45 protein-coding genes (1 of these 45 only partly in view) are annotated in these 57,671 nt (G+C 67.5%); 19 read left to right on the forward strand and 26 right to left on the reverse strand.

What is annotated here, in order from left to right; all coding sequences use genetic code 11:
- Nucleotides 1-25: 25 nt before the first annotated feature.
- Together ASE88_RS14775 and ASE88_RS14780 are read right to left on the reverse strand one after the other, a co-directional pair.
- Complete coding sequence (locus ASE88_RS14775; RefSeq protein WP_056478917.1) at nucleotides 26-805, reverse strand: SDR family oxidoreductase; 780 nt, start codon at nucleotides 803-805, stop codon at nucleotides 26-28.
- A gap of 101 nt (nucleotides 806-906) precedes the next feature.
- Nucleotides 907-3,192: a hypothetical protein gene (locus ASE88_RS14780; protein ID WP_082466561.1), complete on the reverse strand. Its 2,286-nt coding sequence runs from the start codon at nucleotides 3,190-3,192 to the stop codon at nucleotides 907-909.
- A gap of 261 nt (nucleotides 3,193-3,453) precedes the next feature.
- Between ASE88_RS14780 and ASE88_RS14785 the strand changes: the two genes are divergently transcribed.
- The 3 genes from ASE88_RS14785 to ASE88_RS14795 all read left to right on the forward strand — a co-directional run bounded on the left by ASE88_RS14785 (nucleotide 3,454) and on the right by ASE88_RS14795 (nucleotide 7,141).
- Nucleotides 3,454-4,635, forward strand: a complete 1,182-nt coding sequence (locus ASE88_RS14785; RefSeq protein WP_055877869.1) for a hypothetical protein — start codon at nucleotides 3,454-3,456, stop codon at nucleotides 4,633-4,635.
- An 83-nt stretch (nucleotides 4,636-4,718) separates the two neighbouring features.
- The gene (locus ASE88_RS14790) at nucleotides 4,719-5,765 is read left to right on the forward strand and encodes a DUF2336 domain-containing protein (protein ID WP_235527957.1); all 1,047 of its coding nucleotides are present in this window, start codon (nucleotides 4,719-4,721) and stop codon (nucleotides 5,763-5,765) included.
- Complete coding sequence (locus ASE88_RS14795; protein ID WP_056478920.1) at nucleotides 5,762-7,141, forward strand: sensor histidine kinase; 1,380 nt, start codon at nucleotides 5,762-5,764, stop codon at nucleotides 7,139-7,141. Before ASE88_RS14790 ends, ASE88_RS14795 begins: the two co-directional genes overlap by 4 nt.
- Here the strand turns inward: ASE88_RS14795 and ASE88_RS14800 are convergent.
- The 3 genes from ASE88_RS14800 to gltX are packed head-to-tail and all read right to left on the reverse strand — an operon-like array spanning nucleotide 7,115 to nucleotide 10,059.
- The gene (locus ASE88_RS14800) at nucleotides 7,115-7,318 is read right to left on the reverse strand and encodes a hypothetical protein (RefSeq protein ID WP_056478923.1); all 204 of its coding nucleotides are present in this window, start codon (nucleotides 7,316-7,318) and stop codon (nucleotides 7,115-7,117) included. The genes ASE88_RS14795 and ASE88_RS14800 overlap by 27 nt on opposite strands.
- A 1-nt stretch (nucleotide 7,319) precedes the next feature.
- Nucleotides 7,320-8,603, reverse strand: a complete 1,284-nt coding sequence (locus ASE88_RS14805) for a citrate synthase (protein WP_055877856.1) — start codon at nucleotides 8,601-8,603, stop codon at nucleotides 7,320-7,322.
- A 25-nt stretch (nucleotides 8,604-8,628) separates the two neighbouring features.
- Nucleotides 8,629-10,059, reverse strand: coding sequence for a glutamate--tRNA ligase (gene gltX, locus ASE88_RS14810; RefSeq protein WP_056478926.1), 1,431 nt, complete (start codon nucleotides 10,057-10,059; stop codon nucleotides 8,629-8,631).
- A 39-nt stretch (nucleotides 10,060-10,098) separates the two neighbouring features.
- On the opposite strand from gltX, the gene ASE88_RS14815 reads away from it, so the two are divergent.
- Nucleotides 10,099-12,366: a ComEC/Rec2 family competence protein gene (locus ASE88_RS14815; RefSeq protein ID WP_082466562.1), complete on the forward strand. Its 2,268-nt coding sequence runs from the start codon at nucleotides 10,099-10,101 to the stop codon at nucleotides 12,364-12,366.
- Between the two features lie 180 nt (nucleotides 12,367-12,546).
- On the opposite strand, the gene lexA is transcribed toward ASE88_RS14815, so the two are convergent.
- On the reverse strand, nucleotides 12,547-13,218 hold the full coding sequence (gene lexA, locus ASE88_RS14820) for a transcriptional repressor LexA (protein ID WP_055877674.1): 672 nt from the start codon (nucleotides 13,216-13,218) through the stop codon (nucleotides 12,547-12,549).
- Nucleotides 13,219-13,286: 68 nt separating this feature from the next.
- A complete protein-coding gene (locus ASE88_RS14825; protein WP_056478931.1) occupies nucleotides 13,287-14,468 on the reverse strand; it encodes a molybdopterin molybdotransferase MoeA in 1,182 nt (393 codons plus the stop codon).
- Between the two features lie 423 nt (nucleotides 14,469-14,891).
- Between ASE88_RS14825 and ASE88_RS14830 the strand changes: the two genes are divergently transcribed.
- The gene (locus ASE88_RS14830) at nucleotides 14,892-15,626 is read left to right on the forward strand and encodes an energy transducer TonB (protein WP_156357035.1); all 735 of its coding nucleotides are present in this window, start codon (nucleotides 14,892-14,894) and stop codon (nucleotides 15,624-15,626) included.
- A gap of 91 nt (nucleotides 15,627-15,717) precedes the next feature.
- Here ASE88_RS14830 and moaC read toward each other — a convergent pair whose 3' ends face one another.
- The 4 genes from moaC to ASE88_RS14850 are packed head-to-tail and all read right to left on the reverse strand — an operon-like array spanning nucleotide 15,718 to nucleotide 18,545.
- Nucleotides 15,718-16,185 carry a cyclic pyranopterin monophosphate synthase MoaC gene (gene moaC / locus ASE88_RS14835; RefSeq protein ID WP_056478934.1) on the reverse strand — a complete coding sequence of 156 codons (468 nt, stop codon included), beginning with the start codon at nucleotides 16,183-16,185 and terminating at the stop codon, nucleotides 15,718-15,720.
- Nucleotides 16,182-16,958, reverse strand: a complete 777-nt coding sequence (gene trpC, locus ASE88_RS14840) for an indole-3-glycerol phosphate synthase TrpC (RefSeq protein WP_056478937.1) — start codon at nucleotides 16,956-16,958, stop codon at nucleotides 16,182-16,184. Before trpC ends, moaC begins: the two co-directional genes overlap by 4 nt.
- Nucleotide 16,959: 1 nt before the next feature.
- Complete coding sequence (gene trpD, locus ASE88_RS14845) at nucleotides 16,960-17,952, reverse strand: anthranilate phosphoribosyltransferase (protein ID WP_056478940.1); 993 nt, start codon at nucleotides 17,950-17,952, stop codon at nucleotides 16,960-16,962.
- A complete protein-coding gene (locus ASE88_RS14850; RefSeq protein WP_056479646.1) occupies nucleotides 17,949-18,545 on the reverse strand; it encodes an anthranilate synthase component II in 597 nt (198 codons plus the stop codon). The genes trpD and ASE88_RS14850 overlap by 4 nt, the downstream gene beginning before the upstream one ends.
- Before the next feature lie 180 nt (nucleotides 18,546-18,725).
- Between ASE88_RS14850 and ASE88_RS14855 the strand changes: the two genes are divergently transcribed.
- Nucleotides 18,726-19,130, forward strand: a complete 405-nt coding sequence (locus tag ASE88_RS14855) for a hypothetical protein (RefSeq protein WP_056478944.1) — start codon at nucleotides 18,726-18,728, stop codon at nucleotides 19,128-19,130.
- Between the two features lie 185 nt (nucleotides 19,131-19,315).
- Here ASE88_RS14855 and trpE read toward each other — a convergent pair whose 3' ends face one another.
- Complete coding sequence (gene trpE, locus ASE88_RS14860) at nucleotides 19,316-20,806, reverse strand: anthranilate synthase component I (RefSeq protein WP_056478947.1); 1,491 nt, start codon at nucleotides 20,804-20,806, stop codon at nucleotides 19,316-19,318.
- 5 nt (nucleotides 20,807-20,811) lie between these two features.
- Nucleotides 20,812-22,767, reverse strand: coding sequence for a peptidylprolyl isomerase (locus ASE88_RS14865; RefSeq protein ID WP_056478950.1), 1,956 nt, complete (start codon nucleotides 22,765-22,767; stop codon nucleotides 20,812-20,814).
- 162 nt (nucleotides 22,768-22,929) lie between these two features.
- Between ASE88_RS14865 and tpiA the strand changes: the two genes are divergently transcribed.
- Complete coding sequence (gene tpiA, locus ASE88_RS14870) at nucleotides 22,930-23,673, forward strand: triose-phosphate isomerase (RefSeq protein WP_414893845.1); 744 nt, start codon at nucleotides 22,930-22,932, stop codon at nucleotides 23,671-23,673.
- 103 nt (nucleotides 23,674-23,776) lie between these two features.
- Nucleotides 23,777-24,475, forward strand: a complete 699-nt coding sequence (locus tag ASE88_RS14875; protein ID WP_056478955.1) for a hypothetical protein — start codon at nucleotides 23,777-23,779, stop codon at nucleotides 24,473-24,475.
- A gap of 120 nt (nucleotides 24,476-24,595) precedes the next feature.
- Here ASE88_RS14875 and ASE88_RS14880 read toward each other — a convergent pair whose 3' ends face one another.
- Nucleotides 24,596-25,978: a leucyl aminopeptidase family protein gene (locus ASE88_RS14880; RefSeq protein ID WP_056478958.1), complete on the reverse strand. Its 1,383-nt coding sequence runs from the start codon at nucleotides 25,976-25,978 to the stop codon at nucleotides 24,596-24,598.
- Complete coding sequence (locus ASE88_RS14885) at nucleotides 25,975-27,366, reverse strand: serine hydrolase domain-containing protein (protein ID WP_056479652.1); 1,392 nt, start codon at nucleotides 27,364-27,366, stop codon at nucleotides 25,975-25,977. The genes ASE88_RS14880 and ASE88_RS14885 overlap by 4 nt, the downstream gene beginning before the upstream one ends.
- A gap of 161 nt (nucleotides 27,367-27,527) precedes the next feature.
- On the opposite strand from ASE88_RS14885, the gene ASE88_RS18985 reads away from it, so the two are divergent.
- Nucleotides 27,528-27,674 carry a lmo0937 family membrane protein gene (locus ASE88_RS18985; protein ID WP_131585347.1) on the forward strand — a complete coding sequence of 49 codons (147 nt, stop codon included), beginning with the start codon at nucleotides 27,528-27,530 and terminating at the stop codon, nucleotides 27,672-27,674.
- Nucleotides 27,675-27,724: 50 nt separating this feature from the next.
- Here ASE88_RS18985 and rimO read toward each other — a convergent pair whose 3' ends face one another.
- On the reverse strand, nucleotides 27,725-29,077 hold the full coding sequence (gene rimO / locus ASE88_RS14890; RefSeq protein WP_056479655.1) for a 30S ribosomal protein S12 methylthiotransferase RimO: 1,353 nt from the start codon (nucleotides 29,075-29,077) through the stop codon (nucleotides 27,725-27,727).
- Between the two features lie 107 nt (nucleotides 29,078-29,184).
- Between rimO and ASE88_RS14895 the strand changes: the two genes are divergently transcribed.
- Nucleotides 29,185-30,273, forward strand: coding sequence for an anhydro-N-acetylmuramic acid kinase (locus ASE88_RS14895; protein WP_056478963.1), 1,089 nt, complete (start codon nucleotides 29,185-29,187; stop codon nucleotides 30,271-30,273).
- Between the two features lie 274 nt (nucleotides 30,274-30,547).
- Here the strand turns inward: ASE88_RS14895 and ASE88_RS14900 are convergent, their stop codons facing one another.
- The 7 genes from ASE88_RS14900 to ASE88_RS14930 all read right to left on the reverse strand — a co-directional run bounded on the left by ASE88_RS14900 (nucleotide 30,548) and on the right by ASE88_RS14930 (nucleotide 38,045).
- Entirely contained in the window at nucleotides 30,548-30,889 is a 342-nt protein-coding gene (locus tag ASE88_RS14900) for a hypothetical protein (RefSeq protein ID WP_056478966.1), read from the reverse strand.
- Between the two features lie 74 nt (nucleotides 30,890-30,963).
- Nucleotides 30,964-32,142, reverse strand: coding sequence for a vWA domain-containing protein (locus ASE88_RS14905; protein ID WP_056478969.1), 1,179 nt, complete (start codon nucleotides 32,140-32,142; stop codon nucleotides 30,964-30,966).
- Between the two features lie 12 nt (nucleotides 32,143-32,154).
- Nucleotides 32,155-34,068, reverse strand: a complete 1,914-nt coding sequence (locus ASE88_RS14910; protein WP_056479658.1) for a CocE/NonD family hydrolase — start codon at nucleotides 34,066-34,068, stop codon at nucleotides 32,155-32,157.
- 109 nt (nucleotides 34,069-34,177) lie between these two features.
- Complete coding sequence (locus ASE88_RS14915) at nucleotides 34,178-34,744, reverse strand: CHAP domain-containing protein (protein WP_055877625.1); 567 nt, start codon at nucleotides 34,742-34,744, stop codon at nucleotides 34,178-34,180.
- A 49-nt stretch (nucleotides 34,745-34,793) separates the two neighbouring features.
- Complete coding sequence (locus ASE88_RS14920; RefSeq protein ID WP_056478972.1) at nucleotides 34,794-36,212, reverse strand: hypothetical protein; 1,419 nt, start codon at nucleotides 36,210-36,212, stop codon at nucleotides 34,794-34,796.
- Between the two features lie 230 nt (nucleotides 36,213-36,442).
- On the reverse strand, nucleotides 36,443-37,297 hold the full coding sequence (locus ASE88_RS14925; protein ID WP_055877619.1) for an AAA family ATPase: 855 nt from the start codon (nucleotides 37,295-37,297) through the stop codon (nucleotides 36,443-36,445).
- Nucleotides 37,298-37,364: 67 nt separating this feature from the next.
- Nucleotides 37,365-38,045, reverse strand: coding sequence for a DUF6975 family protein (locus tag ASE88_RS14930; protein ID WP_235525707.1), 681 nt, complete (start codon nucleotides 38,043-38,045; stop codon nucleotides 37,365-37,367).
- 314 nt (nucleotides 38,046-38,359) lie between these two features.
- On the opposite strand from ASE88_RS14930, the gene ASE88_RS14935 reads away from it, so the two are divergent.
- The 6 genes from ASE88_RS14935 to ASE88_RS14960 all read left to right on the forward strand — a co-directional run bounded on the left by ASE88_RS14935 (nucleotide 38,360) and on the right by ASE88_RS14960 (nucleotide 50,759).
- Nucleotides 38,360-40,633, forward strand: coding sequence for a DPP IV N-terminal domain-containing protein (locus ASE88_RS14935; protein WP_414893848.1), 2,274 nt, complete (start codon nucleotides 38,360-38,362; stop codon nucleotides 40,631-40,633).
- A gap of 6 nt (nucleotides 40,634-40,639) precedes the next feature.
- A complete protein-coding gene (locus tag ASE88_RS14940; protein ID WP_056478978.1) occupies nucleotides 40,640-41,356 on the forward strand; it encodes an MgtC/SapB family protein in 717 nt (238 codons plus the stop codon).
- Between the two features lie 315 nt (nucleotides 41,357-41,671).
- On the forward strand, nucleotides 41,672-42,697 hold the full coding sequence (locus tag ASE88_RS14945; RefSeq protein WP_056478981.1) for an aspartate-semialdehyde dehydrogenase: 1,026 nt from the start codon (nucleotides 41,672-41,674) through the stop codon (nucleotides 42,695-42,697).
- 461 nt (nucleotides 42,698-43,158) lie between these two features.
- The gene (locus tag ASE88_RS14950; RefSeq protein ID WP_056478983.1) at nucleotides 43,159-47,871 is read left to right on the forward strand and encodes a YadA-like family protein; all 4,713 of its coding nucleotides are present in this window, start codon (nucleotides 43,159-43,161) and stop codon (nucleotides 47,869-47,871) included.
- 115 nt (nucleotides 47,872-47,986) lie between these two features.
- Nucleotides 47,987-48,748: an alpha/beta fold hydrolase gene (locus ASE88_RS14955; RefSeq protein ID WP_056478986.1), complete on the forward strand. Its 762-nt coding sequence runs from the start codon at nucleotides 47,987-47,989 to the stop codon at nucleotides 48,746-48,748.
- Between the two features lie 163 nt (nucleotides 48,749-48,911).
- Nucleotides 48,912-50,759, forward strand: coding sequence for a M2 family metallopeptidase (locus ASE88_RS14960; RefSeq protein WP_056479661.1), 1,848 nt, complete (start codon nucleotides 48,912-48,914; stop codon nucleotides 50,757-50,759).
- 260 nt (nucleotides 50,760-51,019) lie between these two features.
- Here ASE88_RS14960 and ASE88_RS18470 read toward each other — a convergent pair whose 3' ends face one another.
- From ASE88_RS18470 to ASE88_RS14975, 3 genes are all read right to left on the reverse strand, one after another.
- Entirely contained in the window at nucleotides 51,020-51,535 is a 516-nt protein-coding gene (locus ASE88_RS18470) for a hypothetical protein (RefSeq protein ID WP_082466564.1), read from the reverse strand.
- Between the two features lie 71 nt (nucleotides 51,536-51,606).
- Nucleotides 51,607-53,043 (reverse strand): AMP nucleosidase, encoded by a 1,437-nt coding sequence (locus ASE88_RS14970; protein ID WP_056478988.1) that lies wholly within the window; start codon nucleotides 53,041-53,043, stop codon nucleotides 51,607-51,609.
- A 199-nt stretch (nucleotides 53,044-53,242) separates the two neighbouring features.
- A complete protein-coding gene (locus ASE88_RS14975; protein WP_055877594.1) occupies nucleotides 53,243-53,722 on the reverse strand; it encodes a peroxiredoxin in 480 nt (159 codons plus the stop codon).
- Nucleotides 53,723-53,831: 109 nt separating this feature from the next.
- On the opposite strand from ASE88_RS14975, the gene ASE88_RS14980 reads away from it, so the two are divergent.
- The 3 genes from ASE88_RS14980 to ASE88_RS14990 all read left to right on the forward strand — a co-directional run.
- On the forward strand, nucleotides 53,832-54,392 hold the full coding sequence (locus ASE88_RS14980; RefSeq protein WP_055878717.1) for a YqgE/AlgH family protein: 561 nt from the start codon (nucleotides 53,832-53,834) through the stop codon (nucleotides 54,390-54,392).
- A gap of 240 nt (nucleotides 54,393-54,632) precedes the next feature.
- Nucleotides 54,633-56,096: an adenosylhomocysteinase gene (gene ahcY / locus ASE88_RS14985; protein ID WP_407818125.1), complete on the forward strand. Its 1,464-nt coding sequence runs from the start codon at nucleotides 54,633-54,635 to the stop codon at nucleotides 56,094-56,096.
- A 343-nt stretch (nucleotides 56,097-56,439) separates the two neighbouring features.
- Nucleotides 56,440-57,671: the 5' portion of a PAS domain-containing sensor histidine kinase gene (locus ASE88_RS14990; RefSeq protein WP_056478991.1), read on the forward strand. 1,144 nt of this gene lie beyond the right edge of the window; only the first 1,232 of its 2,376 coding nucleotides appear in the window; its start codon is at nucleotides 56,440-56,442; the stop codon falls past the right edge of the window.

Here is a 57,671-nt window from a genome sequence, read left to right on the forward strand (position 1 = left end):
GCGGGGGAGGATCGAGGGAGGGGCATCACCCCGGCGACGCAGCCGAGCCGGCCAGCAGGCCGCCGTCGATGGTGATCTCGGTGCCGGTGATATAGATCGCCTCGTCCGAGGCTAGCATGACTGCGACGGCGGCGACCTCGTCGGGCATCCCGAACCGCTTGAGCGGCGTGTCGGCCACCAGCGCGTGCATCCGTGCCTCGCGATCGGGGCCAGTGCCCAGCATCGGCTCCCACATCGGCGTCAGGATCGCGGCGGGATGCACCGAGTTGCAGCGGATCTTCCACCCCTGCTGCGCGCAGTAGAGCGCGACTGTCTTGCTGTGGTTGCGGATTGCCGCCTTGGACGATGCATAGGCCGCGGCGAGCGGGATGCCGACCAGTCCCGAGCGCGACGAGATGTTGATGATCGCGCCGGTACCCGCCGCCTTCATCGCACCGATCGCATAGCGGCAGCCGAGGAACGTGCCGTCGAGATTGACCGCATGGACCGCGCGCCAGTCCGCGAGGCTCGCGTGCTCGGGATCGTGGCGGCCCATGCCGCCCTCGAACCCCGTCACGCCCGCATTGTTGACGATGACGTCGACGATCGGGACGCGGTCTGCCAGCTGCTGCCAATCCGCCTCGTCCCGGACGTCGAGTCTTTGGAAGCGGCACCCGATCGCTGCGGCGGCCTCGAGGCCGGCGGTTTCGTCGATATCGGTCAGGATGACGAGGGCATCCTCGTCATGGAAACGCTCGGCGATGGCGCGGCCGATGCCACGCGCTGCGCCGGTGACGACGCACGTCTTGTTGATCAATCTTTGCATAGGAGTCTCGAAATGTGAGTCCGGTCGGCGGAGTGCTCCGCTGGCGAGGGCCGCGTTAGCGGTGGCGCTGGATCATTTCGAAAACTCCTGGTTGATACGGGTCAGCGCAGCCGCTCGATCGCCTGCGCGAGGGCTACGTACAGTTTGCCCATGTCCGACGACAACAAGGTCACGCCAAGCGGCGAGCCGTCGCGTTGCGTCAGGATCGCGCGGAGCATCGCCTCGAAATCGTGGATGTAGCGGTTGACCATCTCGCGGAACGTCTCGTCGCCGTCGTAGAGGCCGGCGATCTCGCGCACTTCGCTCGCGTCGAGGATGCGGACCGCGCGACGCGTGAAGACGCCTCGGTCGCCCTTGAGATACGCGCCCCACGCGCTGTCCGAGATTTCGGGCGCGATCGCCTTGGTGATGTCGATCGAGGCGGAGTTGAGTGCTTCGATCAGCAGCGACACGCGGCGCGCAAAGGTGTCGCTGTCCGCCTCCTCGCGTTCGGTGCGCGCCTCTTCGATCCGGGTTTCGACGATAGCGGTCGAATCGACGATCGCCTGGACTTCGCGCGCGAGACGCTCGGTCGCGCCGGTCGCGGCGTCGACGGCCGCGTCGGTGGCGTCGGTGAGCGCGCGGACCTGGCGTTCGACGGTGTCGTTGGTCGCGCGGCGCATGGCGTCTGCGCTCGCAGCGCCGAGCGCGGCGGCAGCTTCGGGAATAACTTTCGAGAGCGTTTCACGCGCTTTGTCGGCGGCGACCGTGGCAATCTCGCGGACCCTGTGGAGGGCTTCGATGAGCTGCGGCGCGGCGTCTTCGGCGAAATGCTGCGTACGGCCGATTGCCTCGTCGACCATCTGGCCGAGCGCATCCGCCTTGGCGCGCCCGGTATTGAGCGTGTTGAGCAGGTCGGTCGACAGCGTGTCGAGGACCTGGCGTTGTTCGCCGATGACGCCTGCGATCGCCTCGATCGCATCGTGCGTACTCTCCGCGGCAGTGACCAGCGCCAGTAGGTCGGGACGCGCCGACACGACGATCCCTTTACTGGCGAGAACATGTGCATCGAGCCGGCCGAGTGCCTCGGGCATCGTTTCGTCGATTTCGCGCGCGGCGGCGTCGAGCGCGACGAGCAGCGTTTCGGTCGTGGTGATCGTCCGGTGCGCCATGTCGTCACCCGCGCGCAGCGCTTCGGTCATCACATCCGCCGAGCCGCCGAGCGCGCTGATCGATGCGGCGAGACCGCGGGTGCGTTCGGTGCCGTGGGTGTGGAGCGCTTCGATCCGCGCTTCGACTTCGCCGAGCCCGGTGTGGAGATCGTCGACGATCCGCTCACCCGCACCGCGTTGCAGGTCGAGGCGAATAGCGACGCGTTCGATCGCGTCTTCGACGGTGGCGATACGGCGGGCGAGCGCTTCGGCGCTGTCGCGCGCGGCGGTGTCGAGCGCCGCCTGGTTCGCGCCGACCATCGCCAGCATCGCGTCGCCCTGTGCGGCGATGCCTTTCCGGGCTTCGTCGACCGCGTCGGCGGTGCGGTTGAGCAACGCGTCGACCGCGCCCGACATGCCATCGGTCACCGATTCGAGATGTGTGCCCGCGGTCTGGCTGGTCGCCTCCATCCGGACGATGTGTGCGGCGAGGCGCTGCGCCGCGCCGCTTGCCATCGTGTCGGCCTCGCGACCGCGTTCGGCCAGCGCGACGATCTGCGCGTCGAGCGCAGCGGCATGTTCGCTCGCCGACAGACCGGTGCGTTCGAGCCGTTTGGCGACGTCGTCGATATCTGCCTGCGCGCGGGGGAGGGTGGCGATCAGGACGCCGAGGCTGGTCTGCGCGCCGGCGGTCGATGTGGCGAGATTGCGCGCGTGCGCGGCGGCCTGGTCGATTTCCGACACCATCCCGCGACCGATTGCCGCGAGCTGCTCGGTCGCGCCGCCGCCCATCGCCATCAGCGCTTCGAGCTGCTGTGCAAGCTGTGCCCGGTTGGCGTCGATCGTGTCGGACAGCGCGGCGACGGTGCGCTCGAGGCTGGCCGCCTCGTCACGCATCGCCTGCGCGGTGATGCCGAACCGGTGCGCCTCGGCACGGCTGGTGCGCATCGTGAGCAACCAGACGATCCCGACAAGCGCCGGGACGACGCACAGCGCGGCGATAAACTGGACCAGCGCGATGGGCCCCGCCGTCCCAAGAGCACCGCGCGCGATCCACAGCATGGCAGCAAGCCAGACGACCATGATCGCGACGGCGATACCGGCGTAAAGCGCGACACGTTCAGATGCAGGCTCTTGATAACCTTCGTCGGTTTGCTGGTCGGTGACGGCTTCGGACATGTCTTCTATCACCGGATCCATCACGATGTCCGCGCGAATGGGATGGGCATTGCCTGCCGCCGCACGAAACCCGATCATTGACGAACCCCCGTTCATGAACCGTGGAGGTATCACGGATTGCAGCCGGACAAAACGGATGATGCGATGATCCGTTACGCATCCGTCGGGTAATGAGGGCGGCACGGCCCAATCAGAGCCGCGTTGGCGAAGCTTCCGCGGGGGTCCAGAGCGCTTTCCCCACGCGATTTTGCAGGCGTCACGTCGAACCGAACCACGGTGTACGATGGTTTGGCCGAACGCGGGCTTTGCAGGACGGCGTGTACGGCCTAACAGCCAGCGATGCTTGCCGGCCTCTTATTTGCAATTCACGACGCCGACGATCGTCCCGATCGTCTGGCGGCGACGCTGCCGTTCAGCGGCGTTACCCTTATCGAATATCAGGCGCGGTTGCTGATCGCGGCGGGTGTGTCGCAGGTGATCATCGTCGTCGCGCGCATGACGCCCGAACTGCTTGGTGCGATCAACCGCATCGGTCGGCGCGGCGTGAGCGTCGATACGGTGCGGTCCGCGACCGAAGCGGTGGAGAAATTGCACCCGCTCGCGCGCGTCCTGATGCTGGGCGACGGGTTGGTCACGACCGACGCGATCGTGAAGGCGATGGCGAGCGAGGAGGGGGATTGCCTGCTCGTCGTACCCGAGAGCGATGCGGGGCCCGGTTTCGAGCGCGTCGGTGGACAGATGGCATGGGCCGGCGTGGCGCGACTAAGCTCGAGCCGGATCGCCGAGGTGGCGGCGCTGCCGCAGGACTATGATCTCCAGTCGTCGCTTCTCCGATTGGCTGTGCAGTCGCGTGCGATCCACGTGCTGCTGCCCACCGATGCGGTGCGCGGCGGCCACGGGATCGAGCGACAGGCGCGGACGCTGGAGGAGCGGGGCCGCGCCGTGCTCATGACGATCGTGTCGGGGCGGCGGGGCTGGTTCGACCGGTTTGTGCTCGCGCCGATCGCGCGGCTAGCGCTGCCGCTGCTGGTCGATCGCGGTGCGGCGGGAACGACCGTCGGCGCGGCCGGGCTTGCGCTCGGTGTCGCGGGCTTGGTGACGATCGGCTTCGGCCTGTCGTCGACGGGGCTGGTACTGGTGCTGGTCGGATGTATCGCACTGGCGCTCGGTTCGGTGCTGAGCGGGCTTCGCGACGAGACACCGATGGCACGCTGGCAGACGCTGGCGATCGGCGGCGTCGTTGCGGCTGCGATTCTCGTCTTCGCCTTCTTCGTTAGTGGCTATGCAGGCGACAATACCGCGCTGGCGATCGGGACCGCGACGGTTGCGCTTGGTGGGTTGGCGGAGCGCGCCATCCGCGAACGCGAGCGCCGGCTCTGGTGGGGTAGTCCGGCCGCGTATCTGCTGATCGTTGCGGTTTTTGCGCTGGTCGGGTTTCCGGTGTTCGGACTCGGCGTGACGGCGGGCTACGCCATGGCTACGCTGGCGGTGGCGATTGAACGATTGCGTCGCCCGCTTTAGGCGGACCTTAACGACCGGGGGCTACAGACGGGAACATGTCGGCCGGCCCCACGATGCAAGACGCTATGCCGTCCTATGATCCGATGGAACGAGCCGAGCTCGCGCGTCGGCGCGCCGAAACGCGGCTGGCGGGGACAATTGCCGACTTTTTCCTCGATGCGGACGCGCGGCTCGACGATCGTACGCGGTTGATGCTCGCGCAGGTGCTCGGCGCGATCGTCGGTGCCATTGAGTGGGACATAAGGCGGCACGCGTCGCGATTGCTGGCCGGTGGGGGCGCGACCCAAGCAGGCGAAGCGATGCTGAAGGCGGGGGCGGGGACCGTGCTCGAGCGGCTGACGCGTGCCGGACTGCTGCGCGACGAAGAGCTGATGGAAGAACTTATCGCGCGGGTCCGTCATGACCTGATCGCGGCATCGCTGCCGGTCGAGGTAGCCGCACCCGACGAAGCGAGCCTGCTCGTGCGGTTGGCGGGCGTGCCCGACAGCGTCGTCGCATCGGCGGCCTCGGCGCTGCTGGCTGCGGAAAGTCGGCGGCGGATGGCGAATGAGCAGGGCTCTGTCGGGGGCAGCGAATTGCCCGCGGAACTGCATCATCGCTTGGTCTGGTGGGTGGCCGCGGCGATCCGTGATGGCCTGAAAACCGCGACACGCGATAGCGACCGCGCGATCACCGACGCAGCACAGCGCAGCTTGGCCGCGCATGACGAAGGCGAGCGTCCCGACGCGGTGGCCACGCGGCTGGCGGCGGCGCTCGATGCGCGACCTAACGAACTGGGCGCTGTGCTTGTTGAGTCGATCGGCGATCGGCGTCTGTCGCTGTTCGTCGCGGTGCTGGCGCATGCGCTGGGCATTGGGTTCGATCAGGCGCGCGCGATCGCGCTCGATCCCGAGGGAGACCGGCTCTGGCTCGCGCTGCGCGCGCTCGACATGGATCGACCGACCATCGCCAGGATCGGGCTCGCGCTGTCGGAAGCTGACCCGCGCCGCGATATCGAGGCGTTCGCGGACGCGCTGGACGCGATCGTGTCGATCGGTGTCGAGGACGCGCGGGCGTCGATCGCGCCGCTCGCACTCAACCGCGATTTTCGCATGGCGTTGCGCGCGCTGGCGCGTACGGAACGCCGATGAGCGCGTTCGACCCTTCGACCGAAAGCCCGATCGCGCACGCGATCGTCGCACCCGACGGTTCGCTGTCGTTCGCGGACCCCGCGTTGATCGCGTTGAACCAGCGTGCGGGCGGGATGCGCGGCGCGCCGCTGGCGGTGCCGCAACTTGCGACGATCGCGCGGCTGGCGCGTCGGCTTGGTATCGTCGTCTCGCGCGGCGTGGTGGTTGCGGATGACGAGACCGACGTCGATCTCTGGGTGCGCGCGCAACCCGATGGCGAGAATGTGCGACTGACGGTGAGCGGCTGGCGCGAAATTGCGGCGTGGCGCCCGGTGCGCGCCTCGCCCGATGCGCAGGACGCATTTCTTGGCAGCGACACCGATTGGCGGTGGGAAACCGATGCGGCGCTGCGGCTGACGTTTGTCACGCTCGATGCAGGGCCCAAGCATGGCTTCGACGCGTTCGCGCTGCTCGGCCAGCCGCTAACGGCGATGTTTTCGCTCGATACCGGATCCGACGGAACGTTGCCGATCCTCGATTCGCTCGCGCGTCGGCGGCCGATGATCGCGCAGCCCGCGCGGCTGCGTAGCTCGGGGCGTGCCGTGACGCTGACGGCCAGCGTACGCAACGATGCCTCGGGCGATTTCGCCGGGTTCGTCGGTGCGGCGCGGATGGTGGTCGACGATGTCGCGGTACCGGCCCAGACGGACACGCTGTCGCCGACCTTTACCAGCGGGCTCGACAAGGCGTTGCGGATACCGCTCGCGCGGATCGTCGCCAATGCCGACAGCATCAACGCGCAGGCGGATGGACCGGTGCAAGGCGATTATGCCGACTATGCCGCCGATATCGCCAGCGCCGGGCGCCATCTGCTCGAACTGGTCGACGATCTGGTCGATCTCCAAGCCGTCGAGCGCCCCGATTTCGCGCTTGCGCCCGAGCCGATCGATCTTGCCGATGTCGCCCGCCGTGCGGCGGGGCTCCTGTCTGTGCGTGCGGCCAATGCCGACATTACGATCACGCGGCCCGCGGTCGACGTGCGCATCGCCGCGCTCGGCGATTTCCGCCGGGTGCTGCAGATTCTCGTCAACCTCGTTGGCAATGCGGTGCGCTATTCCCCGCGCGGGGCACAGGTCGTCGTCACCGCGACGCGGATCGACGACCACGCGGTCGTCGTGGTCGCGGACACCGGCAAGGGCGTCGCACCCGAGGATCAGGCGCGGATTTTCGAGAAATTCGAGCGTGTCGATCCCTCGGAGGCCGGCGGCAATGGGCTCGGCCTGTATATCGCTCGGCGTCTCGCACGCGCGATGCAGGGGGATCTCACGGTCGAAAGCGCGCCCGGCGACGGCGCGCGGTTCATGCTGACGTTACCGGCGGATCCGGCGCGCCACTAGGATCAGCGCAAGGCCGAACGCGGCGAGGAATGCCCCGCGATCCGCCCAGGGCCGCTGATCGAGCATGAAGCTCGACTGCGGCCAATGGACGTAACCGAGTCCCTGGCCGATCCAGAGCAGACCCATCAGCGCGCAGAGCACGCCGACGACCATCAGGATCGGCCGGAGCGTCGTCATCTTAGCGTGCGTCCATCGGAACGTAGTCCCGCTCGGCCGGGCCGTTGTACAGCTGGCGCGGGCGGCCGATCTTCTGGTCGGGATCGGTGATCATCTCGTTCCACTGCGCGACCCAGCCGACCGTGCGCGCGAGCGCGAACAAGACGGTGAACATCGAGGTCGGGAAGCCGATCGCAGAAAGGATCACGCCCGAGTAGAAATCGACGTTCGGGAACAGCTTCTTCTCGATGAAGTACGGATCGCTGAGCGCGAGACGCTCGAGTTCGATCGCAACGTCGAACACGGGGTCGGTAACGCCAAGCTCGCCGAGCACTTCCTTGACCGTCGTCTGCATGACGGCCGCGCGTGGATCGTAGTTCTTGTAGACGCGGTGACCGAAGCCCATCAGGCGGAACGGATCGTTCTTATCCTTGGCGCGGGCGATATATTCCGGGATCCGGTCGACCGTGCCGATCTCACGCAGCATGTTGAGCGCGGCTTCGTTCGCGCCGCCGTGCGCGGGCCCCCAGAGGCAGGCGATGCCGGCCGCGATGCACGCGAACGGATTGGCGCCCGACGATCCGGCAAGACGGACCGTCGAGGTCGACGCGTTCTGCTCGTGATCGGCGTGAAGGATGAAGATGCGATCCATCGCCTTTTCGACGACCGGGTTCACGACATACTTCTCGGCCGGTACGCCGAACGTCATCTTCAGGAAGTTGCCGGTGTAGCTTAGCGTGTTATCCGGATAGACGAACGGCTGACCAACGCTGTACTTGTACGCCATCGCGGCGATCGTCGGCATCTTGGCGATCAGGCGGTGCGACGCGATCACGCGCTGCGCCGGATCATGGATGTCGGTCGAGTCGTGATAGAAGGCCGAGAGAGCGCCCACAACGCCGCACAGGATCGCCATGGGATGCGCATCGCGACGGAAGCCGCGGAAGAACTGCGCAAGCTGCTCGTGCACCATCGTGTGGCGCGTGATCGTGTTCGAGAAGGTTGCCAACTCGTCCTTGCTCGGCAGTTCGCCGTTGAGGAGCAGATAGGCGACTTCCATGAAGTTGGACTGTTCGGCCAGCTCGCCGATCGTGTAGCCGCGGTGCAGCAGCGTGCCCGCGTCACCATCGATATAGGTCAGCGTCGACTGGCACGACGCCGTCGAAGTGAAGCCCGGATCATAGGTGAAATTGTCCGTCTGCGCGTACAGCTTGCGGATATCGATGACATCGGGGCCGATCGTTCCGGACATCACCGGATAATCGAAATCCTTGCCGTCGACCTTGAGGGTTGCGGTCTCGCTCATGCTTGTATCCTTCCTCGAAATCTTATCAGCTCACCATCCGGTCGGCGATCCGACCGAGGCTCTCGTCGCGCCCGAGCAGATCGAGCACATCGAAGATCCCCGGCGACGTCTTGCGTCCCGTCAGCGCGGCGCGAAGCGGCTGTGCGACCTGGCCGAGCTTGACGCCCCGCGCTTCTGCCACGCGCCGTACCGCGCCTTCGAGCGCCTCCGTATCCCACTCGGCGAGCGCGTCAAGTTCGGCATGGGCATTGACCAAAATTGCGCTCGCTTCACCGTGCAAAAGGCTCGCCGCGGCGTCGTCCATCGCCAGCGGGCGCTGGCTGAACAGAAAATTCGAACCCTCGGCCAGTTCGTTCAAGTTTGCTGCACGCGGCTTCAGGACGGGCATTGCGCGAGTCAGAAGATCGAGTCCGCCGTCGGGCAGCCCGTGGCCGAGACGATCGGCCGCCAGTTGCGCCAGCCGCGCGTCGTCGGCCTCGCGGATGTAGTGGCCGTTGAGGTTCTCAAGCTTCTTCAGGTCGAAGCGCGACGGCGACTTGCCAACGCCCGACAGGTCGAACCATTCGACCGCCTGCGCGCGACTAATGATCTCGTCGTCGCCATGACCCCAGCCGAGCCGGAGCAGGTAGTTATCGAACGCCTCGGGCAGGATGCCCATCTCGTCGCGATACGCTTCGATGCCGACCGCGCCGTGACGCTTCGACAGCTTGGCGCCGTCGGGGCCGTGGATCAGCGGGATATGCGCGTAGATTGGTTCGGGCCAGCCCATCGCACGATAGATCGGCAGTTGGCGAAACGCGTTATTCAAATGATCGTCGCCGCGGATTACGTGCGTCACGCCCATGTCGTGATCGTCGACGACGACCGCGAGCATATAGGTCGGCGTGCCGTCCGAGCGGAGCAGGACGAGATCGTCGATTTCTTCGTTCTTGACCGTAACTGCACCCTGAACGCGGTCCTCGATCGTGACGGCGCCCTCCTGCGGCGCGCGCAGGCGGACGACGTGGGGCAGGTCGGGCGCTTCGCTCGCCGGGCGGTCGCGCCACGGGCTGCGGATGCGCAAGGGCTTCTTCGCCGCCTGCGCCTCGGCGCGCATCGCAGCGATTTCCTCGGCGGTCATGTAGCAGCGATAGGCATGGCCGTTGGCGACCATCTCATGGGCTACCTGCGCGTGGCGCTCGGCGCCGGCGAACTGCATGACGACGTCGCCGTCCCAGTCGAGCCCGAGCCAGCGCATCCCGTCGAGAATCGCGTCGATTGCCGGCTGGGTCGAGCGGACCCGGTCGGTATCCTCGATCCGCAACAGAAATTTGCCGCCATTCGCCTTTGCGAACAGCCAGTTGAACAGCGCGGTGCGCGCGCCGCCAAGATGCAGGAACCCCGTCGGCGACGGAGCGAAACGGGTAACCACGGGTGCGGCCGAATTGGCGGTGCCCGTATCAGATATTGCGCCCAACCGCGGGTGCTCCCAGACTGATGAAACAATGGAGAAACGATGGCCATGACAGCCGTCGCCGCCCCTAGCATGCGTCCTTGGCGGCGACAAATGGGCGTGCCGCGATGGGGGGCTGTCGTCGGGTTGGCCGTCGAGCGCCGGCTAGAGGCGGAGCGCGACCAGTTGGTGTTATGGTTGCCGGTCATGCTGGGTGGCGGAATCGCGTTGTGGTTCGCGCTGCCGGACCCGGCGGCGTGGTGCGTGACGATATTGCTGTTGGTGGCGAGCGGGCTTGCGTGTCTGGCCCTGGGGCGTGGCGGACGAGCGGCGCGCGCTCTGGCCGTCGGTTTGCTCACAAGCGCGCTCGGCTTGGGGCTGGTCTGGGCACGGTCTGAAGTGGTGGCGCGACCGGTGCTGGCCGGCCCGACGATCGCAAGCTTCTCGGCAAAGGTCGAGGGAATCGAGCCGCTGGTCGCGCGCAAGCTCGTCCGGTTGACGGTGCTGCCCATTGGCAAGGGCGTGGAAACCGATGGGCAGCCCGTTGCCTTGCCCTATCGCGTTCGCGTCAACTTGGCGGAAGCGGATGCACCGCACCTGCTGGGCATCGGGGCGGTCGTGCATCTTCGGGCTCGCCTGATGCCACCGCCACTCCCCGCCGTGCCGGGCGCCTACGACTTTGCGCGCGTCGCGTGGTTCGGCGGGATCGGTGCGACGGGGCGCGGCTTTGCACCGGTCATCGTTACGACGCCGAGCGACTCGGGCGCGGGCGTCCGCGTCGCGCTGTCGCATCATATCGTGTCGCGACTGGACGGTAGCGCAGGCGGTATCGCTGCAGCGCTCGCCACCGGCGACGTCGGCGCGATCAGCGAGGAGGATTCAGAGGCGATGCGCCGGGCCGGGCTCGCGCATCTTTTGTCGGTGAGTGGGTTGCATATCACGGTCGCGGTGGCGGCGACGATGGTGATCGTGCTGCGTCTGCTGGCGCTCAGTCCGTGGCTGGCGCTGCACACCCGCCTGCCGTTGATCGCCGCGCTGGCGGGTGCGGCGGCGGCGATCGGTTATACATTGCTGACCGGCAGCCAGGTCCCGACGATCCGATCGTGCGTAGCCGCGCTACTCGTGCTGGCGGCGCTGGCGATGGGCCGCGAGGCGATGACCCTGCGACTGGTCGCCGCGGGGGCAGCGTGCGTCATGCTGGTCCTTCCTGAATCAGCGGCGGGACCGAGCTTCCAGCTCTCGTTCGCGGCGATCACCGCCATCATGGCCTTGCACGAACATCCGGTGATCCGCGTGGTCCTAGGTCCGCATGACGAAGGACGCGGGCGCAAACTCGCGCGTGCGGTTGCGTCCCTGCTGCTGACGGGATTGCTAGTCGAAGTCGCGCTGATGCCGATCGCGGTGTATCATTTCCACAAGGCCGGGGTGTACGGCGCGTTTGCCAACATCGTCGCGATCCCGCTGACGACGTTCGTCGTGATGCCGCTGGAGGCGTTGGCGTTGCTGCTCGATGCAGTTGGCGTTGGTGCGCCGATCTGGTGGTTGGTGCAGCGCTCGCTCGATGCGCTACTGTGGTTAGCGCATATCGTTGCCAGCGCGCCCGGCGCGGTGCGGTCCTTGCCCGGGATGTCGACGGCCGCGTTTGCGCTGATGATCGTCGGCGGCATCTGGATCGCGCTGTGGCGGACGCGGTGGCGACGGCTCGGGCTGATTCCGCTGGCTGCCGGTGCGATCTGGGCGCTCACGACTCCGCTACCGGACGTTCTCGTCACGGGCGACGGGCGCCATGTCGCGGTTCGGACGGCGGCGGGGCTGGCAATGCTACGCGACCGGGCGGGGGACTATACGCGCGACATGTTGGCCGAGAATGGCGGGGTGGATGGCGAACCGCTCCTGCTCGCGGATCAGCCCGATGCGCGGTGCAGCCGCGATCTGTGCGTCACCGATATCGTTGCACGGCGACGGACATGGAGGATCTTGGCGACACGCAGCGCCTTCATGGTACCAATCGCAGCGTTCATCGCCGCGTGCCACACCGCCGACATCGTCGTCAGCGAACGCGGTCTGCCGAAACGCTGCGTGCCGCGGTGGTTGAAACTGGATCGCCGCGTCCTTCGGCGGACGGGCGGTGTTGCGCTAACCTTGCGGACGGGGACGGTCGTGACGATCCTGAACGCCGGCGACCGCCACCCTTGGCGCGATCCACCTGTGCTTGCCCGCACCGTGCATTCGTTCGGATCGCGCCAAATCCGATCGCACAACGCTCGGTGGGTGTCTCGCGCTCACCGCGCTCGCTTTTATCAGGATGACCACGCAAAGGCGCAGCGCTAAGGGGTGCGGCCGAGGCGATCGTACCGAGACGTCAACGCCGATGTCTCGATCGCCCGTGACGTCAGGTCGACACAGATCGCTCGGCACCATCTTCGCGCCTTTGCGCCTTCGCGCAAGCCGATTTCCGGATGCCCCGCGGACCGGCTCTGCGTCGCGATGACGCAGGGCCGGTACGAATATTCAATCGTAGCGGCGCAGGATGCCGGAGAGCTTACCCTGCACGCGGACCTGCGCGGGCGCGTAGCGTTGCGGGTCGTACGCGCGGTTTGCGGGGTCGAGGCGAACCATGGCGCCCTCGCGCCGAAAATATTTGAGCGTGGCTTCGCTGTCCTCGATCAGCGCGACGACGATCTCGCCGTCCCGCGCGGTCTCGGTGCGGCGGATCAGCGCGTAGTCGCCGTCCAGGATGCCCGCTTCGACCATCGAATCACCCGAGACTTCGAGTGCGTAATGTTCGCCGGTGCCGAGCAGCGCGGCAGGGACGGCGAGCATCGTGCTACCCTCGAACGCCTCGATCGGAACGCCCGCGGCAATCCGGCCGTGAAGTGGGATCTCGACGACGTCGTTCGCGGGCTGCGGTACGGCGACGGGCGCGGACTTCACGGTCGATGCCTTTGACGGCGCCTTTTTTTCCGCGCGCTCGGGCATGCGCAGCACTTCGAGTGCGCGTGCGCGGTTCGGCAGGCGGCGGATGAAGTTGCGCTCCTCGAGCGCGCTGATCAGACGATGGACGCCCGACTTCGATTTCAGATCGAGTGCGTCCTTCATCTCCTCGAACGACGGCGAGACGCCGGTTTCGTTGAGGCGATCGTTGATGAAGCAGACGAGTTCGTGCTGCTTGCGCGTGAGCATGGCGGTTCTCCGTCCGGAACAGACTGGGAACTTCTATGGAACATCCTTAACGCCGTCAAGCGCTCGTATCACGCAATTACGAGGATTTCCGCCGATTCGCCCTGGCGCGCCGCCGGGGCGCTGCCGGGGCGGACGATCAGGCAGGTCGAGCGCGCGAGCATGAGCAGCATCGAGCTGTCCTGGATCGTCGAGGCATAGGCCTTGCCGTCGCGGAGTTCGGCGCGGAGATAGTCGGTGCGCGCGTTGTTGGCGGGAAGGTCCTCGCCGAGCAGTGCGTGCGTCGACTGGGGAAGTGGATCGCGCGCGCCGGCCATGTGCGCGACGACGGGCTTTACGAACAGAGTGGCAGTGACGAACGCGGAGACCGGGTTGCCGGGCAGGCCCAGCATCATCATGTCACCGATCCGCCCGGCCATCATCGGCTTGCCGGGGCGCAGCGCGATCCGCCAGAAATCGATTGTCCCGCCGGCGGCTTCGATCGCCGGGCGGACAAGGTCGTGATCGCCGACCGACGCGCCGCCCGTGGTCACGAGCAGGTCGGCCTGAACGCTCGCGAAGGCGTCGCGCAGGACGTCGAGATTGTCGGGTAGGATGCCGAGGTCGATGACGTCGACGGGCATGTCGGCGAGCATCGCGGCGAGCATGATGCCGTTCGATTCGGGGAGCGCGACGCCGTCGGTGGTCGAGCCGGGGGGGACGAGTTCGTCGCCCGTGGCGGCGACGGCGACGCGGACGCGGCGATTGACGGTGAGGCTGCCATGCCCGCCGGTTGCGGTGACCGCGATGCGCGCGGGACTGAGGCGTTCGCCGGCGGCGATCAGCCGGGTGCCGGTCGAGAAGTCGAGGCCCTTGCGGCGCGTGTTGCGGCCCAGCGTCGGTGGGCCTTCGCCGGCGAGGATCAGCGTGGCGCCGTCTCGCTCGGCTTCTTCCTGGACCATGACGGTGTCGGCGCCCTCGGGCATGGCGGCGCCGGTGAAGATGCGGGTGGCCTCGCCCGGCGCGACCGCGCCCGTGAAGGGGCGGCCGGCGGCGCTTTCGCCGATGACGGTCCAGGGGCCGGGGAGGTCGGCGAAGCGGATCGCGTAGCCGTCCATGGCGGAGAGGTCGGCGGCGGGTTGAGTGCGGCGGGCGAGGATGTCCTCGGCGGCCCAGCGGCCGGCGGCGTTGCGCAAGGGGACGGTCTCATGACCGACGCGGGGGGCCATGGCGAAGAGGCGGGTCTGGGCTTCGGCGACGGGGACTAGGGTCATGCGTAAGTCTCTGTTTTCGGGCGGTTCAGAAAAGTGAAGTTCAGGAAGTGCAGACGCTGGGCGGTGTTTGGCGGGTCGTCGTTTGGCGGGGTGTCGTAAGGGGAAGCGCGGGGGTGCCCCGGTATGTTCCGTGCTGTGCCATCTGTTTGGCGTGTAGGACAGGTGTTGTTGGGGTGGGGCGGCGGTGTTCCGGTTTATTCGAGGTCAGCTCCTGCTTCCTTGTTCTCCCGCAAAGGCGGGAGCCCAGTCTGGGTCCCCGCCTGCGCGGGGAAACAGGGTTGGGCGGGGGGCGCTCGCTAGTATCTCGGCCTTCCCAATTGGGCCCCGGCCTTCGCCGGGGTGGTGTTGGTGGTGGCGTTGGCCAGCGTGCGTTCATGCGGCGACGGGCTTTTCTGGCGCGCAATGACGCACCAGATCAATATGATGACAGCAACACAGCCACGGACGAGAGACAGGATCGGTGCGGCGATCGGGGCGGTCGTGTTGCCGGGGTTGCTTGGCTATGCGCTGCTCCATGGGCTGGTCGTGCCGATGCCGGCGGCGGTCGGGGAGGCGTTGAAGGTGTTCGGGGTGGCACCGCCACCGCCGCCGCCGCCGGTCGAAAAGGTCAAGCCGCGGCCGTCGCTCAGCCGCAGGCCGGAGGGGGCTGCATCGCCGCCCAATCTCAAGTCGAAGGCGACCGAGCTCGTGGCGCCGCCGCCGGTCGTGCCGATCGTGGTGCCGCCGCCGGTGGTGGTCGCGGAGAAGGCTGGGTTGGGCGCGCAGGCGACGGCTGGCGCGTCGGACGTGCGCGGGCCGGGGACCGGGAGCGGCGGGATCGGCAATGGCACCGGGAGTGGTGGGTCTGGCGATGGCGACGGTGGGGGTGGCGAGGAGACGCCGCCGCAGTGGCGCAAGGGGCGACTGAAGGACTCCGACTATCCGCGCGAGGCTGCGGAGACGGGGATCCGTGGGCGGGTGTCGGTGCGGTATGCGGTCGGGACGGATGGCCGCGTGACGCGGTGCCGGGTGACCGGGTCTAGTGGGAGCCGGGAACTGGATGCGCTGACGTGTCGGCTGATCGAACAGCGGTTTCGGTATGATCCTTCGCTCGATGCGGCGGGGCGGCCGGTGGAGTCGACGATCGTCGAGGATCACGAATGGGCTATGGGTGACTGATCGGGCTTGGGGTGGGGGCGCTTTGCTTGGCTTGCCCTCACCCTCGACGCCTTCGGCGTCTTTCCCTCTCCCCTTTGGGGAGAGGGGTTTGTTAGGCGGTCCAGTTGCCGGATTTGCCGCCGGATTTGGCGCGGACGCGGATGTCGGAGAGGACCATCGTCTTGTCGATCGCTTTGGCCATGTCGTAGATCGTCAGCAGCGTTACCGTCGCGGCGGTGAGCGCTTCCATCTCGACGCCGGTCTTGCCTTCGGTCGAGGCAGTCGCGGTCGCGGTGACGCCGGTCGAGTCGACGGTCAGGTCGATCTCGACTTTGGTGAGCGGCAGGGGATGGCAGAGCGGGATCAGGTCGCTGGTGCGCTTGGCCGCCATGATCCCGGCGACGCGCGCGACGGCGAGGACGTCGCCCTTCTTGGCAGTGCCCGCGCCGATCGCCGCGGCGGCCTCGGCCGACATGGTGATCCGGCCAGAAGCGATGGCTTCGCGCGCGGTGACCGCCTTGCCGCCGACGTCGACCATCCTTGCCGCGCCCGCTTCGTCGATGTGCGTGAGACCGCTCACCCGACAAAAGCCCGCGTGGCGGCTTCGACGTCGTCCTGGCGCATCAGCGCCTCGCCGATCAGGAAGCAGCGGATGTCGTGCTCGGCCATCGCGTCGAGCTCGGCGCGGCTCGTCAGGCCGCTTTCGGCGACGAAGGTGCAGTCTTTCGGTGCGCGGCTGACCAGCTCGTAGGTGCGGTTGAAGTCGACGCTGAAGTCGCGCAGGTCGCGATTGTTGACGCCGATGAGCCGCGACTTGAGCTTGAGCGCGCGCTCCATTTCGTGCGCGTCATGGACCTCGACCAGCACGTCCATGCCGCAGTCGAGCGCGGACGCCTCGATCTCGGCCATCTGCACGTCGTCGAGCGCGGCGACGATGATCAGGATGCAATCCGCACCGATCGCGCGCGCCTCGGTCGACTGCCATGGGTCGACCATGAAGTCCTTGCGCAGGACGGGGATCGAGACGGCGTCGCGCGCGGCGGCGAGATATTCGTCGGCGCCCTGGAACCATTTTTCGTCGGTCAGCACGGACAGGCACGCGGCACCGCCGGCTTCGTAGGCGCGGGCATGGGCGGGGGGATCGAAGTCGGCGCGGATCAGGCCCTTCGAAGGACTTGCCTTCTTGATCTCGGCGACCAGCGCATAGCCGGGCTTCGCGTCGAGCGCGGCGCGGAAGCCGCGCGGTTTCGACATGCGGGCGATCCCGGCGTCGATGTCGGCGAGCGACGTGGTGGCCTTGCGCGCGGCGACTTCGGCGCGCTTGGTCTCGAGGATACGGTCGAGCATGGTCATGTCAGTAGGCGATCCAGCGGGCGAGCAGCGCGTCGGCGCTGCCGGTGTCGAGGGCGGTGGCGGCTTTCGCGACGCCGTCGACAAGGGTGGGGACGGTGCCGGCGACCATCAAGGCGGCGGCGGCGTTGAGCAGGACGGCGTCGCGGTATGCGCCGGTTTCGCCCTGGAGCAGGCCGCGGAGCGCATCGGCGTTGTGATGCGCGTCGCCGCCACGGATGTCGGTGATGGCGTGGGCGGTGAGGCCGGCGTCCTTGGGGGTTATGCGCGCGGGGAGCGCGACGCTGCCGACCGAGGCGACGATGCTGGGGCCGGCGCCCGAGAGTTCGTCGAGGCCTTCTTCGCCCGAGACGACCAAGGCCGCCTCGGTGCCGAGCTGTTCGAGCGCGTCGGCGTAGAGCGCGACGTAATCGGGGCGGGCGATGCCGATCAGCTGGCGGGTGGTGCCCGCCGGGTTGGCGAGCGGGCCCATCAGGTTGAAGATCGTCCGCTTGCCGATGCGCTGGCGGATCGGGGTGATGCGCTTCATCGCCGGGTGGTGGTTGGCGGCGAACAGGAAGGCGATGCCGATGTCGTTGAGGCTCGCCTCGGCAGTGGCGCCGGCGCGGTCCATGTCCAGGCCGAGCACTTCGAGCGTGTCGGCGGCGCCGGCCTTGCTCGAGGCGGCGCGGTTGCCGTGCTTGGCGACGGGGACGCCGCACGCCGCGACGACGAGCGCGACCGCGGTCGAGACGTTGAGCGTGTGATGGCCGTCACCGCCGGTGCCGCAGACGTCGACCGCGCCGGCGGGGGCGTCGATCGGGATCATCCGGTTGCGCAGGGCGCGGGCGGCTTCGGCGATCTCGATGCTGGTCTCGCCGCGCGCCGACAGATCGATCAGGAAGGTCGCGATGGCGTCTTCGCCCGCGCGTGCGTCGAGGATGTCGGCGAACGCTTCGCGGGCGGACTCGCGGGAGAGGGGGGATGACGGGTCGGGGAGGAGCGTGGTGGTGCTCACAGCTGCAACCCGTCGCGCGGCTTTACCGGGATGTCGGCCATCTTCAGGAAGTTCGCCAGCATCGCATGGCCGTGTTCGGTGGCGATGCTTTCGGGGTGGAACTGGACGCCGTGGATCGGCAGCGTGGCGTGGCGGAAGCCCATGACGGTGCCGTCCTGCGCGGTCGCGTTGACCACCAGCGTGTCCGGCACGTCGTTGACGATCAGCGAGTGGTAGCGCGTCGCTATGAACGGCGAAGGGAGTCCGGCGTAGAGCCCGGTATCATCGTGGAGGACGGGCGAGGTCTTGCCGTGCATCAGCCCACCGCGCTCGACCTTGCCGCCGAAATGCTGGCCGATCGCCTGATGGCCGAGGCAGACGCCGAGCAGCGGCTTGGCCGCGTCCGCGCAGGCGGCGACGAGATCGAGGCTGACCCCCGCCTCGGTCGGCGTGCAGGGGCCGGGGGAGATGACGAACGCGTCCGCGCCTGACGACAAGGCTTGCCCGGCGGAGATCGCGTCGTTGCGGACGACTTCCACCTCGACGCCCAGCTCCATCAGATAATGGACGAGGTTCCAGGTGAAGCTGTCGTAATTGTCGACGACGAGGATCATGGCGCCGCCATAGCCGAAGCGCGGGGCCATGCAAGGCGCGCGGCGGCGGCGTGCCGCAAAGTGCCGGTGGGCGGTCGCCGATGACGCCAAGCGTCGCTATGTGCGGTAGGCGGGCGACCTTCATTCAGTGCGGAGCAATGCTGTGTGACGGACGTTATCCCTTCAAAGGAGCCTTCCCCCATGTTTCGTACCGTCGTCCTTGCCGCACTGATCGCGCTTCCCGCCATGGCGTCCGCGCAGGATGCCCAGGTCGCCTCGCCGCCGCAGCGGATCCGCAGCGTCACGCTGACCGGGGACCAGAAGTGCCCGCCGTCGACCAACGGCGAAGTCGTGGTGTGCTCGACGCTCGACCAGCCTTACCGGATCCCCAAGGCACTGCGCGAGGACAAGCCGATCGCCGCGCAGAACCAGAGCTGGGTCAACCGCGCGGCGTCGATGGACCAGCTTGGGCGAGTCGCGGGCGGGTTGCCGGATACGTGTTCGGCGGTCGGCACGGGTGGCCAGTCGGGCTGTTTCCTGGCGCGTAACAATGCGTATGCGGCTGAGCGTCGGGCGCCGAGCAGCGAGACCACCACGACGCCGTGAGCGCGTTTTGATTTAGGGATCAGACTGCCATTGGAAGAAGACCACCCCGGCGAAGGCCGGGGTCCAATTGGGAAGGGTGCAGTAATCTAGGACGCCCATCACCATTCCGGTTCCCCATTTGGGCCCCGGCCTTCGCCGGGGTGGTGTCATGCTGGGGCGCGGTCGTTTTTTCTTCGGCGGTAAGATTACTGACCGAAGCCGGGCGCTTTCGCTCGGCTGACGGCTTCCCGCGCGGCAGCCAGGATAGCGCCTGCCTTCGCCTCGCATTCGCGCTGTTCGTAGTCTGGGATACTGTCGGCGACGATGCCGGCGCCGGCTTGGACGTGGATGGTGCCGTCCTTGACGACCGCGGTGCGCAGCACGATGCACGAGTCCATCGAGCCGTCGGGCGAGAAGTAGCCGACGCCGCCCGCATAGGCGCCGCGACGCTCGGGTTCGAGTTCGGCGATGACCTGGCACGCGCGGACCTTTGGTGCGCCGCTGACAGTGCCTGCGGGAAACCCCGCGAACAGCGCGTCGAGCGCGTCCTTGGCGGGCGAGAGCGTGCCGACGACGTTCGACACGATGTGCATCACGTGGCTGTAGAATTCGACGCCGTAGCTGGCCGTCACGCGCACCGACCCCGGCGACGCGGCGCGGCCGACATCGTTGCGGCCGAGATCGAGCAGCATGAGATGTTCCGCGCGTTCTTTCGGGTCCGCGAGCAGGCTGATGCGGTTGGCCTCGTCCTCGGCGGCGGTCTTGCCGCGGGGGCGCGTGCCCGCGATCGGGCGGATCGTGACTTCGTCGTCGCGGACGCGGACGAGGATCTCCGGGCTCGAGCCGATCAGCGCGAAGCCCGGAAGGTCGAGATGATAGAGGAACGGCGACGGGTTGATGCGGCGTAGCGATCGGTACAGCTCGAACGGCGGCAGCGCGAACGGCGTGCTGAACCGCTGTGCTAGCACGACCTGGAAGATGTCGCCGGCGAGGATATAGTCCTTCGCGGTGGCAACCATCTCGGCGTAGCGGCCCTCGGGCAGCGCGGGCGTGTAGACGGGCTCGGCGACGTCGGAGCGGATCGGCGCAGGGACGGGCGTGCTGGCGAGCTTGGCCGCGACCGCGTCGAGCCGCTCCTCGGCGTCGGCCACGATCGAATCGGCATCGCGCGCGGGATCGGGCCAGGCAGGCGCGACGAGGTACAGTGCGTCGGTCAGGCGATCGAACACGAGTATCACGGTCGGCCGCACGAAGATCATGTCGGGTAGGCCAAGCGCGTCGGCCGGGGGTTGCGGCAGAGTCTCGACCAGGCCGATCGTCTCATAGCCGAAATAGCCGACGAGGCAGGCGAGCGCGCGGGGGAGCTCGGCGGGGACGTCCGCACGGCATTCGGCGACCAGCGCGCGCAACGCGTCGAGCGTCGGCACGCCGCAGGGCTCGAACGTCTCGCGATCGGTCGCCCAGTGGCGGTTGATCTCGGCGCTCTGGCCGTGCGCGCGGAACAGCAGGTCGGGCGCGAGGCCGATCAGGCTGTGGCGGCCGCGCGTCTCGCCGCCCTCGACCGATTCGAGCAGGAAGTCGCCACGCCCCGGCTCGATGAGCTTGAGCGCGGCGGCGACCGGCGTTTCGGTGTCGGCGACCTGACGACGCCAGACGAGCGTGGGGCGCCCCTCGGCCAAGGCTTCCCGCGCGGTCATGCCGATCAGTTCCCGGTGCCGCCCTGGCCGAGCAGGTCGGCGCGGACGCGTGCGAGCGATGCCGCGTTGGTCTTCACACCCACGTCGGCGCGGACCGCCTTGGCGAACTGCTCGACATATTCGCGGCCGACCGACCGGCCGATATTGGCGCGCGCGGCCTTGATCGCCGCGTCGTTGCCCGCCGCATTGCCGCTGGCGATGCTGTCGAGCTTGATGACGAACCAGCCGCTGTCGTCGGGCGCGGCCAAGGTCTTCGCGGTGTTCGGCGCCATGCTGAACATCAGCGCGAGCGCGGGCGGCGCACCACGCGGATCGGCGGCGATCTGAGCGCGCGACGCGGTCAGCGGGCGAGCGGCGGGGATCGGCAGCTTGGTCTGCGCGAGCGACTGCTGGATCGTCATGCCCTTGTTGATGCGCGCGAGCACGTCGGCGGCGACTTTCCGCGCAGCCTGACGCGAGCGATCAGCGGTCACGTCGCGGAGCACGGCGGCGCGAACCTGTGCCAGCGGGCGCGGCGTGGCGGGGACGACACGGCCGAGCGCGACGACCGCGAAGCCGCCATCGGTGCCGAGCTGGACCAACTGCGGGCCATCGCCATCGGCGGCCTGGAAGGCGGCGGTGACGAGTGGCGCGATCGCGGGATCGGGCTTGCTGGTCGCGTCGTCCGGATTGAGGCCGCTGGCGATCAGCGCAGGCGTGGTGGCGGGCTTGAGCTTCTGGTCGGCGATCACTTCGTCGAACGTCGCGTTCTTCGAGAGCGAATCGTCGATCTTGTCGTGGATGTCGGACAGCGCGGCGGCTGCCTTCTGGATCCCGAGTGCGGCGGCAATCTCGCCGCGGACCTGGTCGAGCGAGCGACCGGCGACGTTCTCGATCTTGTCGACCTTGGCGACGGTCCAGCCGAGCTGCGTGCGGACCGGGCCGATCACCGCGCCGCTTGCGGCGGCGAACACGGCATCGGCGACTTGCGCGGATGCGGTGCCGGCATAGGCTGCCTTCTCGACGCCCACCTGGGTCGAGGCTTCGAGGCCTGCGGCGCGTGCGGCATCGGCGAGGCTGGTGCCCGCCTTCACCTTGGCGGCGAGCGCGGTGGCGCCGGCCTGATCGGCGACGACGACCTGCGTGATCGTGCGCTTTTCAGTGGCCGCATAGCGTGCGCGGTCCTGCTGATAGGTCTTGGCGATCTCCGCGTCGGTCGCGGCGGCCTGAGTCTTGACCTGGTCGGGCGAGACGACGGCGTAGCGGACGATCCGGCGCTCGGGCACGGTGTAGCGCGCGATATTGCGCGTGTAGAAGGTGTTGAGATCCGCATCGCTCGGCGCGGCACCGGCGGGGACGACCGCGGCGGGGATGAAGCCGATCGTGCCGGTGCGCTTCTCAAGCAGCAGCGAGGCATAGGGGAGCGCGAGCTGGCTCGACACCTGCGTGGCGCCGGTGCTCGGGATCGTCAGCTGCTGCGCGAAGGTATCGCGGACGATGTCGCTGCGGATCTGCGCGTCGGTCAGCTTGCGCTGCGCGAGCACCTGCCGATAGAGATTCTCGTCGAACTTGCCGGTCGGGCCCTGCAACGCGGGGATGCTGGCGATCTGGCCGTCGACCGAGCGCTTGCTGACGACCATGCCCTGCGCGCGGCCGAATTGTTCAAGCGCCATGCTGGAGATGATCCGGTCGAGCGTGCCCTCGAAGCCGCCCTGGTTGACGAAGGTCGCCATGTCGAGCGTCGGCTGCTGCTGGCGGAAGCCTTCGAGCTGGGTCTGCGCCTGCGTCTTGAGCTCGTTCGCGCTGACCTCGGCCTTGCCGACCGTGGCCACGTCGCCGCCGGTGATCCCTGCGCCACCGGTCATCGAGCTCAGCCCCGTGACGTCGCCCGCCGCGAAAGCGAGCGCGATCACGCCGAGCACGAGGAAGGTGATGATCACGCCGACCTTCGAATGGGTAAGGCGGCGGAAGAAAGCGAGCATGGACAGCCGATCGACAGGGATGGGAACGGCGTTGCTTTACGGGTGCGCGGGCGGCTCTTCAAGTCGGGCGCTGCAAAGGGCGTGCGGACGTGTAGGGAACGTTGCGGACTTGTGTGCGGCGGGTGCGGCGCTATCGCTGGGCGAAATATCCGGGAGATAGTGATGCGTCGCAAGCTTGTAGCAGGAAACTGGAAGATGAACGGGTCGCGGGCGATGCTCGTCGAACTCGATGCGATCGCCGCGGCGGCAAGCGCTGCGCCCGAGATCGACGTGTCGGTCGCGGTGCCGTTCACGCTGATCGCGGCGGCGTCCGAGCGGGTGCCGACCCTCGCGATCGGCGCCGAGGACGTTCACGAGGCGGAGTCGGGCGCACATACCGGGTGCGTGTCGGCATCGATGGTCAAGGAAGTCGGCGCGTCGTTCGCGATCGTCGGCCATTCGGAACGCCGGTCGGACCAGCACGAGACTAGCCACGACGCCTGGGCGAAGGCGGCGGCGGCGCACAAGCAGGGGCTGAACGTCATCCTGTGCTGCGGCGAGACCGAGGCCGAGCGCGATGCGGACCGGGCCGAGCGCGTCGTGCAGGCGCAGATCGAGAAGTCGGTGCCGGACAATGCGGACGGCAGCTGGTTCACGCTGGCCTATGAGCCCCGCTGGGCGATCGGCACCGGGCGCACGCCGACGCTGGAGGAGATTGCCGCGATCCACGCGATCGCTCGCGCGAAGTTGCGGATGCTGATCGGCGACAAGGCTGCCGGGGTGCGGATCCTGTACGGCGGCTCGGTCACGGGGGCCAATGCGGCGTCGATCCTCGATACGCCGAACGTCGACGGGGCGCTGGTCGGTGGCGCGAGCCTGACCGCGGCCAAGTTCGTGCCGATCATCGAGGCTGCGGCGTCGCTATGAAGGCTTGCGTCGGACAGCGTTAAGTCCCGATAAACACTATGCTCTTATGATTAATGCATGATTCGTTGATCGGCGTGACGCCGTATTTCGGGCGGGGATTGATATGGCCAAGTGGTTTCGCGGGTGCGTCGGCGCCTCGATCGCAGTCTGCGCGGTGGCGGCGGCGATCCCCGCCAGCGCGGAGACGCCGCGCGAACTGCTGACGCAGGCGGGGTTCGTCGATCGCGATCGCGGGATGGCGCTGGCGCGAATCGACAAGGCGGCCACCGTCGCGGGACAGGCGCTCAGTCGTTCGCCGGGCGACCAAGAGGCGGCGATCATGCAGGCGATGGCGAACGGCTATCGCGCCAAGCTGCTCGGCAATCGCGGGCAGGCGATCGCCGCGCGCAAACAATATGAGGCGCTGGTCACGCGGTATCCGCGCAATGCCGAGGTGCAGGCGGCGCTGGGCGCATGGCATGTGGGGGTGATCGCCAAGCTTGGGCGGTTCGTCGGGCGGGCTGTCGCGGGGGCGCAGAAGGCGGCCGGGTTCGAGGCGCTCGACAGATCGGTGGCGCTCGGCGGCAATCGCGCGATGTTCGCGGGGCTGGCGGGGTTGTTGCGGCTGGAGCTCGATCCGAACGATGCGCGGGGACGCGCGCTGGTCGAGACGGCGAGCAAGGCGCCGGCGCCGACGGCGATCGACGGGTTCGTCCGCCGGGCGGCCGCGGCGGTGCTCGTGCCGCTGCGCGCGGGCGATGCGAATGCGACCAAGGCGCTGGCGGACAAGCTGTTGCCGTTCGGGCAGTTCGCGACGGGGTAAGGCCTGGCGACTTCGCCGAGACGCCCACTACAGTAGCGTGTTCCCCCGCGGAGGCGGGGGCCCAGGATCTCACAGGACAGCGCCCGCAATCCTGGGCCCCGGCCTCAGCGGGGGAACCGGCTAGCCGAACCGCTTCGCCAGCATCGCGAAGGTGGCACGCAAGGCATAGGCCTCACCGCCTTTTGGCCGACCGGGTTTCGCCGATGGACGCCAGGCGAACACGTCGAGATGCGCCCAGGCGGTGCCCTTGGGGACGAACCGGCGCAGGAACAGCGCGGCCGTGACCGCGCCGGCAAAGCCGCCATCGGGGGCGTTGACCATGTCCGCGACGTCCGAGCGCAGCATCTCGTCATAGGCGTTCCAGAGCGGCAGGCGCCACATCGGGTCTGTCTCCGCTATCCCGGCCGCGAGCAGGTCGGCGGCGAGCGCTTCGTTGTCGGTGAACAGCGGCGGGAGGTCTGGACCCAGCGCGACGCGCGCCGCGCCGGTGAGCGTGGCGAAGTCGAGGATCAGCGTAGGGTTGCTCTCGCCTGCCTTGGTGAGCGCGTCGCCGAGGACGAGGCGGCCCTCCGCATCGGTGTTGGTGTTTTCGACCGTCAGGCCTTGGCGCGTGGCCAGCACGTCGCCGGGGCGGAAGGCGTTGCCCGCGATCGCGTTTTCGACCGCGGGGATCAGGAGGTGGAGGCGGACGGGGAGCTTGGCCGCCATCACGAGACTCGCCAGCGCGAGCGCGTGCGCGGCGCCGCCCATGTCCTTCTTCATCAGCCGCATGCCCGCGGACGGCTTGATGTCGAGCCCGCCGGTGTCGAAGGTGACGCCCTTGCCGACCAGCGCGATGCGCGGGTGCGCGGGGTCGCCCCATTCGAGCTCGATCAGTCGCGGCGCGCGGTCCTTGGCGGCGGCCTGGCCGACCGCGTGGATCATCGGGTAGCCGGTCGCGAGCGCGTCGCCGCGCGTGACCGTGACGGTCGCGCCGTGCCGTTTCGCGAGCGTCTCGGCGGCGGCTTCGAGGTCGGCGGGGCCCATGTCGGAGGCGCCGGTGTTGACCAGATCGCGGACCATAGCCGTGGCCTCGGCGAGGCGCACGGTCTCGTCGATCGGTGCGGCGTCGGCGGTCAGCAGGATGCGTGCGCCGATCGGATCGGGCTTCACGTAGCGCGTGAACTGGTGCTGGGCGAGCATCCAGCCGAGCCCGGCGGCGCCGACCGGGCCGTCGGCGAGGCGATAAGTGCCCGCGGGCAGCGACGCGCCGAGCGAGGCGATCCGCCACGGCGACGTCAGCGCTTCGTTGCAGACCAGCAGCATCGACCAGTCTTCGGCGCTGTCGCCGGGGAGGACGGCGCGGTCGCCCGCTTTTCCGGTCAGGCGGTGTGCGGCGACGGTCGTGCGGACGCGCTGCGGCTGCGTGCCGAGCCAGGCGTCGTAGGCGTCGGGATGGACGACGTGGATGGTCCGCGCGGGCTGGCCGCGGTCGGGCAGGAGCATCGAAGCGAAGTCGGTCATGAAGCGGGTGCCACCAAAAACTGTTCGTACCGGCCGTTCGCGCCGGGCTCGGCATAGGTGCTGAGCGAGAGCGTGCGGTCGGGATAGGTTATCCGATAGGTGCGGTTGACGAAGCCGCCGCGCAAGCGGGTCTTGCCGGTTTGCACGAATGCGGTGGGCTCGCCCAGCGCGCCGAGGCTGGTCTTGTAGTCGGCGAGCGCGACCGGCTTGAAGTAGTAATTGGCGTCTTCGGTCAGCCCCTTGCGGTCGAGCGTGCCGGTGCGGAGCTGGTCGTAGACGGTGCGCGCGCGGGCGAGCGCGGCGGTGTCTTCTGCATTGGCGGGCGCGGGGGGCAGGACAATCTTGACGATGCCGCCGGAGATGCGGCCGACCGCGTCGCTGAACCAGCTGTTGGTGAGGACGACGATCGCGGCCTTGTCGTCGGGGTAGACGATGTTCTCGGACAGGAAGCCGACCGCCTCGCCGCTATGCTCGACATACCGACGGCCGTCCGCGCTGCCGGTGAAAACGCCGAGGCCGTAGCCGTTGCTCGATCCGTCGGCGAGCTTGACGGGGGTTTCCTGCGCGGCCCAGTCGTCGGCGGGCAGCGTGGTGCGGGTGAGGCGGGCGACGTCCCATTTGGCGAGGTCTTCGGCGCTCATCGAGAGTTCGCCGGCGGCGTAGAGCCAGCCGTCCGCGCTTGGCGTCTCGGCGCGGACGGGGCCGAGCGCGAACCGGCCATAGCCTTGCGGGAACGCCTTGCCGATCGCCTTGTCCTGGTCGAGCGCGCGGATATCGAGCGGCTTGAAGATGCGCTGCTGGAGGAAGTTGAGCAGCGGTTGCCCCGAGACCTTCTCGACGATCATCCCGGCGACGACATAGCCCGTGTTCGAATATTGCCACTGCGTGCCGGGTGCGAAATCGAGCGGTTTCTTTGCCCAGCGGTCGACGATCTGCTGCGGCGTGACGGGCTTGTCCATCGCGGCGAAGCTGTAATCCTGCGGCCAGTAATCCTGCAGCCCCGAGGTGTGGCTGAGCAATTGGCGGATCGTGATGCGGTCGCCGCCGGTGATGCCGGGGATGTACTTCGCGACGGTGTCGTCAAGGCTCAGCTTGCCCTCGTCCTCGAGCAGCAGGAGCGCGGCGGCGGTGAACTGCTTGGAGATCGAGGCGATCTGGTAGGGGAGCTTCGGGTCCGCCTTGGCGATCGCTTCGGAGGGTTTGCCGTACGCCTTGGCGAACACGATCCGCCCGCCGCGAACCACCGCGATCGAGGCGGAAGGCACGCCGGTATCGCCGAGCGCGCCGGCGACGAGCGTGTCGATCTGCGCGGTCTCGGCGGGGGTGAGCGATTGGGCGATGGCGGGAGCCGGCAGCAGCGCGGCGACGGCGAGAAAGCGGGTCAACATCGCCACAACGAAGCAGAACCGGGTCGTCGGTGCAACGCCGCGATTTTAATTACGCGGCAGTAGAACGGGTTAGACTATGGCAGAAATGACGGAACATGGATCAATAGAGCGACGTTTCATTGCGGGGCCGGGAGCCCGTCACTTCCGAGGGGACTAGAACCATGCTGTATACCATCGCCGTCATCCTGCTGATTCTCTGGCTGGCCGGGTTCGCCTTCCATGTCGCGGGCGGGCTCATCCACATCCTGCTGGTGATCGCCGTCGTCGTCGTGCTGATCAAGCTGTTCACCGGGCGCAGCGTCGTCTGAGCTAGCCGCTCTCCCGCTTGCGCGGGAGAGCGGCCTGTACGGTCTATAGCTTAGACCGGGACGCCGTAGAGATCGTGGTCGTCGGCGTCCTCGATCGTAACCGGTATGATATCGCCGACCGTCAGATGGCCGGCGTCGCGCAGGAAGACTTCGCCGTCGATCTCGGGCGCATCGGCCTTGGAACGGCCGGTCGCGCCTTCCTCGTCGACCGCATCGATTATCACGTCGAGCGTGCGCCCGATTTTCGCCTGCAGCTTGGCCGCAGAGATTGCCGCGGTCTTTTCCATGATGCGGGCGTAGCGCTCTTCCTTGAGCTCTTCGGGCACATGGTCGGGCAGCGCGTTGGCCGCGGCGCCCTCGACGGGTTCGAAGCGGAACGCGCCGACCCGGTCGAGCTGCGCTTCGTCGAGCCAGTCGAGCAGATATTGGAAATCCTCCTCGGTCTCGCCGGGGAAGCCGACGACGAAGGTCGAGCGGATCGTGATGTCGGGCGCGATCTCGCGCCATTTGTGGATGCGCTGGAGCACCTTGGCGTCGTTGCCGGGGCGCTTCATCCGGCGCAGCACCGACGGCGCGGCATGCTGGAACGGGATGTCGAGATAGGGCAGCACGAGACCCTCCGCCATCAGCGGGATGACGTGATCGACGTGCGGATAGGGGTAGACGTAGTGGAGGCGCACCCAGGGGGCGATCTTGCCGAGTTCGCGCGACAGGTCGGTCATGTGCGCGCGGACCTCGCGGGCCTCGCTGCGTGACATCGGGCCGCCGGACTTCACCGGCCAGCTGGCGTGGCGCAGGTCGACGCCATAGGCCGAGGTGTCCTGGCTGATGACCAGCAGTTCCTTGGTGCCCGCTTCGACGAGCTTTTCGGCCTCGCGCAGGATCGCGTCGGGGCGGCGGCTGACCAGGTCGCCGCGTAACGACGGGATGATGCAGAACGAGCAGCGGTGGTTGCAGCCTTCCGAAATCTTCAGATAGCTGTAGTGGCGCGGCGTCAGCTTCAGCCCGGCGTCGGGGATCAGGTTGAGGAACGCCGATGGCGGCATCGGGGCGGCCTCGTGGACCGCGCCGACGACCTGCTCATATTCGTGCGCGCCGGTGATCGCGAGCACCTGCGGGAAGCGCGCGCGGATCGCGTCGGCTTCCTTGCCCATGCAGCCGGTGACGATGACTCGGCCATTCTCGGCGATGGCTTCGCCGATCGCCTCGAGGCTTTCCTCCTTCGCCGAATCAAGGAAGCCGCAGGTATTGACCAGCACGATATCCGCGCCGGCATAATCCGGCGACATCTGATAGCCGTCGCCGCGCAGCTGCGTGAGGATCCGTTCGCTATCGACGAGGTTCTTCGGACAGCCGAGCGAGACCATGCCGATTTTCGGCGGGGAGGGGAGTAATGTTGCCATGAAGCCTGCGCACATAGGCGCAAAGTTCGGTTTTTTCTAGGCGGCGGAAAATGCATCATCCAAGAGGGGGCGCCATGGGTGGGCAGATTGTGCGAGAAGGAACCGATATGCTGGCGATTGGACTGATGTCGGGAACGTCGCTCGACGGGATCGATGCCGCGCTGATCGAAACCGACGGCGAGGCGTTCGTGCGGGCGATCGCGTTTCGCGGCGAACCCTATTCGGATGCCGCGCGCGCTCAGCTCGCGGAGGCGACGCGGATGGCGCTGACGTTCGAACGGCCGCGCGCGAGCCCGCCGGTCGTCGCGGCGGGCGAGCTCATCACGCGCGCGCATGTGTTCGCGGTGCACAAGCTGCTCGCCGATGCGGGCGTGGCGGCGGCGGATGTCGGCGTGATCGGCTTTCACGGCCAGACGATCGCGCACCGGCCGGACCGGCGCTGGACGTGGCAGATCGGCGACGGTGCCGCGGTCGCGCGCGCGACGGGGATCACGACGGTGTCGGACTTTCGCTCGGCGGACGTCGCGGCGGGCGGGCAGGGGGCGCCGTTGCTGCCGGTCTATCATGCGGCGTTGGCGGCGGGGCTCGAGGGGCCGGTCGCGGTGCTGAACCTTGGCGGGGTGGGGAACATCACCTTCATTCCCGGCGGGGCGGAGGCTCTGGTCGCGTTCGATACAGGGCCGGCGAACGGGTTGATCGACAGCTGGGTCGAGGCGGAGACGGGCGCGCGCTACGATGCGGGGGGCGCGCTGGCGGCGTCGGGGCGGGTCGACGAGACGGTGCTGACCGCGATGCTCGACCACCCGTTTTTCGATGCGCCGCCGCCGAAATCGCTCGATCGGAATGATTTCACGATCCAGCCGGCGCGGGGGTTGTCGGCGGCTGACGGGGCGACGACGTTGACCGCGTTTACCGCGGCGACGGTGGCGGAGGCGGTGCGGCAGTTGCCCGCGCGGCCGGTGCGGTTGCTGGTGGCGGGCGGGGGGCGGCATAACCCGACGATGCTGGCGATGATTGCGGAGCGGACCGGGCTGGTGGTCGAGCCGACCGATGCGCTTGGGTGGAATGGCGATGCGCTGGAGGCGGAGGGGTTCGCCTATATGGCGGTGCGGACGCTCAGGGGGCTGCCGATCAGTTTTCCGGGGACGACGGGGGTGCCGGTGGCGATGGCTGGCGGGGTGGTCGACATGGTTTGAGTCGGGGCGGGGGAGCCCTTCGGAGAAAGTATGTTCTCCCGCGAAGGCGGGAGCCCAGGCTGGGCTTCCGCCTTCGCGGGAGAACGAGGAGGCGGGGGGAGCCTGAGTTAGAGCGCTCGCCCCCCCTTTCTCGCGTCCCATCTGCTTCCACCCCGGCGGAGGCTGGGGTCCAGTTGGGGGACGTTGCCAACTAACGTGGTGCTCCGTTACTGCGACCTTTCCAACTGGACCCCGGCCTTCGCCGGGGTGGTATGTCGGAGGGGCCGCGTGCGGATCAGTGCGGCTTCTTCGCCTTGGCCGGCTTCTTTGGCTCGGGCTCGCGCGGCGCGGGCTTCTTCGGGTCTGGCTTCTTCTCGGCCGAGTCCTTGGCGCGCAGGGCTGGCGCTGCGATCGCCGCTGCGATCCCTGCGATGACCGTCGCGCCGACCGCGATCGCGGTCTTCGGGTGCGACTTCACCGCGTCCGTCGCCGTCGCCAGCCCGGCCTTTGCTGCGTCGGTCGCGTCCTCGACCCAGTCGCTCGCGCCAGCCTTGGGGGGCTTGGGCGGCTTCGGCTTGTGATCGTCGTCGTGATGGACCTTGGCGTGCGGCATGGCGGAGTTGGGGATCGACGACATCAGGCGTTCCTTGGATTGCAAATGATGCACGCTAAACCGACCGCCTCCATGACGGTTCCGTTACGGCCGCCTGTCTAGCGTTTGCGCGTCAGCTCGCGCATCGCGTCGTCGAGCCCGGCAAGGCTTAGCGGGTACATCCGGTCGGTCATCAGCTCGTGGATGATCCGGACGCTTTGCGAATAGCCCCATTGCGCCTCGGGCACCGGGTTGAGCCACGCCGCCGCCGGATAGGTGGTGGTCAACCGCTGCATCCAGACCGCGCCCGGCTCCTCGTTGAAATGCTCGACCGAGCCGCCGGGATGCGTGATCTCGTACGGGCTCATCGACGCGTCGCCGACGAAGATGAGTTTGTAATCATGCCCGAACTTGTGGAGCACGTCCCACAGCGGCGTGCGTTCGGCGAAACGGCGCGTGTTGTCCTTCCACACGCCTTCGTACGGGCAGTTGTGGAAGTAGAAGAATTCGAGGTTCTTGAACTCGGTCGTCGCGGCCGAGAAGAGTTCCTCGCAGAGCTTCACGAACGGATCCATCGAGCCGCCGACGTCAAGGAACAGCAGCAGCTTGACCGCATTGCGGCGCTCGGCGCGCATGACGATGTCGAGATAGCCTTGCCTCGCAGTGCCGGCGATCGTGCCGTCGATGTCGAGTTCGTCGGCGGCGCCGTCGCGTGCGAACCGGCGCAGGCGGCGGAGCGCCACCTTGATGTTGCGCGTGCCGAGTTCGCGCGTGTTGTCGAGGTTGCGGAACTCGCGCTGGTCCCAGACCTTCAGCGCGCGCTTGTGCGTGCTCTCGCCGCCGATGCGGACGCCTTCGGGGTTGTAGCCGCCATTGCCGTAGGGCGACGTGCCGCCGGTACCGACCCATTTGTTGCCGCCCTGATGACGTTCCTTCTGCTCCTCGAGACGTTTCTTGAGCGTCTCCATGATCTCGTCCCACGACCCCAGCGACTTGATCGCGGCCATTTCCTCAGGGGTCAGGAATTTCTCGGCGACCGCCTTCAGCCAGTCCTCGGGCACGTCGCCGGGGGCGGTGCCGTAGCTGGTGGCGAGGCCGCGGAAGACCTTGGCGAAGACCTGGTCGAACTTGTCGAGCAGCCCCTCGTCCTTCACGTACACCGCGCGGGAGAGGTAGTAGAAGTCCTCGGGCGTCCGCTCGATCACCTCGGCGTCGAGCGCCTCGAGCAGGATCAGATGCTCCTTGAGGCTGGCCGGGATGCCGGCGCTGCGCAGTTCGTCGAGGAAGTTCAGGAACATGGCGTCATTTCCTCACTTCGCCGCGGCGATCGGCAGTTCGATCGCGCTGGCTTGGGTCGGCGCATGGAAGACGCTGATCGTGGCCTTGCGATAGTCGCCGGGCTTGGCGTCGAAGATGTTGGCGACATAGGTCTGCGGGTTGCGGTCGTAGAGCGGGAACCAGCTCGACTGGACCTGCACCATGATCCGGTGGCCGGGCAGGAACACATGCGACGCGTTGGGCAGGACGATGCGGAAGTGCGTCGGCTGGCCGGCGACGATCGGCGTGGGCTTGTCGAAGCCGTCGCGGTAGCGGCCGCGCAGGATGTCCATCGAGACGGCGAGTTGGTAGCCGCCCATTTCGGGTTTGTCGGAATATTCCGCGGGGTAGACGTCGATCAGCTTCACGACGAAATCGCCGTCGGTGCCGGTGGTGCTGGCGATCAGGTCCGCGACGGGTGCGCCGGCGATCGCGACCGCGCTGGTCAGTGGCGGCGTCTGGTAGGTCAGAACGTCGGTGCGGTCCGAGAACGGGCGCTGGTCGTCGACGAGCCACTGCCGCCAGGTCGAGCCGGTCGCGTAGGTCGGGCGGATCGGGCGGAGGCGATACGGGATCGGCTTGGCGGGATCGGAGACATAGTCGTCGTGACCGTCCTGGACAGGCGCGGTCGGGGCGAGGCCGCTCATGGGCTGGAAGTAGAGTTTCTGCGTGGCGGTCGAACTCGGCCAGCCGGCGAGCGTCTGCCACTGGTTCGTGCCGGTCTGGAACGCGGTGACGGGGGCGAGCGGCGCGGGCGTCGCGCCGGTCTTGAGCGCGCCGTCGAGGAAGGGGAGCAGGACGGTCTTGCGGAACCAGAGCGCGGTGTCGGCATCGAAGCGGATCGCGCCGAGCGTGGAGCCGTCGCCGTTCGCGCCGCCATGCGCCCAGGGGCCGAGCGCTAAGTGGTTGACGTGGTTGGGATCGACCTTCGACACCGCCTCATACGCTGCGACCGCACCGTAAATGTCTTCCTGATCCCACTGGCTGGCGACCCAGAGCGTCTGCACCGTCTGCGGCTGCTTGGGCAGGATCGTCTCGAGCGCCTGGCCCTGCCAGAACGCGTCGTAGGCCGGGTGATCGTGCATCCGGTTGACGAACGGGAGTTGTCCGAGCCCGCGGCTCTTCACGAAATCGCTCGCGGATCCGGCGCGCAGGAACGTGTCGTAATCGTCGTATGCGTCGCGCCACAGGTCGCCGGCCTCACCCTTCGCGGCGTCCTGGCTGTAGTAATAATCGTAGCCGACCTGCCGGAACGCGCCGCCGTGGAAATCGTCGTCGCCCTTCCAGGTGTTGATCACCGGGTTCATCGGCACCGCGGCCTTTAGCGCGGGGTGCGGGTTCACCAGTGCCATCGCGGCCATCATGCCGTCATAGCTGCCGCCGATGATGCCGACGCGGCCGTTGCTGTTCTTGAGGTTTTTCACGAGCCAGTCGATCGTGTCGTAGGCGTCGGTGGAGTGATCGACCTTGGTCTTGTTGAGCGGGCCGATGAGCGGGCGTTCGTTGATATAGGCGCCGTTCGAGCCGTTCTTGCCGCGGACGTCCTCGAACACGCGGATATAGCCTGCGTCGAAGAACATCGCGTCCGGCGCGCGCAGGGTCATCGCGCCGCTCGAACTCGACGATCGGCTGGCGACGCTCTCGGCATTATAGGGCGTGCGCTGGAGCAGGATCGGGGCGTCGGTGAGGCCCTTGCGCTGGACGATGACCGCGTGGAGCGTGACGCCGTCGCGCATCGGGATCTCGACCTCGCGGCGGTCGAAATCGAAGCTTGCGTTGGCGGGGACGAACCTGGCGGGGATGTCGCCGCCGGGGGGCGGGGCCTTTTCCTTCTGCGCGCCGACGATCGCGGGCGCGGACGTGGCGAGCAGCGCGAGCGTGATCGTCGTAAAAGCCTTGAACCGCATCGTCATCCTCACCGTCTTTTCTGCAACGGTGGTGGCACGGTTTGGCGGGTGGCGGCAACACCGCTCACGCCGTCATCCTGACTTTCGTCAGGATGACGGCACCGGTGCCTCAGCGCGCGATCGGTTCGCCGCTGCCGGGGACATAGGCGTCGATCAGCGCACCGACATAGTCGGGGTTGCGGCTCGTGAGTTCGGGGGCGGCGTGCGCATGGCCGTAGATGAAGCCGTACACCGGATAGACCCCGCCGCCGAGGCCGTCGACGTCCTTGTACCAGACCTTTACGTCGCTCCAGTCGTTGTTGCGCGACACGTCGAACAGCGTGACGTCCTGTTCGGCATGCCCGCGCTCCCCGTTCTGGCGCGACCAGTTGGCGTGCGTCAGCATCACGACGCGCTTCTCGACCACGCGGCTGACGACCGCGACATGCCCCATCGGCAGGCGCTTGGTCTTCTCGAACACGATTACCGCGCCTTCCTTTGGCTTGTGCGTGCGTTCGTAGCGGCCGTCGGCCTGTTCCCACCAGGTCCAGGCGTTGCCGTAAATCTGGATCCCCGACGCGGCGCGGGCGAAGGGGACACACTGGCCGACATAGTCGAGCAGCGAACTGGCATTGGCGCTGGTCGCGGCGGTGGCGGCAATCGCGAGGCTGAGGAGCGTTCGGGGGATTCGCTTCATAGCGCCGACGATAGGCAGCGGTCGGTGACTGGTCGGTTTCGCGTTTTGGTTAACGCCTGGCTTGGCCGCGTTTTTCGGGCGGATCGGCGCTTGCGTAGAGCGCCCAGTCCAGACCGGACAGGGCGAGATGGCGGCCGGTTTGTAGGAGGATGTACGCCGTGCCGCAGCGTGCGATCGACGGCATCGGAGATGCGCGGCGCTCGAGATCGATGAAGGCGAACGCTGGAGCCGGGGTCGCCGCGGGCGCTGGTGCGAGACAGGTCCGGCGGATTGCGAGCGCGTATCCGGTGCGGCGGGCCGCGATGTCGAGCACCGGGATCGGGCGGATCTTGTCGATCAGCACGGTTGCGCCAAGCGGCATCCGGCTCCGCATCGTCGCGATGGCGCGGTCCGGGTCGCCGCGCGCCGCACGAGCGAGCGCATCGTCACGGCGCACGCATCCGACGATCACCAGCACGGTCAGGACGATGGATACGCCGCTGCGCCAGCCGCCGCGACGGATCGCGGCGCCCGCGGAATCCGCCAGCAGCAGAAGGATCCCGACGACGGCGACCAGATAATAGCGTGCGAACCCGGCATTGCCGATCCGCCAGAGCGCCACGACGAGGACCAGCGAGAAGGCGATCGTTGCGAAGAAATAGAAGGGCCGGCGATCGGGATGCGCGCGGATCAGCAGCGCGGCGATCGCGACCAGCGTCACGCCGATCGTCGGCCATGCGGCGGGCAACGCGAACCCTATGGTGTAGGCAACCGTCTCGGCCAGGACGTCGGCGACTGCAGCGAGTGTAAAGCCTGGATAGCCGCCAGCCTGGAATCCGGTCGTGCTGGCAGCGGCGGCGACGACGACGAAGGCGAGGACCAGCGCCAGCATTGCGGCCGAAGGACCGAGCGCGCGCGCGGTCGTGGCGACCGCGGAGTCGATCGAGTTGCGTCGGCTGCGCGCCGTCACGATCCAGCCGGCGAACGCCGCGAGCGCGAACAGATAGGTGAGTTGGGCGAGCAGACCCGCCAGCGTCAACGCGGCGAGCGACCAGGCGGGCGGGGCGCCATCATGATGATGGTCGCGGTCGAGCCAGCGGTCGATCAGCAGGACCGATACGAGCATCGCGAGCAGCATCGGACCATAGCCACGTGCCTCCGCGCCATAAGCGACGAGGATCGGCGAGACGGCAAACAGCAGTGCGGCGATCAGTCCGGTCGTGGAGTCGCGCCGCCAGCCGATCGCGCCGGCCACCGCGATCGAGAGCGTGCCGGTCGCGATCGACAGCGCACGGATCAGCAGCGGTGATGCATAGGGACCGACCAGCAGGATCCACAGGCTGTTGAGATAGTGATTATTGTCGTGGTTGATCTGCCAGACGATTCCCCAGGCGGAGCCGGCCTGCGCGACGAACTGCGCGGACCATGCCTCGTCGACCCAAAGGCCGCCGCGCGCGTTCCACAGGCGCAGCGCGAGGCCGAGCAGCATTATGGCTGCGAGGGCTGCCAGTGCCTCCCGCGGTCGGGGCGCGGAGTGTCGCGCGTCTTCGAGGGGAGGTGGCGTGCCTAGCCTGTCGGAAGCGGCGGTTGGCGGCACCATCGGTTTCGTGTCCTCCCCCCTCCGTCAGGCCGCGCCTGCCACCTTCCCCTGGCGGGAGAGGATCGGGAAGGCGGGCTGCGTCGTGCGCAGGCTATGACGCCAGGTCGTTAAGGACGTCCTTATCCCTGGTTCTTCTGTCGCTTCGCCATGAACGCCAAACGCTCGAACAGCATCACGTCCTGCTCATTCTTGAGCAGCGCGCCGTGCAAGGGCGGGATCGCCTTGGTCGGATCGCGGTTCTGGAGGATGTCGAGCGGCATGTCCTCATGCAGCAGCAGTTTCAGCCAGTCGAGCAGCTCGCTTGTGCTCGGCTTCTTCTTGAGGCCGGGCACGTCGCGGACGTCGTAGAACAGGTCCATCGCCTTGCTCACCAGGATCTTCTGGATGCCGGGGAAATGGACGTCGACGATCGCCTGCATCGTGCTGCGATCGGGGAATTTGATATAGTGGAAGAAACAGCGGCGGAGGAACGCGTCGGGCAGTTCCTTCTCGTTGTTGCTGGTGATGATCACGATCGGGCGCTCGACCGCGCGAACGGTTTCCTTGGTCTCGTAGACGTGGAATTCCATCCGATCGAGTTCCTGCAACAGGTCGTTCGGAAACTCGATATCGGCCTTGTCGATCTCGTCGATCAGCAGGACGGGCGGCGCGGGTTGCGTGAACGCCTCCCAGAGCTTGCCCTTGCGGATATAGTTGCCGATGTCGTGGACGCGCGCGTCGCCGAGCTGGCCGTCGCGCAGGCGGGCGACCGCGTCATATTCGTACAGGCCCTGCTGTGCCTTGGTGGTCGACTTGATGTTCCACTCGATCAGCGGCGCGCCGAGCGCTTTCGCGATCTCATAGGCGAGCACGGTCTTGCCGGTGCCGGGTTCGCCCTTGATCAGCAGCGGACGGCGCAGCGTGACCGCGGCGTTGACCGCGACCTTCAGATCGTCGGTCGCAACGTAGCTCTGGGTGCCTTCGAAGCGCTTCATGCGATATCCCGTCCGGTTCTGAATACCGGGTATGGATAGAGGCGAAGCGTCGTCCAGCGCAAGCGCGTTACAGATCGCCGCGCGCGCTCGCCCGCGCTTCGAGCAGCGCCCATAGCCCGCGATGTTGCGCGAAGAGCTGTTGCGCGCCGAACAGGATCGCGCGTTGCGGGCCGGGTGCGCGGCCGAGGCGGGTGATGGCGGCGGCGGTATCGGCCGTGCTGGGCAGTGTCGGGGCAGGCACGGCGAGACCGAAATGGTCGGCGGCGACATCGAGCATCGCGCGGATCGCCGTCCAGTCGCGCAGCAACGCCGCGACCGCGCCCGTCGCGCAGCCGCGTCGCTCGGACCGGGCGAGCATCTCAAGCGCGTGGCGTTCGCCGACCAGCGCCGACTCGGTTTCCGCCTGGCCGGGCGTCGATGGCAGCGGCCCCACCGCGGCGGTCAGCTGCGCGAGATAGCTGCGTTCGTCGACGAACCCGGCGGCGGCGGCGGCGAGCCATTCCTGTTCGTCGGGCTCGACCGCGCGAGCCATGACGTCGGCGATCAGCCCGGGATGGTCGCCATGGACCGAGCACAGCGCATGGACTGCGTCGGACAGGTTGCGCGCGCCCTGACCGCCGCTGACCAGCCGCCGAAAATGCGGGTGCGCCGCGCTGCCGTCGGCCTCGCCCAGCCGGACGAGCGCCTGCCATGCGTCGGGTGCGCCTGCGGCCTCGCTGCCCATTGGTATCGCAGTCGAAACCATCATACTCCGCTCGTGCTGCACCATGGACCAATCGCCCACGGCAAGGTGCCCGTCGGTGCGATTACACGACGCGCGTAAAGACGCGGTTTACGCCGTCGCGCAATTCGCGTGCCGTCCTCAACGCGAGAATTGCCGCGGGCCTCCGCACAAGAATCGTCGCTGCGATCCGCCCTTTACGTGCCGGCATGCCATCGCGATAACGCGCCACCGAATATCTTCGGGCCGTCGGGGCGTATCCGGCGGGATGATCCCACGGAGTCTACAGGATGCGAACATGGTTGCTCGGACTTGCGCTTGCCTCGGTCGGAACCGTCGCGATGGCTGCTGATCAGGTGACGCCGGCCCCAAAGCCTGCGGCTGCGACGCCTGTGGCCGAGCCAGCGCCGGTGCGGCCGGTCGAGGCGGCGACGCCGGGCGACCTGACGATGGCGCGCGTGTTCGGCAATCCGGACCTGTCGGGATCGCAGCCGCGCGCGGTGCGGCTGTCGCCCGACGGCACGCTGCTGACGTCGCTGCGCAACCGCGACGACGAGAAGGAGCGGTTCGATCTATGGGCCGTCGACACCGCCACCGGGCAGGCGCGGATGCTGGTCGATTCGAAGACCGTCGGCAGCGGCGCGGAACTCACCGAGGCCGAGAAGATGCAGCGCGAGCGCGCGCGGATCGGCGGGCAGAAGGGGATCGTCGCCTATGACTGGGCGCCCGACGGCAAGTCGATCCTCGTGCCGCTCGATGGCGACCTGTATCTCGCCGGGCTCGACGGTAAGGTCACCCGGCTGACCAACACGCCCGGCGGCGAGCTGAACCCGGTAGTCAGCCCCAAGGGGGGCTTCGTGTCGTTCGTTCGCGACCAGAACGTGTTCGTCCAACCGCTGGGCGGGGGCGCCGCGCGGGCCGTCACCACCGGCGGCGGCGGCACGGTGCATTTCGGCGAGGCGGAGTTCGTCGCGCAGGAGGAAATGGATCGCCGCACCGGATACTGGTGGTCGCCCGACGAGCGCTATGTCGCGGTCGAGCGGTTCGACGAGGCGCCGGTGCATACCGCCACGCGCGCGTCGATCGGTGCGACGGGGACCAAGGTGTACGAGCAGCGCTACCCCGCCGCGGGCACGCCGAACGTGCTGGTCGAGCTATATATCATGAAGCCGGATGGCTCGGGGCAGGTGAAGGTCGATCTCGGCACCAACCCCGATATCTATCTGGCGCGGGTCGACTGGACACCCGATGGCCGGATGCTGCTGGTCCAGCGCCAGAGCCGCGACCAGAAGCTGCTCGAGATGCTCCGCGTCGATCCGGCGACGGGCAAGTCGACCGTCCTGTTCACCGAGAAATCGGGCGTGAAGAGCTGGCTCAACCTGTCCGACGCCTATCACGTGCTCAAGGACGGCAGCCTGATCTGGCGGTCGGAGCGCAGCGGCTATGGCCATCTCTACCGGTTCGCGTCGGGCAAGTGGACGCAGATGACCAAGGGCGATTGGGTCGTCACCGATTTGGTGGGGGTCGACGAAGCCAAGGGACGGCTGTTCTTCCTCGGCAACAAGGACGACGTGCTCGAGCAGCAGCTCTATTCGGTCGACGTCGCCAAGCCGAACGCGATCACCAGGCTGACCGAGGCGGGCTGGTGGAACAGCGCGACGATGGATGCGGCCGCAAGCCGGTTCATCATCTCGCGCTCGAACACCAGGCAGCCGACGCAGGTGTATCTGGCCGACGCGACGGGCAAGCGGCTGTCGTGGATCAACGAGAATGCGGTGGTCGAGGGGCATCCCTATTACCCGTATCTGCAGAGCCATCAGGAGACCAAGTTCGGGACGCTGAAGGCCAACAACGGGATGACGCTCTATTACGAGATAATCACCCCGCCGCTCGAGCCCGGCAAGAAATACCCGGTGTTCTTCGAACATTATGGCGGACCCGGCACCGGCCAGCAGGTGACGCGCGGCTGGCAGGGGGGACTGCCGCAATATCTGGTCGATCGCGGCTGGATCTATTTCAAGATCGACAATCGCGGCTCGTATAACCGCGGCAAGGCGTTCGAGGACCAGATCTATCACGCGATGGGCACGGTCGAGGTCGAGGACCAGCTGACGGGCGCGAACTATCTGAAGTCGCTGCCGTTCGTCGAGCCAAGCAAGATCGCGACCTATGGCTGGTCCTATGGCGGCTATATGTCGCTCAAGATGCTGGAGAAGACGCCGGGCGTCTATGCGGCGGCGGTGTCGGGCGCGCCGGTGACCGACTGGCAGCTGTACGACACGCATTATACCGAGCGGTATCTGGGCGATCCGGCGAAGGACCCGGCGAGCTATTCCACCTCGGCGGCGGTCGAGGAGGCGAACAGGATCGTCGACCCGCTGCTGCTGATCCACGGTATGGCGGACGACAATGTGTTCCTCGACAATTCGACCAAGGTGGCCGCGCGGATGCAGGCAACCGCGACGCCATTCGAGATGATGTTCTACCCCGGTTACACGCACCGCGTGGCGGGGCCGGGGATCAGCGAGCATGTCTGGGGGACGATCCTGAACTTCCTCGACCGGACGGTGAAGGACAAGCCGGTTCCCGAGGCGGCGCCAGCACCGGTGAAGTAAACGCCGGTGCGGTTCGTCGAGACGTTTCATTTGTGGCCGTTCCTCGACACGGTGGTGAGCTATGCCGCCGCGTTCGTGTTCGGAACGCTGATCGGGGCGGAGCGCCAATATCGCCAGCGGACCGCGGGATTGCGGACGAACACTTTGGTCGCGCTCGGATCGGCGGCGTTCGTTGATCTCGGGCAGCGGCTGGGCGGCGACGTCGAGTCGATCCGGATCATCGCCTATGTCGTGTCGGGGATCGGGTTCCTCGGCGCGGGCGTGATCATGAAGGAGGGGATGAACGTCCGCGGGCTCAACACCGCGGCGACGCTCTGGTGCTCGGCGGCGGTCGGGGCGTGCGCGGGGAGCGACATGATCGCCGAGGCGGGGTTGCTCACATTCGTCGTGCTGCTGGCGAACACCGCACTCCGGCCGCTGGTCGACGGGATCAACCGGATACCGACCGAGGGGCGGACGATCGAGGCCACCTATAGCGTGATGGTGACCGCGGCGGCGGCGGATGCCGGGCCGATCGGCGACCTGGTGGTGGAGCATCTCGAGGCTGTGCAGCTTCAGGTGGCGGAACTGGACGTGACCGAGCGCGGCGAGGACCGGGTCGAGATCGCGGTGACCCTGGTGGCGACGAACGTGCCGTCGGAGGAGCTGGATGCGATTACGGATCATCTGGCGCAGGTCCACAGGATCGAGCATGCGACGTGGCAGGCGCGGACTCACGACTGAGGGGGACTGCCGTTACCCTATGCTAGGGACCCCCCCGGCATATTAGGCACCACCCCGGCATACTAGGCACCACCCCGGCGGAGGCCGGGGCCCAGTTGGGGGACGTCGCTGACCAAGCGCAGCCCTTCGTTACTGCAACCTTTCCAACTGGGCCCCGGCCTTCGCCGGGGTGGTGCAGTAACAAGGGAACAAGGAGGGGAGGGCCATACTCTCCGTAGCCCCCAAACCCCCACTATCCGCGCAACAAGTCGAAAGCCGTTGGACCTGCCCGCGCAACGTCGGTACTGCGCGGCCAAGTCCAATCGGAGTTATGACATGGGTTATCGGGTGGTGGTCGCAGGCGCGACCGGCAATGTCGGGCGCGAGATGCTCAATATCCTGGCGGAGCGCGAGTTTCCCGCCAACGAGATCGCCTGCGTCGCGTCGTCGCGCAGCCAGGGGCTGATGGTCGATTACGGCGACACCGGCCGCCAAATCAAATGCCAGAATATCGAGCATTTCGACTGGAATGGCTGGGACATGGCGCTGTTCGCGATCGGCTCCGAAGGCACGGCCGTCTACGCGCCGATCGCCGCCGCCGCCGGCTGCGTCGTGATCGACAATTCGTCGCTGTACCGCATGGACCCCGACGTGCCGCTGATCGTGCCCGAGGTGAACCCCGAGGCGATCGACGGCTATAAGGTCCGTAACATCATCGCCAACCCGAACTGCTCGACCGCGCAGATGGTCGTCGCGTTGAAGCCGCTCCACGACGCGGCGAAGATCCTGCGCGTCGTCGTCTCGACCTATCAGTCGGTGTCGGGCGCGGGCAAGGCCGGGATGGACGAGCTGTTCGAGCAGAGCCGCAACATCTTCGTCGGCGATCCCGCCGAGCCCAAGAAGTTCACCAAGCAGATCGCGTTCAACGTGATCCCGCACATCGACAGCTTCCTCGACGACGGCTCGACCAAGGAAGAGTGGAAGATGGTCGTCGAGACGAAGAAGATCCTCGACAAGAAGATCAAGGTCACCGCGACCTGCGTGCGCGTGCCGGTGTTCGTCGGCCATTCGGAAGCGATCAACATCGAGTTCGAGAACGAGATCTCGGCCGAGGAAGCGCAGACCATCCTGCGCGAAGCACCGGGCATCATGCTGGTCGATAAGCGCGAGGACGGGGGGTATATCACGCCGATCGAATGCGTCGGCGACTTCGCGACCTATATCAGTCGCGTGCGCGAGGATCCGACCGTCGAGAACGGGCTGAACCTGTGGTGCGTCAGCGACAACCTTCGCAAGGGGGCGGCGCTGAACGCGGTGCAGATCGCCGAACTGCTCGGCCGCAGGCATCTGCAAAAGGCGTAAGGTCGAGCGGCGGCACGCTGCGTTTCCCTATCCGATTGGTCCATGAAAACGCCGCGTCGTCACACCCGTGACGGCGCGGCGTTTGCGATTCGCAAGGTTTTCGCGGGCGCGCCCCCGACCGCATGATCGATCCATTTTGCGCCTATCCGATGTCGGGGGGCGTGATAGTCGCCGATCTGAGTTCGACGGTTAACGATCACTCATGGCCGCATCGTCAGGAAAAGCTGACTTTCAAGCAAAGTAAAATCAAAACGGATTTGAGTCATACTCAAATTGAATATCTATTCATGCCAGTAACGTTTCTGAAAAACTACTGTTCCCATGTATTTCTTATTTAACGCGGTAACTTACTGTTAGTACACGTGAGATCAAAATCCGTCCGTTCCTGTAGTCGAGCCGAAAAAGGCCGGCGACTTGGAAAGTCAGCGCTGCCGTCGCAGTCGCCAGTGGAGGATTGTTCGATGTCTTATGCGTTTGTTCGCCCGGTGTTCCGCAGTTCCATCACTCATGGCGGTGCGGCACCGGCCGTGGTCGAGCCGATCGGGGGCGGGTCGGACCGCGGCGCGCGCGCCCTGCGGCGGTTGCGCGCCGGCGTGTCGCTGATCGGCGTGGCGGCCACCACGCTGTTCGCCACGCAGACCGCCTCGGCGCAAACGGCGACGCCCAACATCGTCAGCGCGTGCTCGGGCGTCAGCCTGCCACGGTCGGTGGTGACCGACATCCTGCGGCCGGTGATCAACGGCGTCGTCGATCCGATCCAGTCGACGGTCAATCCGATCCTGGGAAGCGTCAACGCGGTCATCTCGGTGCCGCTCGTCTCGGTGCTCGTGCCGCCGCTGGCCGTCTCCAACCTCAACATCAACGCGACCGGCCTGCTGGACAATGCGGCGAACGGCAGTCCGATCACGCTGCAGGTCCTGAACGCCAACGGCACGATCGTCGGTCCTGCTGATCGCTGCGACACGCAGGCGGACAGTTTCTCGTTACGGACCCCCGCCGGGATCGCGATCGGTGGCAACCGGATCACCGGGCTCGGATCGACCGGGCTGGAGGCGCTGGCAGGCGAGGCGAATTCGGTGGCGTTCGGCAATTCGGCAGCGACCGCGGCGACCGCGGCGGGCTCGATCGCGTTCGGCACGCGCGCGACCGTCGGCGCGGGCGCGACCGGGGCCATCGCGCTGGGCACCGATGCCAGAGCGACCGGCGTCAACGGCGTCGCGCTCGGCGCCGGGAGCGTCGCCACGCGCGCACCGCAAACCCGCTATACCGCGATCGGCCTGGCCGCCGCGCAGAATTCGGCCGGCGAGGTGTCGGTCGGTTCCGCAGGGCTCGAACGGCAGATCACCAACGTCGCCGCCGGGACCGCGGCGACCGACGCGGTCAATGTCGGGCAGCTGGCCGGCGTGCAGGCGCAGATCGGCACGCTCGCAACCGGTGCCGTGCAATATAACACCGCCGCGCAGGACCGCGTGACGCTGGCAGGGGCCGCGGGCACCACGATCGACAACCTCGCACCCGGGACGCTCGGGGCCGGATCGACCGAGGCGGTGAATGGCAGCCAGCTGTTCGCGACTAATACCAATGTCACCAATCTGACGACCAGCATCGCCAACGGCGCGATCGGCGCGCTGCAATATACGAACGCCGCGACACCGACCGTTCCGAACGGCGGGGTGCCGAGCAACGACACGGCGCTCGTCGGTGCGGCAGCAGGCCCGGTCGGGCTGCACAACGTCGCCGACGGCGTCGTCGTTGCGGGCTCGACCGATGCGGTGAATGGCGGGCAGCTGGCGACCGTATCGGGGCAGCTCGGGACGCTCGGCACGCTCGCGGTCCAGTATGACGACGCGACGCGGACGCGCGCGACGCTGGGCGGTGTGGGCACGGGCGCAGCCCCGGTCGCGTTGGGCAACGTCGCGGCGGGCGCACTCGGCGCCGCGTCGACCGAGGCGGTGAATGGCAGTCAGCTGTTCGCCACCAACACCAACGTCACCAACAACGGCAACGCGATCACCAACCTCACGACCAGCATCACCAATGGTGGGATCGGCGCGCTGCAATATACGAACGCCGCGACGCCGACCGTGCCGAACGGCGGGGTGCCGAGCAACGACACGGCGCTCGTCGGTGCGTCTGCAGGCCCGGTCGGGCTGCACAACGTCGCCGATGGCGCCGTCGTTGCAGGCTCGACCGATGCGGTGAACGGCGGGCAGCTGGCGACCGTGTCCGGCCAGGTCAGCGGGCTGTCGGCGCTTGCGGTCCAGTATGACGACGGTGCGCGGACGCGTGTGACGCTGGGTGGCGTCGGGACGGGGGCGGCACCGGTTGCGATCGGCAACGTCGCCGCAGGCACGCTCGGCGCGACGTCGACCGATGCGGTCAATGGCAGCCAGCTGTTCGCGACCAACACCAACGTCACCAACCTGACGACCAGCATCGCCAACGGCGGGATCGGCGCACTGCAATATTCGAGCGCGGGCGCGCCGACGACGCCCAATGGCGGGGTGCCGTCGAACGATGCCACGCTGGTCGGCGGCGCGGCGGGGACGGTCGCGCTCCACAATGTCGGTGACGGCGTCGTTGCGACCGGCTCGACGGACGCGGTCAATGGCGGTCAGCTCGCGCTGGTATCGGGCCAGCTTGGCGGCCTGTCCGCGCTGGCGGTGCAATATGACGATGCGACGCGCGGCCGGGTGACCTTCGGCGGGGTCGGCGCAGCGCCGGTGGTGCTCGGCAACGTCGCGGCAGCGACGCTCGGTGCGACCTCGACCGAGGCGGTCAACGGCAGCCAGCTGTTCACGACCAACGCCAACGTTACCAACACCAACACCGCCCTGACCACTCTGACGACGACCATCGCCAATGGCGGGATCGGTGCGGTGCAATATTCGAACGCCGCGACGCCGACGACGCCGAATGGCGGCGTGCCGAGCAACGACGTCACGCTGGTTGGTGCGACGGCGGGACCGGTCGGGCTGCACAATGTCGCCGATGGCGTGGTCGCGACCGGATCGACCGATGCCGTCAATGGCGGCCAGCTGGCGAGCGTCTCGGGCCAGGTCAGCGGCCTGTCGGCGCTGGCCGTCCAGTACGACGATACGACACGGACGCGCGCAACGCTCGGCGGCGCCGGGACCGGGGCGGCCCCCGTCGCGCTCAGCAACGTCGCGGCGGGCGCGCTTGGCGCTGCCTCGACCGATGCCGTCAACGGCAGCCAGTTGTTCGCGACCAACACCAATGTCACGAACCTTACGACGAGCATCGCCAATGGTGCGATCGGTGCGCTGCAATATTCGAGCGCGGGTGCGCCGACGACGCCGAACGGGGGCGTGCCGTCGAACGACGTGACGCTGGTCGGCGGTGCAGCCGGCGCCGTCGCGTTGCACAATGTCGGCGATGGCGTGGTCGCGGCAGGCTCGACCGATGCGGTCAATGGCGGGCAGCTCGCGACGGTGTCCGGTCAGCTCGGCAACCTCGCTGCGCTGTCGGTGCAATATGACGACGCAACGCGTACCCGGGTCAGCTTCGGCGGCGTCGGCGCAGCACCGGTGGTGCTCGGCAACGTCGCCGCCGGAACGCTCGCGGCGGGTTCGACCGAGGCGGTGAACGGTGGCCAACTCGTCGGGCTTGGCACCTCGGTCGCAGCGAGCCTCGGAGGCCTGTCGCGCTATGATCCGGCGACCAACAGCGTGCTCGCCTCGTTCGGCTTCGGTGGCACGCAATATGGCAATGTCCAGTCGGTGTTCGACGCGGTCGACGGAGCGATCAATGGCGGTGCGGGGATCCGCTACTTCCATGTCCTCTCGACCCGCGCCGATGGCAGCGTGACGGGCACCGACAGCCTCGCGATCGGGCCCGAAGCCACTGCCACCGCGGGCAATAGCGTCGCGCTGGGCACCGGATCCCTCGCCGTTCGTGGTGGCGCACTCGGCTATGCGGCGCTGGGACTTGGCGGGTTGCAGAACGCTGTGGGGGAGGTGTCGGTCGGCTCGGTCGGTGCGGAGCGGCAGATCACCAATGTCGCCGCGGGTACCGCGGCGACCGATGCCGCCAATGTCGGCCAGGTCGCGGGCGTCGCGGCTCAGGTCGCCGCGCTTGGCAGCAGCACGGTCCAGTACGACAACGCCGCCAAGAGCTCGATCACGCTCGGCGGCGGCACCGGGGGGACGGTCATCACCAACGTCGCGGCGGGCACGGTAGCGGCCGGCTCGACCGATGCGATCAACGGCGCGCAGCTTGCCGCGACCAACGCCCAGGTCGCGACCAACACCACCGCGATCACCAATCTGGGCAATCAGGTCGCCAATGGTGCCGCCGGGCCGGTGCAATATTCGAACCCCGGAAGTGCCACCACGCCTAACGGTGGCACCAAGACCAACGATCTGACGCTGGTCGGTGCGACGGCGGGGCCGGTGGGGCTGCACAATGTTGCGGGCGGTTCGATCGCTGCGGGCTCGACCGATGCGGTCAATGGCGGACAGGTCTATGCGCTGGCGCTGACGACGGTGAATGCGGTCTCGTACGGCACCGATGCGAACGGCGCGCGGACCAATACGGTGACGTTGACGGGGGGGAACGCGGCCGCCCCGGTCAAGGTGGCCAACGTCGCTCCGGCGACGCTCGCCGCGGGCTCGACCGACGCGGTCAATGGTGGCCAGCTCTATACCACCAACCAGGCGGTCGCGACGGCACAGGGCACCGCCGACAGTGCGCTCGCGCTGGGCAACAACTCGGTGCAATATGGTCCGTCGCGCACCAACGTGACGTTCAATGCGGGCGGTCAGGCCACCGTGCTGAGCAACGTCGCGGCGGGCGTGTCGACCACCGACGCGGTCAATGTCGGGCAGCTCAACTCGGGCATCAACTCGGCGGTGACGCAGGCCAACGCCTATACCGACGGACGGATCGCGGCGCTCGACTTCGATCTTCGTTCGGTCCGCCGCGACAGCTATGCCGGGACGTCGGGTGCGCTGGCCGCCGCTGGGCTCCCGCAGGCGTACGAAGCGGGCAAGGGCATGGTCGCGATCGGCGGCGGCACCTATGCCGGGCAATCGGCGGTCGCGGTCGGCATGTCGAAGGCGTTCGGCGACGGCCATACCGTGGTGAAATTGAGCGGCACCTATGACTCGCAGGGCAAGGCCGGGGCGTCGGGGGGGATCGGGTATCAGTTCTGACACCCCCGGAGATATGCGCGAGCGGGCGGCCTTCGGGTCGCCCGTTTTCGTTCGGGGGCGTTGACAGACGGCGCGCGCGCTCCGAACTGGCCGCGAACCATAGCAGGATGAGACCGTGGCCAGCACCCCGAGCGAGACCCAGTATTTCGATAGCTTCGACGGCACTCGGCTGGCGTGGCGCGAGCTTGGCGAGGGCCGGCCGGTGGTGCTGATCCACGGCTATTTCTCCGACGCGAAGACCAACTGGATCCGCTACGGCCACGCCGCGAAGATCGCCGCGAAGGGGTTTCGCGTGATCATGCCGGACCTGCGCGCGCATGGCGACAGCGGCAAGCCGCACGGGCTGGAGGCGTATCCGGCGGATGCGCTGACGCAGGACGGGCACGCGCTGGTCGCGCACCTGGGGCTGACGGACTATGACCTGGGCGGCTATTCGCTGGGCGCACGGACGACGTCGCGGATGCTCGCGACGGGGGCGACGCCGCGGCGGGTGATCTTCTCGGGGATGGGGCTTGCGGGGCTGACGCAGACGTCGCGGCGCGCTGGCCATTTCCGCAATATCCTGACCAAGCTCGGCGAGCATGTGCAGGGGACGCCTGAGTGGCTGGCGGAGGCGTTCCTGAAGACCACCGGCGGCGACCCGGTCGCGCTGCTCGGGATCCTCGAGACGTTCGTCGACACGCCGATCGAGTCCGTCAAGGCGATCCAGCAGCCGACGCTGGTCGTGTGCGGGGCGGAGGACCAGGATAACGGGTCGGCTCCGGACCTAGCCGCGGCGCTGCCGCATGGGGAGTATGTCGAGACACCCGGCGGCCATATGAGCGCGGTGGTGAAGCCCGAGCTTGGGCAGGCGATCGCCGACTTCCTGGCGCGCTGACGCGCACAGGGACCGGCACCCTTTCCGCCACATCTTCCGTCACCTGACGAAAGTCAGGATGACGGGGGGCGGGCGGGGCGGGGACGGGGCTGACATTTGTGATCGCGGGTTGACCACGGCGCGGTCGAGCCGCCATCAGTGCCCCGCATAAAAGGGGATGATGATGGTTCGGTTCAGTGTTTCGATGTTCGCTCTGGCTGGGGCACTGTGCGCAGTGCCGTCCGTCGCCGGCGCGCAGGCTGCCGTTGCAGCGACCCCGACTCCCGCGGGCAAGCCGACTGTCGCGCAGGCGGATGCGTTCGTCGCCGAGGCCGAGCGGGTGATGGCGGCCGCTTCGATCGACGCGAACCGCGTGGCGTGGGTCAACGCGACCTACATCACCGACGACACCGATGCGCTGGCGGCGAAGTCGGGTGCGGAGATGACCGATCTTGGCGTGAAGTACGCGTTGGGGGCCGCGCGCTATGCGGCGGTGCCGGGGTTGTCGTTCGATACCAGGCGCAAGCTCGATCTGCTGCGCGGCGGACTGACGCTGCCCGCGCCGACGCGGACGGGCGCGTCGGAGGAATTGTCGACGCTCACCACCAAGATGTCGTCGTCCTACGGCAAGGGCATGGGCACGCTCGACGGCAAGCCAATCAACGGATCCGACATCGAGGCGGCGATGGGCTCGGTGCGCGATCCGGCCAAGCTGACCGAGATGTGGACGAGCTGGAACGACAAGGTCGGCGCACCGATGCGCGGCGACTATGCCAAGATGACCGCGATCTCGAACGAAGGCGCGCGCGAGCTCGGCTACAAGGACGTCGGTTCGCTGTGGCGCTCGGGCTACGACATGACCCCCGAGCAGTTCGCGGCGCTGACCGATAAGATCTGGAAAGAGGTCGAGCCGCTCTACATGGCGCTGCACACCTACACGCGGTGGAAGCTGAACGAGAAGTACGGCGACGCGGTGCAGGCGAAGACCGGTCCGATCCGCAGCGACCTGCTCGGCAACATGTGGGCGCAGGAATGGGGCAATATCTACGATATCGTCGCGCCGAAGGGGGCGGGCGACGTCGGCTATGATACCGGCGACCTGCTCAAGGCGAAGGGCTATGATCCGCTCAGGATGGTGAAGCAGGGCGAGGGGTTCTATTCGTCGCTGGGCTTCGCACCGCTGCCGGAGACGTTCTGGAAGCGGTCGCAGATCACCAAGCCAGCCGACCGCGACGTGATCTGCCATGCCTCGGCCTGGGATCTCGACAACCAGGACGATATCCGGATCAAGATGTGCACCAAGGTGAACGCGGACGATTTCGTCACGATCCACCACGAGCTAGGCCACAATTACTACCAGCGCGCGTACAAGGCGCAGCCCTTCCTCTACAAGAACGGCGCGAACGACGGCTTCCACGAGGCGATCGGTGATACCGTCGCCTTGTCGATCACGCCCAATTACCTCGTCAAGATCGGCCTGCTCGATGCGGCCAAGGTGCCGAGCGCGGACAAGGACATCGGCCTGCTGCTGCGCCAGGCGATGGACAAGGTCGCGTTCCTGCCGTTCGGGCTGCTGATCGATAAATGGCGCTGGGGCGTGTTCTCGGGGCAGATCCCGGCGACCGGTTATCAGGCGGCGTGGGATCAGCTGCGGCTGCAATATCAGGGCATCAAACCGCCGGTCGCGCGCGACGAGACCAAGTTCGATGCGGGGGGCAAATACCATATCCCGGCGGCGGTGCCGTATACGCGCTACTTCCTGGCGCGCGTGCTGCAGTTCCAGTTCTACAAGGCTGCGTGCGACCAGTCGGGCTGGAAGGGGCCGCTGCATCGCTGCTCGTTCTACGACGACAAGGCGGTCGGCACGAAGCTGAACGCGATGCTGAGCATGGGCCAGTCGAAGCCGTGGCCGGATGCGCTGCAGGTGTTCACGGGCAGCCGGCAGATGTCGGGCGCGGCGCTGGTGGCGTATTTCGCGCCGTTGAAGGCGTGGCTCGACGTGCAGAACAAGGGCAAGCCGACTGGGTGGTGAGCAGCCTTTCTGTTTCCCCGCGAAGGCGTGGATCCAGGGCTACGCGCGCAATGTTTGGTTTTAGCTGGGGCCCCGCCTCCGCGGGGGAACTCCTGACAGATGGGCCGCGACCCCCGACCACCCCGGCGAAGGCCGGGGCCCAACTGGGGGACGGAGCTAACAGAGCGATGCGCGTCCTTACTCAGGACGTACCACTTGGCCCCCGGCCTTCGCCGGGGTGGTCGTGGAAGCCGGAGCGGGGAGCGAGTGCCCGACCGCGGTTATTCCGGGACCGAGCCCGGATCGGCGATGCCGGCGGCGAACGACTTCGACGAGTCGGTTCCGTCGGCCTGATGGGCGTGCTCGGGCGCCGTCTCTGGCTTTGGCAGTTTGGGAAGCTTTGGCGTGCTGCCGCGCAGGGTGAGCAGCGCGCCGATCGCGGCGCCGGCGACGGCGACACCGCTGAAGATCGCTGCGGCACCCCATTTGCCACGCGCCTTCTCTGCGGGCTTTATAACTGCAGCGAGCGGCACGATCGGGCGTGCCGAACCTGGCCGCGGCGTGCTGCGCTTGGTCGAGCGCGGTTTTGGGGCAGGCTTCGGCACTGCCTTTCGCGGGGGCGACTCCGCGGACGACTTTGCCTCGGATGTCGGCTTCACCGGAGTCGGTTTCGACGGCGCGACCGGTTTGGCGGTCGAGGTCGCCGCGACCGACTTGGGCGCGCTGGTCTTGCGAGGGGCACGGCGCCGGGTGACGGGCTTCTTGGCGTCCGTCTCGGGTGGGTCGGTGTCGGCCACGGCTATGCTCCCTCAGAAATGATTGCGGAGGCGTAACGCATTGGCACGCGATCCGCTCCGTAGGTGTGCGCTTAGCGGAAGGGCGGCTCGTCGAACGCGCGCAGCTTGCGGCTGTGCAGCTTGGCGCCCTCGAGCCGCAACTGCTCGCACGTTTCGATGCCGATCCGCAGATGCTCGCTGATCGCACGCTCGTAGAAGCGGTTGGCCTGACCCGGCAGCTTCAGTTCGCCGTGGAGCGGCTTGTCCGAGACGCACAGCAACGTGCCGTAGGGCACGCGGAAGCGATAACCCTGCGCCGCGATCGTCGCGGACTCCATGTCGATGCCGACGGCGCGGCTGAGCGAGAAGCGCAGCGCGGACTTCGAATAGCGCAGTTCCCAGTTGCGATCGTCGGTGGTGACGATCGTGCCGGTGCGCAGGCGGCGCTTCAGCTCCTCGCCCGACTGGCCCGAGACGATCTCGGCCGCCTTGGCCATCGCAACCTGGACTTCGGCGATCGCGGGCACCGGGATCTCCGGCGGCAGCACGTCGTCGAGGACATGGTCGTCGCGCAGATAGGCGTGCGCAAGGACATAGTCGCCGATCCGCTGGCTGGGGCGCAGGCCGCCGCAATGCCCGATCATCAGCCACGCCTCGGGCCGCAGCACGGCGAGATGGTCGCAGATCGTCTTCGCGTTCGACGGGCCGACGCCGATGTTCACCAGCGTGATGCCGGTGCGGTCGTCCGCCATCAGGTGGTAGGCGGGCATCTGGTGCCGCCGCCATGCGCTGTCGGAGATGATCTTGTCGATATCGTCGCCCGACGAGATGGTGATCCCGCCCGCGCCCGACAGGCTGGTGAAGCGGCTGCCTTCACCCAGCTGCGTGCCCGCCCAGCGGACGAACTCGTCGACATAGCGGTGGTAGTTGGTGAAAAGCACGAAGCGCTGCGCATGCTCGGCCGGCGTGCCCATGTAATGGCGCAGGCGCGCGAGGCTGAAATCGGTGCGTAAGCCGTCGAACAGCGCGAGCGGGCGCGTATCGTCCTGCGCGACCCAGATACCGTCGGCGATCTCGTCGCCGATATGCGCGAGCTCGGTGGCGGGGAAGTGGCGCGACAATTCGGTGGCGGACACTTCGTCGAGGCTCAGCGCGTGGCCGGGATCGATGACGTAGGGGAACGGGATCTCCTGGCGGCCTTCGACGGCTTCGACGGTGACGTCGTAATCCTCGATCAGCAAGGTGAGCTGTTCGATCAGATATTCGGCGAAGATCGCGGGCTTGGTGACGCTGATCTTGTACTGGCCGGGCGTGACCATGCGGCCGAACGAGCGCAGCGGAGTGGGACGGTCGACGCCGCCCTTATAGGTCAGCCGGATTTCCGGATAGGCGAACGAGCCATCGGTGCGGCTGACCGGATCGGGGACGGTGCCGTCCGCGATATAGGCACTCATGGCGCGTTGGAGGCGCTCGACGGAGGCGCGGTAGAGGCGGTCGAGGTCGGCGACGAGGTCGGATGCGAGTGTCATCGCGCAGTGTTAGGTGGCGCAGGTTACGGTGGCAAGACTGCGGGCGACCTCCGGTTTGAAACCACCCCGACGAAGGCCGGGGCCCAATTGGGGAACAGATTTAACGGCGGACAGCCCGAAGTTACCTCGGTCCTGCCAATTGGGCCCCGGCATTCGCCGGGGTGGGAATAAGGGCGGGCATTGCGCCCGCCCTTTTACATCAGATCTCGCTGAGGAGATGCTCGGCCGAGCTGACCTTGAACTCGCCGGGGGCCTCGACGTTGAGCTGCTCGACCACGCCGTCGTTGACGAGCATCGAGTAACGCTGGCTGCGCGTGCCCATGCCGAAGCCCGAGCCGTCCATCGTCAACCCGATCGCCTTCGCGAAATCGCCGTTGCCGTCCGCCAGCATCGTGATGTCGCCCGCGCCCGCCGACTTGCCCCACGCGCCCATCACGAACGCGTCGTTGACCGAGACGCACGCGATCTCGTCGACGCCCTTGGCCTTCAGCTCGGCTTCCTTCTCGACGAAGCCGGGGAGGTGCTTGGCCGAGCAGGTGGGCGTGAACGCGCCGGGGACCGCGAACAGCGCGACCTTGCGGCCCTTGAAGAAGCTGTCGGTATCGACCTGGTCTGGGCCGTCTGCCGTTGCCTTGACGAGGTTGGTGGTGGGAAGCCGGTCGCCGACGCTGATCGTCATCTGAAATCTCCTGTCGCCGCGAAGTGGTCGCGCGCGAGCCGTACCTTGGACTCAGGCGTACGTATTTCAAGCGTGGCGGGCGCCGGTCTGCGCCGCTATGTTCCAACGCATGGACAAGACGGCCTTTCTTTCGGGACAATTCCTGCTCGCGATGCCGGGGATGAGCGACCCGCGCTTTGCCCGCGCGGTGATCGCGATGTGCAGCCATGACGAGAATGGCGCGATCGGGATCGGGCTGGGCGCGACGATCGACGGGCTGGGCTTTCACGACCTGCTCGAACAGTTCGGGATCGAGCCCGGCGATGCGCCCAACGCGCCGGTGCATTTCGGTGGCCCGGTCGAGCCGCGGCGCGGGTTCGTGGTGCACTCGTCCGACTGGGGCGGGCAGGATAGCGTCGACGTCGCGGGGCGGTGGAAGCTGTCGAGCACGGTCGACGTGCTGCGCGCGATCGCCGAGGGGCGCGGCCCGTCGCAATGGGTGGTGGCGCTGGGCTATGCCGGCTGGGACGGCGGGCAGCTCGAGGGCGAGCTGTCGCGGCCGGGGTGGTTCAATGTGGCGGGGGATACCGGACTGGTATTCGAGACCGCGGCGGAGGATCGCTGGACGCACGCGTTCGCGCAGGCGGGCGTGGACCCGCGGTTGCTGGTGGCGGAGACGGGGCGGGCCTGACCCAAATCCTCCCCCGCCAGGGGTAGGTGGCTGGCGCTTGCCAGACGGAGGGGGAGGAAAGGGAAACGGCGGTTCCGTGTCCTCCCCCTCCGTCGCCTTTGGCGCCACCTCCCCCTGGCGGGGGAGGACAGTTTACGTTGGCGCCAGCTCGAGGTCGGGGCTCCAGCCGTCATATAAAGATATCTTTATATTTGATCTGGTGCGCCTGATAGCCTAAGTGGCAGGCCATCCGGCACGGGCATGAGGCTCGCCGATCAAAGATTATTCCCAGGAGATATCCTCGTGGCCACCACCTTAGCGCCCGCGAAGACGGATTACGTCGTCGCCGACATCAGCCTTGCCGATTTCGGCCGCGCCGAGATCAACATCGCAGAGACCGAGATGCCCGGCCTGATGTCGCTGCGCACCGAATTCGGCGCAGCCCAGCCTCTGAAGGGCGCGCGCATCACCGGCTCGCTGCACATGACGATCCAGACCGCGGTGCTCATCGAGACGCTGACCGCGCTCGGCGCCGACGTCCGCTGGGCGACGTGCAACATCTTCTCGACGCAGGACCATGCCGCTGCCGCGATCGCCGCGTCGGGCGTCCCCGTGTTCGCGATCAAGGGCGAGAGCCTCGCGGACTATTGGAACTATGTCGGCGACATCTTCTCTTGGGATCGCGACGTCGAGGGCCAGACCGCCAACATCATCCTCGATGACGGCGGCGACGCGACGATGTTCGCACTCTGGGGCGCCAAGCTCGAGGCCGGCCACACGATGCCCGAGCCCGAGAACGAGGAAGAGGTCGAGATGCAGCGTGCGCTGAAGGCGTATGTCGCAAAGAACCCCGGCTATCTGACCGAGACCGTCAAGAACCTGAAGGGCGTCTCGGAAGAGACCACCACCGGCGTCCACCGCCTGTACGAGATCGCCAAGAAGGGCGAGCTGCCGTTCCCTGCGATCAACGTCAACGACTCGGTCACCAAGTCGAAGTTCGACAACCTCTACGGCTGCAAGGAATCGCTGGTCGACGCGATCCGTCGCGCCACCGACGTCATGCTCGCCGGCAAGGTCGCCTGCGTCGCCGGCTTCGGTGACGTCGGCAAGGGCTCGGCCCAGTCGCTCCGCAACGGCGGCGCACGCGTGATGGTCACCGAAGTCGATCCGATCTGCGCCTTGCAGGCGGCGATGGAGGGCTTCGAGGTCGTGACGATGGAAGAGGCCGTGACCCGCGCCGACATCTTCTGCACCGCGACCGGCAACGCCGACGTCATCACCGCCGATCACATGAAGGCGATGAAGCCGATGTCGATCGTCTGCAACATCGGCCACTTCGACTCGGAGATCCAGATCGCCGCGCTGTCGAACTATGACTGGACCGAAGTGAAGCCGGGCACCGACCTGGTGAAGTTCCCGGACGGCAAGCAGATCATCATCCTGGCGAAGGGTCGCCTGGTGAACCTGGGTTGCGCCACCGGCCACCCGTCGTTCGTGATGTCGGCCTCGTTCACCAACCAGACGCTCGCGCAGATCGAGCTGTGGACCAAGGGCGAGAACTACAAGAACGAAGTCTACGTCCTGCCCAAGCACCTCGACGAGAAGGTCGCGATGCTCCACCTCGAAAAGCTCGGCGTGAAGCTGTCGAAGCTCTCCGACAAGCAGGCTGGCTATATCGGCGTGCCGGTCGAGGGCCCGTTCAAGCCCGACCATTACCGCTACTGATCCTCGGGATCCCGTAGGGTTCTCGAAAGCCGCGTCCGCCACCAGGCGGGCGCGGCTTTTTCGGTGTGCGGCCTTTACCTTCGGGCTGCGGCGGACGTCCGCCCGCGAGCGGCATTTCCGATCGCGGCACCTGCAGCGCAGACCCGCTGTCCTGACTGGCCGGACAGATATTTGACGACGGTGGCTGGGCTGAGCTGGTGACGCGCGCGATGGGCCGGTTCGATGCTCATCACGCTCGCCTTTCGCATAAGGCAAAGGTTTTCGGTGCGGATGGCTTTCCCGGACGGTTCTATCTGTCCTAGACGGGGGCAATGACATTGCCTCGCCCCCCGCTGTATCCGCGATGATCACATTAGGCCCCGGGGCGGCCGTAGCGGCGAGCGCACTTCTGCTGGCGCTTGTCGTCGCTGGGTCGGTGCTGCTGTTCCTCGGTCTACGTGCGCGTAATGCCGCGGTTGAGACCACGCAGGCGAACGCGCATTTCAAGACCCTGCTCGACGGGTCTCCGGCGACCGTGACGGTTATCCGGTCGGGTGGGCGGATCGAGATGTCGCAGCGGATGGCGGACTGGCTCGGATTTGACGTGCCGCCGCGCGCGGTCGCCGAACTGGCAAGCGGTGGAACGGGGCTTTCGCCCGATGATGCCGCGCGGCTGATCGCGGACGTGACGGCGGCGCAGCGGTCGGGGCGGGCATTCGTGCGGTCGGTCCGGCTGGCGGAATCGACCCGTGCGATCACGTTCCGGGGTGCGCGCGCACCCGGGGAGATGGGGGCGACCGGGGCGGTATTGCTCTGGGCGTTTGATGCGACCGATAGCGAGGCGGAGATCGCGCGGCTCGCCGCGGAGACCATCCGGCTGCGGTCGGCCTATGACTCGCTGACCGGGCTGATCGAAGCGGCGCCGATGCCGATGTGGTACCGCGCGACCGATTTGCGGCTGGCAATGGTGAACACCGCCTATGTCGACGCGGTCGAGGGCCGCGATGCCGCCGATGTCGTCGCGCGCGGGCTTGAACTGGTCGAGGGGTCGGGGCGCGGCGGTCCGCTGGCCGGCGCCGCGGTCGCGCGCGAGCAGGGGCGGCCGCATCAGCAGGTCCTGCCCGCGACGATCGACGGCGCGCGCCGCTCGCTACAGATCTACGACGTGCCGCTGCCGAGCGGCGGGGTCGCGGGGTTCGCGATCGATATCGAGGAACTTGAGCAGGCGCGGTCGGGCGCCAAGCGGTTTGCCGAGGCGCAGCGGGCGATGCTCGACCGCTTGTCGGCAGGCGTGGCGCAGTTCGGCGGGGACCGGTCGCTGGTCTTCTGCAACCAGCCGTTCCGGCGGATGTTCGCGATGCGCAGCGAATGGCTCGCCGACCGGCCCGAGTTCGACCGGGTGCTCGAACGCATGCGCGAGGCGAATCGCCTGCCCGAGGTCCGCGACTTTCCGAGCTGGAAGGCGGAGCGACGCGATTGGTTCATGCAGACCGGCGCGGCGCAGGCCGGCGGGCAGGGCGGCGGCGCGATGGAGGAAAATTGGCACCTGCGCGGCGGCACGCATCTACGCGTGGTGGCACAGCCCTTGCCCGATGG

The sequence above is a fragment of the Sphingomonas sp. Leaf38 genome (assembly GCF_001421825.1).
Lineage (GTDB): Bacteria > Pseudomonadota > Alphaproteobacteria > Sphingomonadales > Sphingomonadaceae > Sphingomonas.

What these genes read in the sequence shown, in the direction of transcription:
- ASE88_RS14775 (WP_056478917.1), bottom strand. Translation starts at nt 805, where the DNA reads ATGCAAAGATTGATCAACAAGACGTGCGTCGTCACCGGCGCAGCGCGT.
- ASE88_RS14780 (WP_082466561.1), bottom strand. Translation starts at nt 3,192, where the DNA reads ATGATCGGGTTTCGTGCGGCGGCAGGCAATGCCCATCCCATTCGCGCG.
- ASE88_RS14785 (WP_055877869.1), top strand. Translation starts at nt 3,454, where the DNA reads ATGCTTGCCGGCCTCTTATTTGCAATTCACGACGCCGACGATCGTCCC.
- ASE88_RS14790 (WP_235527957.1), top strand. Translation starts at nt 4,719, where the DNA reads ATGGAACGAGCCGAGCTCGCGCGTCGGCGCGCCGAAACGCGGCTGGCG.
- ASE88_RS14795 (WP_056478920.1), top strand. Translation starts at nt 5,762, where the DNA reads ATGAGCGCGTTCGACCCTTCGACCGAAAGCCCGATCGCGCACGCGATC.
- ASE88_RS14800 (WP_056478923.1), bottom strand. Translation starts at nt 7,318, where the DNA reads ATGACGACGCTCCGGCCGATCCTGATGGTCGTCGGCGTGCTCTGCGCG.
- ASE88_RS14805 (WP_055877856.1), bottom strand. Translation starts at nt 8,603, where the DNA reads ATGAGCGAGACCGCAACCCTCAAGGTCGACGGCAAGGATTTCGATTAT.
- ASE88_RS14815 (WP_082466562.1), top strand. Translation starts at nt 10,099, where the DNA reads ATGGCCATGACAGCCGTCGCCGCCCCTAGCATGCGTCCTTGGCGGCGA.
- lexA (WP_055877674.1), bottom strand. Translation starts at nt 13,218, where the DNA reads ATGCTCACGCGCAAGCAGCACGAACTCGTCTGCTTCATCAACGATCGC.
- ASE88_RS14825 (WP_056478931.1), bottom strand. Translation starts at nt 14,468, where the DNA reads ATGACCCTAGTCCCCGTCGCCGAAGCCCAGACCCGCCTCTTCGCCATG.
- ASE88_RS14830 (WP_156357035.1), top strand. Translation starts at nt 14,892, where the DNA reads ATGACAGCAACACAGCCACGGACGAGAGACAGGATCGGTGCGGCGATC.
- trpC (WP_056478937.1), bottom strand. Translation starts at nt 16,958, where the DNA reads ATGACCATGCTCGACCGTATCCTCGAGACCAAGCGCGCCGAAGTCGCC.
- ASE88_RS14850 (WP_056479646.1), bottom strand. Translation starts at nt 18,545, where the DNA reads ATGATCCTCGTCGTCGACAATTACGACAGCTTCACCTGGAACCTCGTC.
- ASE88_RS14855 (WP_056478944.1), top strand. Translation starts at nt 18,726, where the DNA reads ATGTTTCGTACCGTCGTCCTTGCCGCACTGATCGCGCTTCCCGCCATG.
- trpE (WP_056478947.1), bottom strand. Translation starts at nt 20,806, where the DNA reads ATGACCGCGCGGGAAGCCTTGGCCGAGGGGCGCCCCACGCTCGTCTGG.
- ASE88_RS14865 (WP_056478950.1), bottom strand. Translation starts at nt 22,767, where the DNA reads ATGCTCGCTTTCTTCCGCCGCCTTACCCATTCGAAGGTCGGCGTGATC.
- tpiA (WP_414893845.1), top strand. Translation starts at nt 22,930, where the DNA reads ATGCGTCGCAAGCTTGTAGCAGGAAACTGGAAGATGAACGGGTCGCGG.
- ASE88_RS14875 (WP_056478955.1), top strand. Translation starts at nt 23,777, where the DNA reads ATGGCCAAGTGGTTTCGCGGGTGCGTCGGCGCCTCGATCGCAGTCTGC.
- ASE88_RS14880 (WP_056478958.1), bottom strand. Translation starts at nt 25,978, where the DNA reads ATGACCGACTTCGCTTCGATGCTCCTGCCCGACCGCGGCCAGCCCGCG.
- ASE88_RS14885 (WP_056479652.1), bottom strand. Translation starts at nt 27,366, where the DNA reads ATGTTGACCCGCTTTCTCGCCGTCGCCGCGCTGCTGCCGGCTCCCGCC.
- ASE88_RS18985 (WP_131585347.1), top strand. Translation starts at nt 27,528, where the DNA reads ATGCTGTATACCATCGCCGTCATCCTGCTGATTCTCTGGCTGGCCGGG.
- rimO (WP_056479655.1), bottom strand. Translation starts at nt 29,077, where the DNA reads ATGGCAACATTACTCCCCTCCCCGCCGAAAATCGGCATGGTCTCGCTC.
- ASE88_RS14895 (WP_056478963.1), top strand. Translation starts at nt 29,185, where the DNA reads ATGCTGGCGATTGGACTGATGTCGGGAACGTCGCTCGACGGGATCGAT.
- ASE88_RS14900 (WP_056478966.1), bottom strand. Translation starts at nt 30,889, where the DNA reads ATGTCGTCGATCCCCAACTCCGCCATGCCGCACGCCAAGGTCCATCAC.
- ASE88_RS14905 (WP_056478969.1), bottom strand. Translation starts at nt 32,142, where the DNA reads ATGTTCCTGAACTTCCTCGACGAACTGCGCAGCGCCGGCATCCCGGCC.
- ASE88_RS14910 (WP_056479658.1), bottom strand. Translation starts at nt 34,068, where the DNA reads ATGCGGTTCAAGGCTTTTACGACGATCACGCTCGCGCTGCTCGCCACG.
- ASE88_RS14915 (WP_055877625.1), bottom strand. Translation starts at nt 34,744, where the DNA reads ATGAAGCGAATCCCCCGAACGCTCCTCAGCCTCGCGATTGCCGCCACC.
- ASE88_RS14920 (WP_056478972.1), bottom strand. Translation starts at nt 36,212, where the DNA reads ATGCTGCTCGGCCTCGCGCTGCGCCTGTGGAACGCGCGCGGCGGCCTT.
- ASE88_RS14925 (WP_055877619.1), bottom strand. Translation starts at nt 37,297, where the DNA reads ATGAAGCGCTTCGAAGGCACCCAGAGCTACGTTGCGACCGACGATCTG.
- ASE88_RS14930 (WP_235525707.1), bottom strand. Translation starts at nt 38,045, where the DNA reads ATGATGGTTTCGACTGCGATACCAATGGGCAGCGAGGCCGCAGGCGCA.
- ASE88_RS14935 (WP_414893848.1), top strand. Translation starts at nt 38,360, where the DNA reads ATGGCTGCTGATCAGGTGACGCCGGCCCCAAAGCCTGCGGCTGCGACG.
- ASE88_RS14945 (WP_056478981.1), top strand. Translation starts at nt 41,672, where the DNA reads ATGGGTTATCGGGTGGTGGTCGCAGGCGCGACCGGCAATGTCGGGCGC.
- ASE88_RS14950 (WP_056478983.1), top strand. Translation starts at nt 43,159, where the DNA reads ATGTCTTATGCGTTTGTTCGCCCGGTGTTCCGCAGTTCCATCACTCAT.
- ASE88_RS14960 (WP_056479661.1), top strand. Translation starts at nt 48,912, where the DNA reads ATGGTTCGGTTCAGTGTTTCGATGTTCGCTCTGGCTGGGGCACTGTGC.
- ASE88_RS14970 (WP_056478988.1), bottom strand. Translation starts at nt 53,043, where the DNA reads ATGACACTCGCATCCGACCTCGTCGCCGACCTCGACCGCCTCTACCGC.
- ASE88_RS14975 (WP_055877594.1), bottom strand. Translation starts at nt 53,722, where the DNA reads ATGACGATCAGCGTCGGCGACCGGCTTCCCACCACCAACCTCGTCAAG.
- ASE88_RS14980 (WP_055878717.1), top strand. Translation starts at nt 53,832, where the DNA reads ATGGACAAGACGGCCTTTCTTTCGGGACAATTCCTGCTCGCGATGCCG.
- ahcY (WP_407818125.1), top strand. Translation starts at nt 54,633, where the DNA reads ATGAGGCTCGCCGATCAAAGATTATTCCCAGGAGATATCCTCGTGGCC.